Origin of the sequence: Burkholderia sp. COPS (assembly GCF_019425585.1) — a bacterium.
Classification (GTDB): Bacteria; Pseudomonadota; Gammaproteobacteria; order Burkholderiales; family Burkholderiaceae; genus Burkholderia; species Burkholderia cepacia.
The window spans coordinates 1-55,676 of sequence record NZ_WIXR01000004.1 but is presented as its reverse complement, the minus strand read 5'-3'; the positions used below and the strand labels follow the sequence as shown (position 1 = coordinate 55,676).

The window sequence follows — 55,676 nt, the reverse complement described above, 5'->3', positions numbered from 1 at the left end:
CCGGCGGGCCGTCGCGGCGCTCGACGCTGTCGACGTGATCGCTGTACCTCCCGGCGATGCCAAGCAGTTGGCGTTGTACAACCCGGAAACCGGGTGCTGGCACTTCGTGCCGCGAGACGGGACCGTCTGGCAAAAAATCGACGGTCACGTTGTGGCTGGCCAGAGATGAACACAAAACTGAGAGGGCCGAAGTGAGCATCAGCGACACACTTAGTAGCTTCGCGTTGGGGGCCGTCGACTGGAACCGACGTCCGGTCGCTTTGAATTTCGGGCGGCTGCAAGGGACGTTGGGGCGCTTGCTTGCGCTTCAGCACGCAAACGTTCACGAAGGGCTGATGACCGGCATCCACGGCCATCTCACGTGCGTATCGACACGACACGACCTACCACCCAAGTTGTTTATCGGCGTGCCTGTTTCATTGCGACTGGTAACCGACCGTGGCCAGCTGCAGACGATCAACGCGATCGTTCAGAACGTACAAATCGGACAAAGCGATGGCGAGCTGTGCGTTTACCAACTGACGATTTGTGATGCTTTGTCCCTGATGGACAAACGGACGAACTCGCGCGTCTTCCGCAAGCAGAGCGTTGTCGACGTCCTCTCGGTGATGTTCAACGAATGGCGGCAGCGTAGTCCGGCGCTCGCGCGCGCCTTCGAATTCGACCTGTCATTCCTGAATCGCGATCGCTATCCTGCTCGAGAATTGACGCGCCAGGTGAACGAGTCGGACGCAGCGTTTGTGCGGCGCTTGTTGCGTCGCGAAGGGATTTCGATCTTCGTCAAGGCAGGGCCCGCCAAGGGCGGATCCACCTCCGAAGACGAAACCCCCGTGCACACCTTGGTCTGTTGCGACAATCCCGATTCGTTGCAGGAAGGACCGGCGGGAACGGTGCGTCTACACCCACGCGACGCTGGAACCGAAGAGCGCGATACGGTTACGCTGTTCGCGCTGCACGCGCGCCTGGTGCCGGGCGCAGCGAGTCGACCATCATGGGACTACAAGAAGGCGCGTATTGACGAGTCGACCGTGGCAGGCGAAGTCGACCAGGGCGATGCCGGTAACGATCTGGCGACGCTCCTGACCGACGTGGCGATCGATGTCCCGCACGTAGGCGACTCGTGGGACGACCACGATCGCCTTACGCGCTCGCGTATGCTGGCGCACCAATTCGAAGCTGAACAGTACGACGGCGCAAGCGGGATCCGCGATCTCGCCGTCGGCACCTGGATCACGCTGACGGGTGACCCCGACCTGGACATGCAGTCGGCCGACAAGCGGCAGTTCGTCGTCACGTCGATTCGTCACGACGTCTCGAACAACCTCCCGGAGGGGCTGACCGAACGCGTGCAGCAGCTCTTTGCTGCGAGCAAGAACCTCGTATCGCCTTCGCCGGCCCAACTGGCCCCGTCGTCCGCTGAATCGGATACGCGCTACGAAAACACTTTTACGTGCGTGCGCCGCGGCGTCCCGATCACGCCGGCATACGATCCCAGGATTGACCTGCCACCCGTTCATTTGCTGACCGGGGTCATCGTTACGCGCGACGGTGATGAGGTTGTGACCGACGAGCTCGGGCGGGTCTACGTGCGGATCCAAGGACTGGATCCTGCCGATCACTCCCATGCACAAGGGGCCGGCACGAACGATAACGCCGGCGACAGCGCGCCGATCCGGGTGGCGTCGAGCCTCGCGGGCACGCAGTTCGGTGCGTCCTTTCTGCCACGCATCGGCATGGAGGTCCTGCTCGGCGCGATTGGGGGCGATCCCGACCGGTTGGTGATCATCGCTGTCCTCGGCAATGGGGCGAACCCGCCGGCGGCGTTTACGCACACCGGTTCGCTGCCTGGCAACCGATACGTGTCGGGTATCAAGACGAAGGAAATCAAGGGGCAGCGCTACAACCAGTTGCGGCTCGACGACACGCCGGGAGAAATTTCCAGCCAACTTGCGAGCGAGCACGCGCACTCCCAACTGAATTTGGGTTTCCTCACGCAACCGCGCCAGAACGGGCAAGGACAGGGACGCGGCGAGGGTGCGGAGCTGCGCACCGATGCGGCCGCAGCGCTGCGCGCCGCGCAAGGGATCTTGCTAACAACATACGCCCGCTCGCAGGCAAGCGGCGGGCAGCTTGATCGTGACGAGCTGCTGCAGCTGCTCGGCGAGTGCACCGAGTTGTTCAAGTCGCTGGGCGACTATGCCGGTGAACATGGAGGGCAAGCGACAGACACAGCCGGCCAGCAGGCTGTCGCCGCCGCGTTCAAGAGCTGGACACCCGCTGGTGGACCATCTAACACCGGAGCTGGGGCGGGCACCGGAAGCGGCTCACAGGCGCTGATGGCTTTCGGCGCGCAGGCCGGATCGGTTGCGATCACCCCGAAAACCCACGTGACGTACGCGGGCGAAAACATCGACCAGGTCGCGCAGCAACACGTCCAGGTGACGAGCGGCCAGCGCATCAATCTGCACGGCGGCCATGGCGTCGCGATGTTCGCGCACAGCGAGGGCGTGTCGGCGATTGCGAACCAGGGCAAGGTCACGCTACAGAGCCAGAACGACGACACGGAGATCGATTCCGCAAAGAACATTCAGTTGACGGCCGCCGACGGGAAGATCACTGGTATGGCAAACGATCAGGTGGTCTTCACGACTTCCGGCGGCGCCTACCTGAAACTTCACGGCAGCGACATCGAACTTGGGTGCCCGGGAAAGTTCACCGTGAAGTCCGCCGGCCATTCATGGCAAGGGCCGGCGAGCATGAGTACGGATATGCCGAAATTCGACAAAGAACCGCTTGGGGCTATACCGAAACTCGTACGAGCGTCGGATGGCCAGCCAATCGAGGGGTTCGTGGGGGAAGTCCATAAGGCATCGGGCGGGATACTCAGCGGGCAGACGGACAGTAGCGGCAAGCTGACTCCAATCGAACACGACCAGTTCGAACAGGTAGTCGTGAAGTTCTTCAGAAAAGACGCGTAAGCATCCGGGAGATAACATAGTATGTCTAACAAATCTACGAGCCCGGCCGCCACCAAGGTTGGCACGTTGCTGCCCGGCAAGAAGAAGGAAATTGTTGCTGTCAATCCAATGCCGTTACCAGGCGTCGTAATTTTCGTTCACGGCGTCAACTCCGAGGGCGAGTGGTTCGGCCCGGCCGAAGAGGGTCTCTGCAAGGGATTGAACCGGCGACTTGGGCGGCTCGACGATCAGATGAAGTTCAAAGGACCAGAAGGTGGACAACTCACCCCAGCCAAGTACGTCAAGTTCCTGACGAACGACGGCTTCATCAACCCGAAGATGACGCCGCAAACCTACTTGCAGCCCGACCCGTCGTGGTCGCCGGTCATCCATTTCCGTTGGGGACACAAGGCGAACAAAGAAGAACTGCAGGAGTTTGGCGGCAACATTTTCCTGAACGAACAAAACTACTGGGGGGGAGGCCCGTTTGCAAATGGGTGTACAACTCTTCCGGATTTGTGGAACGTCGGGGTGAACGATCGACTATTCCTGTGGCTACAGGTTCAGGATTTGAACCCCGTTGATGCACGCATGGTGTACTCGACGCCAAACCGGCAATACGGAGTCATGGCTGCGCTGCGTCTCGCGAAACTGATCGAGTCGATCAGGAAAAAGCAAGCAGACTGTCCGATCACCGTCGTTTGTCATAGTCAAGGGAACATAGTCGGGCTCACAGCCGCGTTTCTCGGCGACCAATTGCCGGAGGTAAAAGATGGCCAGGGGAAATCTGGCCGTTGTGTTGCCGACGCCTATGTATTGGCAAACGCGCCGTACAGCCTGGTCGACAGCAACTTGCCCGATAACTGGACTCAACGCGGCGCAAAGGATGCAGAGGGTCGACGCGGCCGCGAGACATGGGAAGCGCGGGTCCGCACGCTGTCAAACTTCTTCGACATCATCCGGGCACGGTTCAGCCTAGAACCGACGCCAGAAGATATCGATCCGGTAATGTCCAATATGTGCACGTCGTCAACAGGCAAACCCTATAAGGCAGCGGACGATCGCCAGGCGCACGGCCTTCAGGTATGGGGAAAGACCTCCATGGGGCCGACAGGTTACGGAAACACGTATCGCACATTTGGCCGCGTCACGCTCTACTGCTGCCCGCATGATCAAGTCATCTCGGCGACAACGGTCCAGGGGATCGGCTGGCGTGGCTTGAGCGAGTACGAGATAGAAGTTACGGGCGGTGCTGATTGCTTCACGCAGCGAGTCTTCGCTTCGGGCTACCTGGTGGGCCAGAAGCCCGGGCAGTTTTACGATTACACGAAGAATGACTGGCGCTACAAGAAAGGAAAGACGAAAGGGTTCTGGTATCCCCCATCTCCCGAGGCACGATTCTCGCTCATCAAGTCGTTAAAGAACCGAACGACTCTTCACGACATGTGGGGAATCTGGAAGATGCAAAGCATCGGAACGGCCGTAAACATATTCCGGCCGGCGGTCAATGCGACGCCATCAGAATGGTGGGCAATCCCGATCGACGCGCCCAAGCTGGATCACCCGTTCACCCCAGTAGCAATGAAGTTTGGCAGTCCGATCGCACCCGTCCATGACGGCCCCGCAGCAACGAGCCAATTTAATGAGGGTAATGACCCGGTTGCGGCCGCACGCGACAGAAACAAGGCTTCTGCTAACAAAAAGCCGGGAGACGCGATCGACAACTACAAGGGCGCGGCACCGATTGGGAATGAGGATAGCGAAGCAGATATGCGGTACGAATTGCATGCGGTCGTGCGACAGACCGTCCGCCAACGTGAGCAAGGAAATGGCTCGCTCATTGACGCGGCTGGAAATGTGACCTCTGAGCAACCGGGCTTCAATGCTGACGGCAAGGCAAGGGAGTATTCGACGTCCACTGTGACAACCTATCTCGGTGCGACGGAGAAGAACAATCCAACGAACCATTCGACGATCATGACGAACGCGATGCACGCGGAGCATGCTCTCGCCTACGATGTCGCAATCGGTGTGTGCAAACTGACACCCGAAGATTGGAAGGAATTGCGCATTGAAGCTGACTGGCGCTTCGGTGAAGGCATGGACAAATCGAATCCTCACCGGAAGTACGCGTCGTACTTCTCGAAAGGGAAGATGAGTGGTCTGTTTCTATCAGACTGGGTTAAGGCCGATGCAGATGCACATATGCCGAAGAAAATCCAGGACGAACGAGATGGTGGGTGGTTCCTCAGTGCGACGCACGCCCTATGAGTACCGCTCTCTCGACTTGGCCGCGACGTGTAGGCGTCGCTATCGCGATTCTCGTCTTGTCGGTCGCAGTAGCTGCGACGTGGACGTATCATGCTCAGCAGGCTGCGCCGCAGCCGCTTTCGGTTGAGGAATGGATGAAACGATTGATTGTGTTGCCGCTTCTTGTTGTGGTTGCCGTGCTGGCGCTCTGGGCGGGAATTCGGAAATCCGGCGGTGAAAAGGCCGCTTTGGCCATGACTGGGGCAGCTGCCAGCGTTGCGATGGCAGCACCTGCACCCAATCAGCCGTTCAGGGCTCAAGTCGTGGGCCTGGCGTGGCTCAATCCGTTAGAACGACGTGACTATCCGACCGAATGGCAATTGCTTTGGACGATGGGCCTCGTTGGGCCAAATGAGCACGACGACATGGTGAAGGAGGATCCGAAGAGCTTCACGACTGTTCAACCGGTCGCGGGTGTTGCGTATGGAAACGATGGACGCGAGACGTTTGACGGATTCTACGAAAAATATGTCGACAAGCTTCTCAGCTTGTTTGCTGAGATTTATGTGATGAGCCCGGCGTACTTTTACAACGTGCATTCGAAGGACCGAAAGGGCTGGCGAGAACTCGCAGGTACGCATATCGAGTTTGCAATCCCCGAGAAGCGACTCGATCCGGAAGAGTCACGTAAATATCTCGTCGACCAGTTTGTCGACTATTACGAGATCGGGAATAAGTCCGCACCGAGTCTGTGGAACAGTGACACTCCGCCAGATGTCCACATAACGCCAGGTGGTCCAAATGCGGGCTTCACTTCGCTGAATCGTGCGCTCGAGTACCTGCAAGCGCACCCCGATAAAAGCGTATGGGTGATGAACTGGGACGCGCCGAGCTTCCCGCCGAAGGACAACCAGATGAACGAGAACATGGTCCTGCTCGTTCTGACGGGGCCGGACTTTGCGACAGGGCGAGAGCCGCTCGCCTGGATTGGGCGAGCCGCAGTCGGCAACGTGAACGACTTCGAAAAGAAGTCCGGGACGACCCGCGCAGTCCAGGCTTGGAAATCGACCATTGAACAAGCTGCCCACAATGCTGGGGTGGCGACGGCTGATCTTCATTACGTGGTCCACGACGCCGGCAAGGGCAGTGACGCCGCATCCGCTCGCCTGGGTACGTTGTCCCAGACGTTGACCGAAGTGCTGCCGGAATACGACTACAAGAAACAGACGTTCAACACGCCAGCGCTCCTCGGCGAGATGGGCGCAGGTTCCGCGTTGACGGACGTCGCACTGGCGATCGGTCGTGCAAACCATATCGGCGGCAATACGCTCGTGGCAGGCACGACAGACCTCGAACACCCGACGGCGGTCGTCGTGGTTCCGCCGGCGAAGCTGAATCCCGTCGATCCAAAGAAACCGTGGTTCCGCGCGGCCGGAGAGGGTAGTGCCTATCTGCCTTGGTGGGGGAAGCGCCACGATGTCGATTACAGTCGATCCGGGCAAGGGTACAGCTTCTGAGCACGCGAATGATGCGATAGATCGGGTGCGGCGCCCGGTCGATTCGCGCGTCGTACGCATTCGTTGTGGAGAATTTTTATGGAATCGGGAGCGTATAGACTCTCTCGCCATCAGCAGCTCATGGGGTGGGGCGTTGGGCTGGTTGCAGCTGGGATTTGTCTTTGCGTCGCCTTATTTGTTCTTCTGATCATTGGCGCATTCGACCAGTGGCATATTCAAAGCGATGCACAGTTGTCGTTTGTCTTCTCGGTGCCCGTTTTAATGGTGTTCGTCGGACTTGCCCTGTTCGTCGTGGGCGTGGTCAACGCGTTCAGAGCGCGTAGATGAACCGATATGGCCACCGCGCGTGGATTGTCCTAACAATGGAAGTGCGATGTGATTGCGCGGCGGGATCGGATCTACGACGAAGGCGAACCTGGAACAGAGGCTTTCATGCGCGGTGTAATTCGGGTTGGAGACGTACACAGTCACGGCGGGCGCGTTGAGTCCGGTGCTGCGAACAGCGAGGTGATGGGTCGGCCGGTCGCACGAATCGGTGACCGCTGCACCTGCCCGATCCACGGCGAGTGTGTGATTGTGGAAGGCGATTCCGATTTCAACGTGGAGGGTAGCTTCGCGTCGTTCGACGGTCACAAGACGTCATGCGGCGCGGTGCTGATCACGTCGCTTCCGACGTCCGGGCGGGCCTAGCTTCTCGCACGAGCGCGCACGCGCCTCGACGCCTGCAGGCGATCGCTGCGGTCGTGGCATGGAGGTGAGCTCATGCATCAGATACAGCATGTTCGTCGCGAGGTCGTGGGCCAAGCCGCCGACAACAATGAACCAATCGGAATGCATGAGTGCCTCTGTAGGTCGAACGCACGCTCAGGCGGTGGCCGCCGGCGCCGGCCTTACGCTGCGCTTAGTGTCCAAAGTATTATTCTGGACTACATTTTACATAATCATAGTTATCGGTGATTTTTGTGTAGGTCCCAAGTTCAGATGTCGCGTTTCCGCTAAATAAAAATGTCGTGTTTTGACCTCGGTATGCTGGCCGGTTCTTTGCGGGACTACGGAGCCGGCCATGTATCCAGGTGCACTGGTGACACTGAACATGCGAGAACTCGACCGTCTGAAGGTAATCCGGGCCGTGGTGGACACGGGCTTGAAGCCTGACCGCGCGGCCGAGCGACTCAAGCTGACGACACGGCAGATTCGCCGGCTGGTCGCCCGGCTGCGGAAGCATGGCGCGGCGGGTCTGGTATCGGGACACCGAGCGAAGCCCGGCAATAAGTGAGCAATACCAACGGGATCGAGTCGAGCGCTTCCCACGGATCCGGCGCTTCTTCGCGAGAAGATGATGACCGACCGCCAGAACGAGTCGCTCCGTGAACAGCTGCTCCGATTCGATATCGTCCCGCGACGCGGGATGAAATGCGATGCCGGGATCCAACCAGCAACCGAGACGCGTGCACTCGCACACACCCTGCGAAGATCCACGCCCGCCTGTCCCTGCCGCGACACCCCACCCGGCAACTACCACTACTGCCAGTACCTCCGCTGTCCGTGCCCCCTTACTCTTGTCGGCATCGCTGGCGCGCCGTCCGAGGCCGCGCCGCTTCGACCGGAGACACGACAGATGCCATTTGACTGGACGCAGGAACAGCATGCGACGCTCGCGCGCTTTCGCGACATCGGCACGGAGATCGCCGCGGCGGAACGCGACGCTCGCGCGCCTGCCGGATTCGATGCAGCCGGCTGGACCCGGCTCGGCCAGGAAGGACTGTGGGACATGATCGTGCCGGAGACCTATGGCGGCGACGGTCACGGCTGGTGGCACTTTTCCGCGGCACTGGAAGGGCTTGCATCGACGATCCGCCGCCCGGCGCTGCTGCTGTCGGTGATCGCGCAGGCCGGCATGGTGCGCGCGCTCGAACGCTACGGCACGGCAACCCAGCAGGACCGCTATTTCGGCGCGATCCTGCGCGGCGAACTGAGCGCGACGGCGATCGCCGAACCGGGCACCGGCACCGACGTGCGCAGCATTGCGACAAAGCTGGTCGAGCACGGCGACGGCTACCGGCTGACCGGCAGCAAATTCAACATCGCGCATGCGCCGCTCGCGCGCTTCATTCTCGTCGTCACGCGTGTCGAAACGCTCGGCCGACGCAATACGGCGCTCGTGATCGTCGACCGCGACCAGCCAGGCATGACCGTCGCGGCGCCCGACAGCAAGCTCGGCCTCGACGACCTGCCCACCGGAGCGCTGCATTTCGACGACTGCCCGATCGCGCGTGGCCAGCTGCTGGGCGAACCGGGCGCCGGGCTCGGCAACCTGATCGACATCATTTCGCTCGGCCGCCTCTACTACGGCCTCGTCGCCGCGCAGGTGACGGCGCCGTACCTGCGCGACGCGATCGCCTATTGCCGCGACCGGCGCAGCTTCGACAGCACGATCGACGCGCACCAGTATGTGCAGCGCCGCCTGGTCGACCTGCAGATCGGCATCGAGCGCGGCACGTGGCTGGCGCGCGGCGCGCTCGCGCAATTGCTGACGGATCACCCGCAAGCGCTGATGACCTGCTCGATCGCGAAGCTGGTCGGTGCGCAGGATCTCGTCGACGGCGCGCTCGGCCTCGTGCGGCTGTACGGCAGCCTCGGCTACCAGGCCGGGCCGGTGGCCGCATTCGCGTCGGACGCGCTGGGTTTCATGAGCGTCGGCGGAACCGAGGAAATGCATCGCAAGAACATCTTCAACCAGATGATGCGCGCCGGCTGACCGCCCGCCATCGACATGCGTACGACGCACCCTACAGGAATCCAAGCATGACAACGACCCACCGACGCCCTTCCCGCCTGCGCCGCTCCTGGCTGTTCCTCGCCGGCGCCGATCACGATGCGCTCGTCGACGGCGCCGCGAGCGGCGCGGACGTATTGATCCAGGAACTCGAGACCTTTACGCCGCCGGACCGGCGTCCGGCCGCGCGCGAACTCAGCGAGCGCGTGCTCGCGGGCTGGCGCGATGCCGGCATCCTCGCGTCCGTGCGCGTGAACCCGCTCGACGCGGGCGGCATCGACGACCTGCGCGCGGCGATGCGCGGCCGGCCGGACATCGTGATGATGTCGTACGTCGCGACGCCCGAGCAGGTCGTCGCGCTCGACGAAGCCGTCACGCGCTTCGAGCGCGAATACGATATCGCGCCCGGCTCGACGGAACTGGTGCCGAACATCGAGTCGACGCTCGGGCTCGTGAACACGATGGCGATCGCGCGTTCGAGCCCGCGCGTGTCCGCCGTGCTCGTCGCGACCGAGGACATGGTGGCCGACATGGGGGCCGAGCGCACCCGCGCGGGCCGCGAGCTCGACTATGTGCGTTCGCGCTTTCGCGTCGAATGCGCAGCCGTCGGCGTCACCGCGATCGACTGCCCGTACAGCTATGCCGACAACGAAGGCGCGGAGCTCGACATGCGCGTGTCGCGCGGCCTCGGATACCAGGCCAAGGCGATCGTCAACGCACAGTTCGTGCCGGTCGTCAATCGCGTGCTGACGCCGACGGTCGATGAAGTCGCCCTCGCCCGCCGCGTGATCGACGCGTTCGACACCGCCCGGCGCGCGTCCGGCGGCCGCCGCGTGGCCGCGGCCGTCGTCGACGGTTTCCTCGCGGAAGTCCCCGACTATCTCGCCGCGCATCGGCTGATCGCCCGCGCGACGCAATTCGGCATTGCCTGAGCCCGCCATGGATACGATCGCCACGCGCCTGAAGGCGCTGAAAACCCTCGCGCATGCGGCGCCGCATGTTCCGGCCGAGAACTGGCCCGACACGCCGCAAGCGCAATTCGAACGCTGGCTCGACGAGGCCGTTGTCGCAGGCGCCGTCGAACCGCAGGTGATGACGCTGTCGACGGTCCGCCCGGACGGGCGGCCCGACGCTCGCTCCGTCGTACTGCTTAACGTCGACGCACGCGGCTGGCATTTCGCGGCGAGCACGCGCAGCCCCAAGGGGCGCCAGATCGAAAACCGGCCGTTCGCCGCGCTGACGTTCTATTGGCCGGCGATCGCGAGCCAGGTCCGCCTGAGCGGCCCGGTCGAGCGGCTGCCGGCCGCCGAAGGCCGCGCCGATTTCGCGGGCCGCCCGGAGCGGTCGCGCGCGAGCATCCTGGCCGGCCGGCAAAGCGAACGGCTCGACGATCCCGCCGACCTGACGCGCGCGATCGACGCGCAGCTCGCGCGGCTGGCCGCCGACCCCGCACTCGTGTCGGAGGACTGGCACCTGTACACGCTCGCGCCGGACGAAGCCGAATTCTGGCGTGCCGACAGCGCACGCCGCTTCGCGCGGCAGGCGTACCGTCGTGACGGTCAGCGCTGGGAACGGTGTGCGCTATGGCCTTGAAGTCCGCCGCCCCTCCGTCGCGACCGGACGGCACCCGGCACGACGGCATGAACGACCGGATACACGACCGGATGCACGAAGACACGCGCCTCATGCACGCGGGCCGCGACAGCGCGGCCTGGCACGGCTTCGTCAATCCGCCCGTCTACCATGCGTCGACCGTGCTCAGCCCGACGGTGTCCGATCTGCTGAACCGCACGCAGCCGTATATCTACGGCCGCCGCGGCACGCCGACGACCGACGCGCTCGAGCGCGCGGTGACGAGCCTCGAAGGCGGTGCCGGTGCGGTGCTGTGTCCGTCGGGTTTGTCCGCGTGCACGCTGGCGCTGCTGTCGTGCCTGAAGCCCGGCGATCACCTGCTGATGACCGCATCGGTCTACGGCCCGGTACGCCATGCGTGCGAAGGCGTGCTTGCGCGGCTCGGCGTCGAGACGACCTGGTACGACGGCAGCACGCCCGTCGCCGCCGCATTCCGTGTGAATACGCGCGCGCTGTATGTCGAAGTGCCGGGCTCCTATACGTTCGACATGCACGATATCCCGGCCCTCGTCCGGCTCGCGCACGCACACGGCGCGCTGGTCGTCGCGGACAACAGCTGGGCCACGCCGCTCTTCTTCCAGCCGCATGCGTTCGGCATCGACCTGTCGATCCAGGCCGGCACCAAGTACCTGGTCGGGCATTCCGATGCGATGCTCGGCACCGTGTCGGCCACCGAACGCGCGTGGCCCGCGTTGAAGCAACTGCATGGCGATCTCGGGCTGTGCGCAGGCCCCGACGACGTCTATCTCGCGCTGCGCGGGTTGCGCACGCTCGGCGTGCGGCTGCGGCAGCACCAGCGCAATGCGCTGGCGGTCGCGAGCTGGCTCGCGACGCGCCCCGAAGTGCAGCGCGTCCTGTATCCGGCCCTCCCCGGCGACGACGGACATGCGCTGTGGCGTCGCGATTTTCGCGGCGCATCGGGGCTGTTCTCGGTCGTGCTGCAGCCGGCGCCGCCGCACGCGGTCGAAGCGTTTCTCGACCACCTCGCGCTGTTCGGGCTCGGTTATTCGTGGGGCGGCTACGAGAGCCTCGCGCTGCCGTTCGAACTGGACGCGCACGGCCTTGCCGCGCGCTGGCCGGCCGGCAGCCGCGGCGTGCGCGTGCATGTCGGGCTCGAGGACCCGGACGACCTGATCGCCGATCTCGCGGCCGGTCTCGATCGTTATGCGGCGTGCGCGCGGCAGGCCGCCGCCTGCGAGGATGCCGCGCGATGCTGACCGTCTGGGGCCGCCGCACGTCGTTCAACGTGCAGAAGGTGTTGTGGCTCATCGGCGAGCTGGGCGTGCCGTACCGGCACATCGCGGCAGGCGGTGAACACGGTTCGCTGCAGACGCCCGCGTTCGCGGCGCTGAATCCGACCTGCCGGATTCCGGTGATCGACTGGGATGGCGACGTCGTGTGGGAGTCGCACACGATCCTGCGCTATCTCGCCGCGCGGGTGCCGAACAATCCGTTCTGGTGCCGCGACGCGTTCGCCCGTTCGCGCGCCGAGCGCTGGATGGACTGGTCGCAGACCGCGCTCGAACCGGACGTGATGACCGGGCTGTTCTGGGCGCTCGTGCGAACGCCGCCGGAGCGGCGCGACGATGCGCTCGTGCGCGACAAGGCCGCGCGCAGCGCGACGCATTTCCAGCTGCTCGACCGGCTGCTGTCGACCCAGCCCTTCCTGGGCGGCGCGACGCCGGGCCTGGCCGACATTCCGGCCGGCGCGACGCTGTTCCGCTATTTCTCGCTCGACGTCGAGCGGCCGCCGTTGCCGCACGTCGAGGCCTGGTACGCCCGCCTGAGCCGACGCCCCGCCTATCGCGAACAGGTCATGGTGTCGTTCGACGCGTTGCGCGGCCAGCCGGGCTGACGCTCCGCGTGACGGCTCACACGGCCTCGCGGTCTCACGAACTCACGACCCTCTCGACACGACATGACGCACTCCGCCCTTCGTCCGATCCTGATCGTCCTGCACCGCGAACAGTCGAGCCCCGGCCGGATCGGCCGGCTGCTTGCCGCCCGCGGCCATCCGCTCGACATTCGCCGCCCGCCTCTCGGCGATCCGCTGCCGGCCACGCTGGCCGACCATGCGGGCGCGGTGGTGTTCGGCGGCCCGATGAGCGCCAACGACGGCGATCGCTGGATTCAGGATGAAATCGACTGGATCGGCGTGCCGCTGCGCGAGGCGGCGCCCTTTCTCGGTGTCTGCCTGGGGGCACAGATGATGATCCGCCACCTGGGCGGCCGCGTGGTCGCCCATCGTGACGGGCGCGCGGAAATCGGCTACTGGCCGATCGCCGCGACGCCCGCCGGCCGGCGTCTCGGGTCGTGGCCGTCGCACGTCTACCAGTGGCATCGCGAGGGCTTCGAACGCGTCGCCGGGCTCGAGATCCTCGCGACCGGCGAGCATTTCGAGAACCAGGCCGTGCGCTACGGGCCGCGCGCATACGGCGTGCAGTTTCATCCGGAAGTGAGCTATCCGATGATGCGGCGCTGGAGTACGGCCGCCGCGCACAAGCTGTCGGCGCCCGGTGCGCAGGATCTCGCGACGCAGGCACGCGAAGGCCGGCGGCACGACCGCGCGACGGCCGCGTGGCTCAGCGCGTTTCTCGACCGCTGGCTCGACGACGCGCCCGCATCAGGTCGGCACGGTCACGTCGGAGATGCTGATCAGCCCCCACTCGACCGCGCGCAGCACGGCTTCGTGCCGACGTGACACGTTGAACTTGCGGCGGATGTTCATGAAGTGGAAATTGATGCACGACTCGGTCACGTTCAGGATGTGGCCGATTTCCCACGACGTCTTGCCGGCCGCGTGCCAGCGCAGGCATTCGACTTCCCGCCGGCTGAGCCGCGGCACGCTGTCGGGCGGTGCATGGCAGCGCGTGCCGGCGATCGCTTCGCACGCGACGTCGCGCAGCAGCGTCAGCGCCGCGAGATGGCGGTCGCAGTGCTCGCGCGTCGCGGCGAGCTCGTCGGTGCTCGCACACAACAGCATGCCGACCTCCCCCTTCGCGCCGCGCACCGGCAGCACGACGCCGCTGCGCATGCCGTATGCGGCCGCCGCTTCGTAACACGGACGCTGCTCCGGCAGCGCGAACAATGCGTCGTCCCAGACGAGCGGCAGTGCCGAACGGAAGCAATGCCGCAGCATCGGGTCGACGCGGTCGAACTGGCGCTGCCGGTACAGCGCCGTCCAGCCGGGCACGCCGCTGCTCCATTTGCGCGCGAGATCGAACGACGCGCCGCTGAACGGCAACACGATCAGCACGACCTTGTCGAACCCCATTCCGGCGGCCGCGTCGGTCATTCTCTGCCATGACGCGTCCGTGTCGCCGGGTACCAACCATTTCAGACAATCCAGTCCATTCATACAAGCCACCCCGTTCGTTTAGTTGGAATCTGCAGCCAGGCGGACTTGCGCAACCGGTTCGAGACGTTGCGCGTGAACGGGCCGCGCTAGACCGCCTCGGCCAGACGTCGCCGGCCTGCCTGCCTCGCGTCGTCGAGCGACGCCGTCACGTCGAACGGAATGCCGAACGCCTTTTCGATGCCGGATGCGTTCGCGATGGCCGCCTCACGCTCGGCCGGGTCCGGTTCGATCGTGATGAGCGCACGGCAGACCGCGGCGAGCGCGGCGCGGTTCTGCTTGAGCCACATGCCGCGTTCCTTGCGGTCGTCGTGCGCTTCATCCGGGCGGGCCGGCGGAAAGATCATGACAAACGGCTCGCCGTGCCGCATCAGCGCATGCATGTCGTCGAGCCAGCGCTGTGCGTAGCCGGCGGATGCGATCGCATCGTTGCGCACGACGACGAACGGAAATTCCGCGACGTCGAACACGGCGAGCGTCGCCAGGTCGGGGGGCATGGCACCAGCGTGGTGGGTGGGCATCGGGTCAACCTCCATCGAATTGAACAGCATGGGTCGGAACGGGCCGCGCGGCGCCCGCTTCATCGTTTCGCGGCGGCACCGGGGCCGAACGGCGGACGGGCGAGCCAGACCACCGCGATCACGGCGAGATACACGCAGCCGAGCGCGAATGAAACGTCGTTGAACGAGATCTGGTACGCCTGCGCATCGACCAGGTTGCCCAGCAGCGTCGCCGCGCGCTGCGGATCGCCGCCGCCGAGCCGCGCGACTTCGGCGCGCACGGCCGGGTCGAACGCGCTCACGTGCTCGCTGAGCTGCGCGTGGTGCAGGATCGCCCGCCGGTCCCACAGGAACGACGTGATCGACACCGCGAAGCTCGCGCCGAGCGTGCGCAGGAACGTCGACAGGCCGGAGCCGGCGGCGATCTCGTCCGGCTTCAGGTCGGACAGCAGGATGCTGTTGATCGGCATGATGAACAGTGCGAGGCCGAGGCCTTGCAGCAGCTGGATCAGCGCGATGTGCGTGAAGTCGATGTCGGGCACGAAACCCGCGCGCAGGAACGACGACGTGCCGAGGATCGCGAACGCGCAGCACACGAGCACGCGCATGTTGAAGCGCGGCGCGTACTTGCCCATGAACGGCGTCATCAGCACCGGGATCACGCCCATCGGCGCGACGGCGAGCCCGGCCCAGAACGCGGTGTAGCCGAGCGTGCGCTGCAGCCACTGCGGCACGATCACGTTGACCGCGAAGAACGCCGAATACGCGAGCACGAGCGTCAGCGTGCCGGCCGCGAAGTTGCGATGCGCGAAGAGCCGCAGGTTCACGATCGGGTTCGGCTCGTTGAGCTCCCAGATCAGGAACAGCGCGATGCCGAACGCGGCGACCACCGACATCACGACGATGAACGTCGAGTTGAACCAGTCGGCTTCGTTGCCCTTGTCGAGCACGATCTGCAGCGCGCCGACGCCGACGATCAGCGCGGCGAGGCCCACATAGTCGACGCGCGCGGCAACGGTCGTCTCGACGCGCGCGCGCATCTGCGCGAACACGCACATCGCGGCGAACACGCCGATCGGCAGGTTGATCAGGAACGCCCAGCGCCACGAGTAATGCTCGGTGACCCAGCCGCCGAACACGGGCCCCGCGATCGGCGCGACGACCGTGACCATCGCGATCATCGACAGCGCGAAACCGCGTCGCTGCGGCGGGTAGATCGACAGCATCAGCGCCTGCGTGGTCGGGATCATCGGCCCGGCCACCAGGCCCTGCAGCGCGCGGAACGCAACGAGCTGCGGCAGGTTTTGCGCGAGGCCGCACAGGAGCGACGCGAACGTGAACGCGAGCGTCGCCCACACGAACAGCCGCACCTGCCCGACGCGCTTGACGAGAAACCCGGTCAGCGGCAGCGCGATCGCATTGCTGACCGAGAACGTCGTGACGACCCACGCGCTCTGCGTCGTGCTCACGCCGAAGTTGCCGGCGATCGTCGGCAGCGACACGTTGGCGACGGTGCCGTCCAGCACCTGCATGAACACCGCGAGCGCGAGGCCGAAGGTCGTGAGCCCGACGCTCGACGGTCGAAAGCCGCTGTCGGCGGCCGCCATCGGGCCGCTCATCGCACCGTCTCCGCGCGCGCTGCCGACGGCAGGTTCGCATGGATGACGTCGGCGATCAGGCTGTCGGCGCGTGCCAGCTCGTCGCGGTACACGTCGGTGCGGAAGACCGGCGCGCGCTGCTCGCGACGCGACAGCATCGCGCCGCTGCGGTCGTGCTGGTCGACGCGTGCGTGCATCGACAGGCCGATGCGCAGCGGATGCGCGTCGAGCTGGGCCGGCTCCGTCAGCTCGATGCGCACCGGCAGCCGTTGCACGATCTTGATCCAGTTGCCGGTCGCGTTCTGCGCCGGCAGCAGCGAAAACGCGCTGCCGGTGCCGACGCCGAGGCTTTGCACGCGGCCGGTATAACGCACCGCGTCGCCGTACAGGTCGGCGGTCAGTTCGACCGGCTGCCCGATGCGCATGTGTTCGAGCTGCTTCTCGGTGAAGTTCGCATCGACCCACAGCTCGCGCAGCGGCACCACCGCCAGCAGCGGCACGCCGGGCGACACGCGCTGCCCGACCTGCACCGTGCGCTTCGCGACATAACCGGTGACGGGCGTGACGACGTCGGTGCGTGCATGCGCGAGGTACGCGGCGCGCAGCCGTTCGGCCGCGGCCTGCACGTCGGGGTGCGATGCGACCGCGGTGTCGTCGATCAGCGCCTTGCTCGTCTGGTGCTGCTCGCTCAACGTGGCGAGCGCGCTTTGCGCGGCCGCGTACGCGCTTTGCGCGGAGGTCAGCGTGTCACGTGCATGCGCGAGTTCCTCGCGTGAAATCGCGCCGGAGCGGCCGAGATCCTCACGGCGGCTGTAGTCGGCCTTCGCCTTGTCGAGCGCGGTGCGTCGCGAGTCGAGTTCGGCGCGTGCGCCGTCGATGCTGCTCGCCAGCCCGCGTTCGTTGCTGTACAGGCCGCGCACCTTGCGCACCGTTGCCGCGAGATCGGCTTGCGCGGTCGCGAGCGCGATCTGCGCGTCGCTCGGGTCGAGGCGTACGAGCGGCGTGCCGGCGCGGACGAGGTTGCCGTCGTCCGCGTCGATCGACACGACGGTGCCCGTCACCTGCGGCGTCAGCTCGACGACGTTGCCTTGCGCGTACGCGTTGTCGGTGGATTCGTACCAGCGTCCGACGATCACGTACCAGATGCCCCAGCCGAGGATGCCCAGCGCGAACACGGCGACGAGCGCGCGCACCAGATGCTTGCGCCGTGCCGGCGGTGCGGGCGGCGTCGCGGGTGCGGCACCGCCGGGTGCCGGTGGCGTGCGCGCGTCCGGCCCGCCCGGCGCGCGGGGGGCGCCGGTGTGGTCGGCCGCCGGCTGCTGGCGGGCGCTGGCGGAATCGGCGGCGGCCGGCCGCGCGGGAGTCTGCAGGGAGTTGTCGCTGCTCATGGTTCGATATCAAGGACGTTGGGAAGGAGTGGCGGCGAGCGCGACGTCGTCCGGCTCGGCGCGAAAGCCGCCGCCGAGCGCGGCGACGAGCTGCAGCGACTGGTCCGCGCGCTGCGCGCGCAGCGCGGCGACCTCGCGGCTCGCGACCAGCAGTTGCTGGCGCACGACGAGCGCGTCGAGGTAGCTGCCGACGCCGGCCCGGTAGCGCGCGTCCGCGAGCCGCCACGCATCGGTGGCCGAGTCGAACGCACGCTGCTGCGCATCGGTCTGCACGGCGAGCGAATCCAGCCGGTGCAGATCGTCGGCCACCTCGCCGATCGCCCCGATCAGCGTCTTGTTGTAACCGGCGACCGCGAGGTCGTATTGCGCGTCACGCCTGCGCAGCACGCCGCGCCGCTCGCCGCCGTCGAAGATCGGCAGGCTCACGGCCGGGCTGGCGTTGTAGGTGCGCGATGCCGCCTGGAACAGCGATGCGCCCCCGCGCGTCGCGAGCCCGATCAGCGCGGTGAGACTGACGTTGGGCAGGAAATCCGCACGGGCGGCCGCGACGTTGCGGCTGGCCGCCTCGACCCGCCAGCGCGCGGCGACGAGGTCGGCGCGCCGGCCGAGCAGCGCGGCCGGGAGGTCGGCCGGCACCGCGAGCGCGGCGGTCGGCAGCGGCGCGGGCCGCACGAGCGCAAGGCCGCGGTCGGGGCCGGCGCCGAGCAGGATCGCGAGCGCGATGCGCGCACTGTCGATCGCCTGGGCCGTGCGTGCCTGCTCGCGCGTCGCGGCCGCGACTTCGCTTTCCGCCTGGCGCTGTTGCGCGACGTTGTCGATGCCCTTGGTGACACGCTGGCGCGTGAGCGTGAGCGCTTCGTCGGCGCGCGCGTATTCGGCCCGCGCGACGTCCTGCTGATCGAACGCATACGCGAGATTCACGTAGGCGCGCGCAACGTTGACCGACAGCAGCACGCGTGCGGCCTGCGCATCGATCTGCGCGGCGCGCGCTTCGCCGAGCGCGGCTTCCCACGCGGCACGACGGCCGCCCCACAGATCGAGATCCCAGCTCAGGCCGAGATTGACCTCGCGTGTGTGGCTGAAGAAGCCGCCGCCCTCGCCCGACGAAAACTGGGTACCGGACAGCCGCTCGGCCTTTGCGCTCGCGCGGCCGTCGAGATGCGGCAGCCGCGCGGCCCGCGCTTCGATCACCAGCGCCTGCGCTTCGCGTGCGCGCGCATCGGCGGTCGCGAGATCGGGGTTGCCGGCGAGCGCCTCGTCGATCAGCGCGCTCAGTTGCGCGTCGTTCAGCGCGCGCCACCAGTCGGCGGCCGGCCAGTCGGCGGCGGGCACATGCGCGAGGCTGCGCGATGCGGCGAGCGTATCGGCGCCGCGCAGCGTGCCTGCGGGTGCGAGCCCGTCGCGGCTCGCGCACGCGCCGAGCACGACGAGCGCGGCGGCGGCGGCGATTCGCGACATGACGCGCAGTGCGCCGGCATCGCGTGCCCAGGGAGCAAGTGCTGCATGCATCGCATTCCTCTGCTTCGTATCGGTTTGAACACGACACGCATTGTTGGACGCCCCAGGGCAAAGCTGATAATGTTGTTTAGACAAAAAATAATGAATTCCGGCCATGCCCATCCGAGACACTTCTCCACCGCGCACCGTGCAGCGCGCCGATTCCGATCCGAGCGAACGCGAGGACGGCCCGTCACTGATCGCCGTCTGGGGGGAAGACGACGGCAGCAACACCTACCGGCTCGGCACCCGCGAGGTCGACTGGCACAGCCATCTGCGCGGGCAGGTGTTCTGCGTGGAAAGCGGTTTCGCGCACGTGCGCACGCCGCACGGTTCATGGCTGTTGCCGCCGCATCGCGCGGGCTGGATTCCGCCCGGCGAGCAGCACAAGGTCAGCATCAGCGGCGCGTTGAGCGGCTGGAGCGTCGTGATCGCACCGGCCGCAAGCCGGCGGATGCCGGGGCAGCCATGCGTGATCGCGATCACCGAGCTGATGCGCGCGCTCGTGCGGCGCGCCGTGTCGTGGGCGGACCAGGACAGGCTCGATGTCGAGCAGGCACGCATCAGCGTCGTGCTGCTCGACGAGATGCGCCGCGCGCCGCACGAGCCGCTGCACCTGCCGATGCCGCGCGACCGGCGGCTGCTGCGCATCGCCAACGCGATCCTCGGGCAGCCGCACGACAGCCGCACGCTCGAAGCGTGGGCCGAATGGGCCGGGCTGTCCGCCCGCACGCTGAGCCGGCTGTTCGTCGCCGAAACCGGCACGAGCTTCGCGCAATGGCGCCAGCAGGCGCGCCTCACGCATGCGCTCGAACGTCTCGCGAGCGGCGACAGCGTCGCCAACATCGCCGACGCGCTGGGCTATGCGACGCCGAGCAACTTCATCGCGATGTTCCGCCGCGCGTTCGGCGATTCGCCCGCGCATTACTTCGCGAAGCGCAGGCAGCCGTAGCGCGGTACGGCCCTGCCCCTATCACCCCTGCCAGTACAGCACCCGCATCGACGTCGTTATAGTCGCCGTGCGACCGGCCGGTCGGTCGCTCAATGTGACTTGTGGAGGGTGTCGATGTCGAATGCCGTTGGGTCGGACCACACGCCGATCGTCTCCGAGCAGCAGCTCGCCGATCATCTGGCCGCCGGCTGCAAGCCGGCCGTGCAGTTCCGGATCGGGACCGAGCACGAGAAGTTCGTCGTTGCGCGTGCGACGCACGCAGCCGCGCCTTACGACGGGCCGTCGGGCATCGCCGCGGTGCTCGCGGGGCTGCAAGGCGACGGCGCGCCGATCGTCGATGCCGGGCGGACCGTCGGCGTGATCCAGCGCGACGGCGCCGCGATCTCGCTCGAGCCGGCCGGCCAGCTCGAACTGTCGGGTGCGCCGCTCGAAACGCTGCACGATACGCATGCCGAGCTGCATGCGCACCTCGCCGCGGTGCGCGACGCGTGCGAACCGCTCGGCCTGCGCTGCGCGCCGCTGGGGTTTCACCCTCACCTTGCGCGCGCGGCACTGCCGTGGATGCCGAAGCAGCGTTACGGGATCATGCAGCGCTACATGCCGCGCGTCGGGACGCGCGGGCTCGACATGATGCAGCGCACCTGCACCGTGCAGGTCAACCTCGATTTCGCATCGGAAAGCGACATGGCGCGCAAGATGCGCGTATCGCTTGCGTTGCAGCCCGTCGCGACCGCGCTGTTCGCGAACTCGCCGTTTGCCGAAGGCAGGCCGACCGGCCTGCTGTCGACGCGCGCGCACACGTGGCTCGACACCGACGAGGATCGCTGCGGGGTACCTGCGCTGTTCCTGTCGCGCAGCTTCGGGTTCGAGCGCTACGTGAGCTGGCTGCTCGACAACGTGCCGATGTATTTCGTGCGGCGCGGCGACCGCTACGCGGACGCGACCGGATGGACGTTCCGCGATTTCATGCGACGCCGCATTCCGCATCTCGAGGGCGAGACGCCGACCCTCGGCGACTTCGCCGACCACCTGACGACGGTCTTCACCGAAGTGCGGCTCAAGCGCTACCTCGAGATGCGCGGCGCCGATGCGGGTTCGCCCGCCATGATGGTCGCGCTGTCGGCATTCTGGACCGGCCTGCTGTACGACCCGACCGCGCTGTCGGACGCCGACACGCTGGCCGTCGCGATCGACCGCGGCGCGCTGCTGACCCTGCGGCGCGACGTGCCGCGTTTCGGGCTCGGCGCGTCGGTCGACGGCCGCCTGTTGCGCGCGTTCGCGGCCGATGCGCTCGCGATCGCGCATCGCGGCCTGCGCGCGCGGGCGCGCAGGGATGCGGCCGGCCGCGACGAATCCGTGTATCTCGCGCCGCTCGACGAGATCGTCGCCGGTGCGCCGACCCAGGCCGAGCACTGGCTTGCCCGCTATCGCGACGCGTGGGCCGGCGACGCGACGCGGATCTACGACGAAGCCGAAATCTGACCGCGTCGCGCGGGGCCGCTCATGCGCAGCACGCGAGGAGCGGCTCGTGCGCGAACTCGACGTCCGGCGCCGGCATATGGCCGCGCCGGCGCGCACGAACCGCGTGCGCAAGTGTCTCGAGGAGCTGCGTGGTATCGGCGAACGAGAGGCATGCGTCGGTGATGCTCTGCCCGTAGCGCAGCGGCACGCCGGGCACGAGATCCTGGCGCCCTTCGATCAGGTTCGACTCGACCAGCACGCCGACGATGCGCGTATCGCCGGCCGCGACCTGCGCGGCGACGGCCGTGCCGACACCCAGCTGATTGCGGAACTGACGGCGGCTGTTGCCGTGGCTGACGTCGATCATCACGCGCGGCGCGCAGTGCGCGGCCGCCATGCGTTCGCATGCGGCATGCACCGCGGCTGCATCGAAATTCGGCTCGCGCCCGCCGCGCAGCACGACGTGCGTATGCGGATTGCCGGGCGAGGTCGCCGCGCATAGCCGGCCGCCCGTGTCGACCGACAGGAAGCGATGCGCGCGCGCGGCCGCGCACATCGCATCGACGGCCACCTGGACATTGCCGTCGGTGCCGTTCTTGAAACCGATCGGGATCGGCAGCGACGACGCCAGCTCGCGATGCACCTGCGATTCCACGGTGCGGGCGCCGATCGCCCCCCACGCGACCAGGTCGGCGAGGTAGCGCGGCGACAGCGGATCGAGAAACTCGGTCGCCGCCGGCATCTCCGCGCCGTTGATGTCGCACAGCAGCGCGCGGGCCGTATGCAGCCCCGTGTCGATCCGTTCGCTGCCGTCCAGCAGCGGGTCGTTGATGAGCCCCTTCCAGCCGACCGTCGTGCGCGGCTTCTCGAAGTACACGCGCATCACGATTTCCAGCTCGTCCGCGAAGCGCGCGCGTTGCAGCGCGAGCCGCGCCGCATAGTCGCGCGCCGCAGCCGGATCGTGCACCGAGCACGGGCCGGCGATGACCACGAGACGGTCGTCCGTGCCGTTCAACACGTCGACGATCGCGTGGCGAGCCAGATGAACCGTGCGCGACGCGCGCAACGCGGGCTGCAGCGCGCCGGCCAGATCCGCGGGGGACGGCAGGTGCAGCTCGGCGTCACGGTTCGTCGTCCAGGTATTCGCATGCATGGGGACTGCCCTCCTGTCGATAATTCGGGGGATTTTTTACTACAGCGCGACTGTATTGAATGGTGCTTTCCGTGCGCAACTAACATAGTTGCCAGTTTCTAATTCATAACCTTATGAATGACAGAAATAAGCAAGGGGATTGGAAATTCAGGCATTGGGTTTGCCTGATTTCGAGACGCGTTCCGGGCCGGGACTGTGATTTTCCATTCTCGATTCTGTAGCATTTTATGGCGCACGGATGCCGATTGTTCAACCTTTCGAAGCGGGTCGCTATTCGTTCTGATAGTGGCGTCGCGATAGGCGTTCAATTAATTTTCAGATTCCTGAAAGGCCGATCAGGTTCATATATATAAATCAACCCAGTCATTGCGGAGAATCACCATGTCGAAACGTCATTATGAAACGCCGATTCACGTCAAGTATCGCGATACCGATTCGATGGGCCATGTGAGCAGTCCCGTCTATTACGACTATCTGCAGCATTCCTATCTCTGCTACATGTTCGATCTCCTCGGCCTGCCGCGGAGCGAGAAGCTGCCGCACATCATGGTGAAGACGCAGTGCGAGTACCTCGCACCGGCCCAATTCGGCGACAACCTGACGATCCGGTCGAGCATCGTGCGTTTCGGCAGCAAGAGCTTCGATCTCGAACACCTGATGGAACGCGACGACCAGACCATCGTCGCGCGCGGCATGTCGACGCATGTGATGTTCGATTACGCGAACAACACGACGCAGGCCGTGCCCGACGAGTTCAAGGCGCGCGTGCTCGAATTCCAGGGTTCGCTGTGATGCGCGCGCGCCATTTCGGGAGCGACACGTGAGCGCCGCGGTGGCGCGCGCCCGGCGCCGGATCGGCGCGATCGTCGAGCGCCGCGACGACCGCGCGATCGTCATCGTCCGGCATGCGGCGCAGGCGTTGCTCGAGCCGGCCGCGCTCGAGCGGCATCGTTCGCTCGTCAGCCGTCACGAGGACGAACTCGAGGTGCTGCTGCAGCCGTGCGGTGGCGCGCACGACGGCGTGCGCCCGCTGCTCGGGCGGCTGCGGGATGCCGGCGTGACCGTCGCGCTCGACGCGGCGACGCTCGCTCACGACGCGTCGCTGCTCGAGTTCGCGAGCTGGGTCACGCAATGCGCGACGCCCGGCGACACAGTGCCGACGCGCGACGATGCAGCCGTGCCGGGCGGCGGGCTGTTCTGCGGCCTGGTCGTGCGATGGCGCGACTTGCGCAACGGGTGGCGGCGGCCGGAACGTGACGAGGCCCACGAACGCACGCCGCAAACTATCGCGGCGGATGCGGCCGAGCACATCGCGGCCGGCGATCCGGACGGCCAAGTGCTCGGCGCGTTGCTCGACGCCGACGACGCAGCCACCGACGCGGCGCTCGACACGTTGTCGGACGCGGTACGCGCGCGGCGGATCTGCGCGGCGACGCGGGCCGGCTGGCCGCTTGCGCGACGGTTATGAGCGCCGTCGCCACGACGGTCGACGTGCGTGCCCTGCCCGACCGCGCGTTCCTGGTCGGCATGATGGGCGCGGGCAAATCGACGCTCGGCCGCGCGCTCGCGGCATCGCTCGGCTGGACGTTCGCCGACAGCGATGACGAGATCGCGCGGCGCACCGGCCGCTCGGTCGCCGAGCTGTTCGACAGGGTCGGCGAAGGCGGCTTTCGGCTGCTCGAAACGCAAATCGTCGACGAACTGACGCAGCGCCCGAACGTCGTCGTGGCGACCGGCGGGGGCGCGGTGCTGAATCCGCGCAGCCGCGCGCGCCTGAGCGAGCGCGGCTGCGTGATCTACCTGCATGCGGACCCCGATGCGCTGTGGCGCCGCACGCGCGATGACACGCGGCGGCCGCTGCTGCAGGTGGCCGACCCGCGGCAAACCCTCGCCGCGCTGTACCGGATGCGCGACCCGCTGTATCGCGAATGCGCACATGCGTTCGTCGACACGACGGCGCAGGACGTCGCGCGCGCGACGTCCGACGTGTTGACGGTGCTGCTGGCGCGGATCGATGCGCCGGATTGACGGCGCGTGCGACGGATGTTCGCTCCCCTGCCCCCGAAGCGATGGCGGGACGCATGGGCATGGCGCGAACTTCGAGTATCCGACGCGTTTTCGAAATGGCGAGTTTGGATTTGCAATCGTGTTGTTGTGATAAGAAAAGTTATCTTGATGATGCGATCAGGAGAGCAAAGACGCTGAAAAGGCGCTGCTGGAACGTGCGCTGTTTCATGCCGGTTTTGCTCGCCTGAGCTTCGAATTGGCGCGGCACGGCCGGGTGACCGTCACCATGCCGTCGAAACGCGCTGTGTCGTCCGCTTTCAGGAGCGGCCCGGGGATGAATCGCGGCGGCCTGCCTTCACGAACCGGCGCATCGTCTCCGGCGAGGTTCGCGGGTCCCACAGCACGCGCGGAGTGCGTCGACGACCGCGCGTCGCGCCAACGGGCGCCAATCGCCCGCCGCCGCATTTGTTCCTGCGACGCAAGACTGTTGCGCCATGGTGGGTGTTCGAGATCGTGACCGGCACGCCTACAGTGAGCCCATCGGATTCATCGATCCGTTCGGCACTGAAGCCGGGAACCCATCACCTATCGAGGCAAATCATGAGCGCATCCAAGGTCATCATCGTCACCGGCGCATCGCAAGGCATCGGCGCGGAAACGGTCAACGCATTCCGCGCACGCGGCCATCGCGTCGTCGCGACGTCACGTTCGATCGGCCCGTCGAACGATCCGGATCTCGTCACCGTCGCGGGCGACATCGGCGATCCGGCCGTCGCCCGGCGCGTGGTCGACGCGGCCATCGAGCACTTCGGCCGCGTCGACACGCTCGTCAACAACGCCGGCGTGTTCATCGCGAAGCCGTTCACGCAGTACACCGCGGACGACTATGCGCAGATTACGAGCGTCAACCTGAGCGGCTTCTTCCACGTCACGCAGCATGCGATCGCCGCGATGCAGAAGCACGGCGGCGGACACGTGGTCAGCATCACGACTAGCCTGGTCGATCATGCGAACAGCAACGTGCCGTCGGTGCTCGCCTCGCTGACGAAGGGTGGATTGAATGCGGCGACGAAGTCGCTCGCGATCGAGTATGCGAAGGCCGGCATTCGCGTGAATGCGGTGTCGCCCGGCATCATCAAGTCGCCGATGCATGCGCCCGAAACCCATGCGACGCTCGCGTCGCTGCATCCGGTCGGCCGCATGGGCGAGATGAGCGACATCGTCGACGCGATCCTGTACCTGGACTCGGCACCGTTCGTCACGGGCGAGATCCTGCACGTCGACGGCGGCCAGAGCGCCGGGCATTGAGTCGCGGCGTCGAAACCGCGAGCCGGCACACCTAACGCGATGCGCCGGCTCGTTTTGCGCGTGGCCCGACCGGCCGCCTGGTCGGGGCACGCTCGAGATGCTCGACCAGAAAGTCGACGAATACGCGCACGCGCGACGACAAAAAACGCGCATGCGGATACAGCAGCACGAAGGGCCGCGACCGGCCGCCGAGGCCGGGCAGCACTTCCACGAGCGTGCCGGCACGCAGATCCTGCTCGACGATGAAGCGGTAGGTCTGGAACAGGCCCGCGCCGCTGCGCGCGAGCGTCACACCGCCAAGGTAGTCTCCCGACGTTCCGTAGCTGCCGGTCGTTGCGACGTCGACTTCCTCCGTCCCGTCGTTGAACAGCCACGGAACCGGCCGCCCGCTGCTCGGCAGTTCGAACTGGATGCATTCATGCGCATGCAGGTCGTCGATGGCGGCCGGCATGCCCGCGCGCTTCAGGTAGCCGGGCGTCGCGACGACCACGAGTTCGGCGTCCTCCAGCTTGCGTGCGACCAGGTTCGAATCGGCCGGTGCGCGGCCGCGAATCGCGAGATCGTAGCCTTCCTCCGCGAAATCGATGTTGCGGTTGCTCAGGTGGGTTTCGACGCGTACCTCGGGGTACCGCTCGCGGAACGCCGGCAGCAGCGGCAGCACGCGATAGTGCCCGTACGGCGTCGGCATGCTGATCCGCAGCAGGCCGGCGGGCGTGGCCTGCTGGCCGGTCGCTTCGCGCTCCGCGTCGACGAGTTGCGACAGCGCGTCGCGGCATTGCTCGAAGTAGCGGCGGCCGGAATCGGTCAGGCGGATCTGGCGTGTCGTGCGCACGAACAGCCGCACGCCGAGACGCTCCTCGAGCCGCGCCACCGACCGGCTGACCGCGGCCGGCGTGACGCCCGCCGCGTTTGCCGCAAGCGTGAAGCTGCCGAGTTCGGCGGCAAGACAGAACAGCTCGATGCTGCCCAGCAGCAGGTCGTCGAATTGTCGTTGCATGGTTGCTGCCGTCTCCGGCGTAGGGCGCGCGATGGAGCCACGAGTGTGCATGAATCTCGCGCGGCAAACCAGCGGGCATGCGTCGCGCGATTTGTTACACCGCGTCGTGAATCAATTGCTCGGCTGACATTTACCGGTTTCGGTCGCATGACTACAGTGACTCGCAGGCAGCACCGATTGCCCCAACCCTTTTCCTGCAAGGAGCATGACATGACCGTCGAACAGAAGCTGGCCGAGCTCGGCCTCGCGTTACCCGAACCGCCGAACCCGCTCGGCAGCTATACGGCCGTCAGCGAAGCGGGCAACCTGCTGTTCGTGTCGGGACAACTGCCGCTCGTCGACGGCAAGGTCGCGTATACCGGCCGCGTCGGCGAGCAGTTGAGCGTCGACGACGGCAAGCATGCCGCCCGGCTCGCGGCGCTGAACGTGCTCGCGCAGATCCGCCGGCACCTGGGCGGCTTCGAGCGCCTGCGCAAGATCGCGCGCGTCGAGGGGCACGTGAGTTCGGCCGACGGTTTTTTCGGGCAGCCGGCCGTGATCGACGGCGCGTCCGACCTGTTCGCTGCCGTGCTGGGCGACAAGGCGGGACACGCGCGCTCGGTGTTCTCCCTGCGCCAGTTGCCGGCCGACGCGGCCGTGGCCCTCGTCGTGACCGCCGCGATCGACCCGGCGTAACGCGGGTATCGTCCCGGAGGGCGGCAACCGGCCTTCCCCGCGCTAGACGGCCACCGGCGACGCCGGCACGCCGCCTTTCCGGATCAACACATCGGGCGTCAGGCCGCTGCACCGTTCGACGCCCAGCATCGCCATGTTCCGGTCCACTTCGTCGCGCAGCAGCCCGATCGCGTGCATGACGCCGGCTTCACCGGCCACGGCCGCCGCGTAATTGAACGGCCGCCCGACGAACACCATGCGCGCGCCCATCGCGACCGCTTTCAGCACGTCCGACCCGCGCCGGAAACCGCTGTCGATCATCACCGGATAGTCCGCGCCCAGCGCCCGAACCACGTCGGGCAGGATCCGCATCGGCGAGACCGCGCCGTCAAGCTGGCGGCCGCCGTGGTTCGACAGGATGATGCCGTCGGCGCCGGCGTCGCGGGCGATGACGGCATCGTCCACGCTGAGGATGCCCTTGATCACCAGTTCGCCCTTCCATTCCTGCCGGATCCGTTCCAGGTGGCCCCAGTCGAGATGGTCGCGGGCCGAGAAATCCCGCTGCACCGTGGACGACAGGATCGGCGCGCCGCGGGTGGCAAAGGAGTTCTCGAAATGCGGCATGCCGTGCGCGAGCAACGTCCGGGCGAAGGTGCCGGCGAGCCAGCGCGGGCGCACGATGCCGTCCCAGAACAGGCGCGGCCCGGGGCGCAGCGGCGTGGTGAAGCCGGTCCGCACGTTGTTTTCGCGATTGGCGGATACAGGGATGTCGACCGTGATCACGAGCGTCCGGTAGCCGGCACGCGCCACGCGTTCGAGCAGCGCGGCGATGCGGCCTGCGTCGCCGGGCAGGTATGCCTGGAACCAGGTTTCCGGCGCGGCGGCGGCGACCTCCTCCAGTGGAATGAGCGACGAGCCGCTCATGATCGACGCGATGCCCGCGCGCTGTGCGGCACGCGCCAGCACAATATCGCCGCGATAGGCCGACAGCGCATGGATCCCCATCGGCGCGATGCCGAACGGCGACGCGTAGCGTCGTCCGAATAGCTCGACGCCCTGCTCCCGCCGCGACACGTTGCGCAGCACGCGCGTCGCAAACCCGTATTCGTCGAACACGGCACGATTGTCGTCGCGCGTGCGGTTGTCTTCGGCGGCGCCGCTGACGTAGCCGAAGATCGGGCGCGGCAGCGCGCGGCGTGCCGCGGCTTCGAAATCATGGAGGCACAGCATCTTTCGCAGCACGCGCGGCATGTGCGGCGTGCGCGTATCGGCCAGGTGGCGGCTTGTTCCGGAAACGGATGAGGCGGAAGGAGTCATGTCTGAAGCCTGTTTTCGAGTCGATGGCGGAATTTTAGGTACGCGCGGCGTGCTTAAAAAGCGATAATCTTCCAATGAATTTGTTCGATAAAAGCGAAAGACAATGGCGACCCCGACTCTCAAGCAGCTCGACGCGTTCTACTGGGCGGCGACCTGCGCGAACTTCTCGACCGCTGCGCAACGGCTGCACCTGTCGGTGTCGTCGCTGTCCAAGCGCATCAACGAACTGGAACAGGTCGTCGAACGCACGCTGTTCGACCGGAGCGGCCACCGGGCCGTGCTGACCGACGACGGCGAGGCGCTGCTGCCGGCCGTGGTGCGGGTGCTCGAGTCCGTCGCCGCGCTGCAGGAATCGGTTGCCAGGGACGAAGGGTTGAGCGGCCGGCTGCGCTTCGGCGTCGGCGAACTGTCGGCGCTGACGTGGCTGCCGCGCTTCGTGGCGGCGGTCCAGAAGCAGCACCCGAAGCTGGCGCTGGAGCCGTATGTCGACGTGGGCGCGGCACTGGAGGAGAAAGTCGATGCCGGTGAACTGGATTTCGCGGTGATCGCCGGCCGGTCGTCGCGCAGCAGCGTGCTGTCGCAGCCGGTGGCGGAAGCGCGGTTCGCGTGGATGGCGGCCGAGGCGCTGGTCGGCCGCGAGCGCGTGCTGACGCCGGCGCTGCTCGCCAGTCATGCGCTGGTGCTGCTGCCGTCCGGTTCGGGCGTGACACGCATCCTCGACGACTGGCTGCTCGCGTGCGGCGTCAATCATGCGCGCAGGATCGAGTGCAACAACTGGAGTGCCGTGGCCGGCATGCTGGGCGAAGGTGTCGGCATCGGCTTCCTGCCGGTCGACTGGGCACGCGCGCGGCCGGGCGGCCATCTCGTGCAGCTGACGAGCGAGCCGCCGCTGGCGCCGCTTCAATATGCGTTCCAGTGGCGCCGCGGCGACGTGCGCGGGCTGATTCCGTCGATGCTGTCGCTGGTGCGGCATTACGCGGACTTCCGCTGAACCCGCGCTTGCCGCCCGGCGTCAGGCCCGGGCGATCGCGAAGATGCGTGCCGTCGTCACGCTTCGTCGATGCGCGAGACCTGCTTGGGATCGGGCATCCACAGGTAGCACAGCAGCGACACGAGCACGCACGCCGACACGTAGTAGAAGAACCACGCTTCGTGTCCGATGCTCTTCATCCACAGCGCGACGTATTCGGCCGTTCCGCCGAACAGCGACACCGTGATCGCATACGGCAACCCCACGCCCAGTGCGCGCACGCCGACCGGAAACAGTTCGGCCTTGGCCACGGCGCTGACCGACGAATACAGGCTGACGATCAACAGCGCGGCGACGATCAGCGCCAGCGCGGCGCCGGTTGTCTGAACGCCGCGGAGCGCCTGGAAGATTGGCACGGTGCAGAGCGTGCCGAGTACGCCGAACGCGATCAGCAGCGGGCGACGCCCGACGCGATCGGACAGGCTGCCGAAGATCGGCTGCATCGCGACGAATGCCAGCAGGCTGATCACGGAGACCATCGATGCGTCGGCCTTGCTCATCCCCGCGCTGTTGACGAGGAATTTCTGCATGTACGTCGTATAGGCATAAAACGCGACCGTGCCGCCGAGCGTCAGGCCGGCCACGATCAGGCACTCGCGTTTGTGATGGAACAGGTCGGCGATCGACGCGTGGCGGCGCTTGCTGCGGCGGTGCTGCTCGAACGATGCCGTTTCCTGCATGTTGCTGCGCAGGAAGATCGCGCTGCAGGCCAGCAGCGATCCGAGCAGGAACGGGATGCGCCATCCCCAGCTTTCGAGTTGCGCGGTGGTCAGGAAAAACTGCTGCAGCACGACCAGCACACCCATCGCGAGCAACTGGCCGAGCGACAGGGTCGCGAACAGGAAGCTCGAATAGAAGCCGCGCCTGGACTTGTCGGCCATCTCGCTCAGGTACGTTGCCGAACTCGCGTATTCGCCGCCGAGGCTCAGCCCTTGCAGCAGTCGCGCGAAGACCAGGAGCACCGGCGCGGCAAGGCCGATCGTGTCGTAACCGGGGGTCAGGCCGATGATCAGCGAGCCGACGCACATCGCCAGCACCGAGACGAGCAGCGCGGCCTTGCGTCCGTTGCGATCCGCGTACAGGCCGACGAGCCAGCCGCCGATCGGGCGCATGACGAAACCGACGGCGAAGATGGCCGCCGTGTTCAGCAACTGCACGGTCAGGTTGCCGTTCGGAAAGAACGCCTTCGCGAAATACAGCGAAAACGCGGAATACACGTACCAGTCGTAATACTCGATGAGGTTGCCTACCGATCCGCTGAAGATGGATCGAAGGTTCGCGAGGGTTCCGGTCGGCCGGGAATCCGTGGCCGTTGCAAGAGGGCTGACGCGCGACACGTAATGTCTCCGTTTCGATTGTGCTCGTGATCCGTGCAAGTGCCGGCCGTGGGCGGGCCGCTTGCGATCGGGTGCGGCAAGGTTAGAAGAGACGATGCATTGTAGAAAGCGAAATAATGACAAGGAACCTGTTCGCTTTATGGAAAGTCGGGCCAGCAACTCCCCGCTTTCGTGTCTGTTTCGGCGTCGTTCCGTGTTCCCCGGTTATCAGGGATAGATCGCCGGGAAGGCTTGTCCTGAAAGGCGCTCCGCGTTCCGGATACATTGAAATACAAAATATCGCATGCGATTTAATCGAACGCGCTTGACGTGAGTGGGCGACAAGACCAAACTGTATCGCATGCGATCGAATCGCATCTGAGACAAACCTCAACTGACGGAGCAAATGATGAGCAAGATCGAACACGTGCTGTACACGGGCAAGACGCATACGACTTCCGGCGGCCGCGACGGCGCCGCACGCAGTTCTGACGGCCGCCTCGACATCCAGTTGTCGTCGCCGGGCAGCGCCGGCACCGGCACCAATCCCGAGCAACTGTTCGCGGCGGGCTGGTCGGCCTGCTTCATCGGCGCGATGCAGCTCGCGGCGCGTGCCGCGAAGGTGACGTTGCCGACCGATCTCGCCGTCGACGCCGAAGTGGATCTCGGCACCGCCAGCAACGCGTACTTCCTGCAGGCCCGGCTGAACGTGAGCGTGCCGGGGCTCGATCGCGACGTCGCGCAGCGCATCGTCGATGCCGCACACCAGACCTGCCCGTATTCGAAGGCGACGCGCGGCAACATCGACGTCGACATCCGTATCGCCTGAACGTGCGTCGGGCGGCCCGGCGCCGCCTGACCGAATGCCCGGTTCTTCTTCTTTTTTTCGAGGTGAATGATGAATACCCGATTGATCGCCGCCCTTCTCGTCGCCGTTTCGGCCACCGCCGCCGCACCGGCGTTCTCCAGCGAAGCCACCGTGACGCGTGCGCAGGTGCGCGCCGAACTCGCCCAGCTGCAACACGCCGGCTACCCGCTGAATCGCGCGACCGACGCAACCTATCCGGACGATCTCCAGGCCGCACTCACGCGGATCCAGGCGGCCGATGCGGTTGCCGGCAACGACCGGGCGTCCGGCTACGGCGGCAACGGCGATGCGGCCACGCAATCGGGCCGCCGCCATGCAGTCAGCGTGGCCGACCGCTCGGTGTATTTCGGACATTGAGCGTGCTGCGCCGTCCGTCGAAACGCGAACCCTGAATTCCTTCCATTCCTGTTCTGTCGAGGTAAATGATGAAAACCCAATTGATCGCCGCCCTTCTCGTCGCCGTGTCCGCCTCCGCCGCCGTACCGGCGTTCGCCGATGAAGCTGTAGTGTCCCGCGCGCAGGTGCGTGCCGAGCTCGTCCAGCTGGAACAGGCCGGTTATCGGCCGGGCCGCGCGAACGATCCGCACTATCCGGTCGACCTGCAGGCCGCGCTGACGCGCATTCACGCGAACGACGCCGTGGTGGCCGATGCGGCGACATCCGGTTACGGCAGCGATGCCGTCGCCGCGACGCAGTCGGGCCGCCGGCCCGCGACACGCGTCGCCGAACGCTCGATCTACTTCGGTCATTGAACGAATCCGCGTACGGCGCCGGCTGCCGGCGCACGATGCGCAACCGCTGAATCCAATTATTTGTCGAGGTGAATGATGAAGACCCCACTGATCGCCGCCCTTCTTGTTGCCGTGTCGGCCGCCGTTGCCGCGCCGACGTACGCCGGCGAAAGCACCGTGACGCGTGCGCAGGTGCGTGCGGAACTGGCCGCGCTGCAAACGGCCGGCTACCTGCCGAACCGCCCCAACGACCCTAACTATCCGGACAATCTGCAGGCCGCGCTGCGCCGGGTTCACGACAACGATGCGGTCGCGGTCGGGCCGCAAGCGTCCGGTTACGGCGGCGACGCCGTCGGGGCGACGCAGTCGGGAAACAGCAGCGCGATTCGCAAGGCGGAGCGGTCGATCTACTTCGGCCATTGAGCATGCGTCGCCGGAATCGTGACGCCTGTCCGGGCGGTTCGGTACGACGTGCGGGGAACGGGGGCGCGCGAGCACGGCGCGCCGCTCGTCGGCCTTCGGCGGAAAGCTTCGATGCAGGCTGGCGTACATCCGTTATTTTCGTCGGCCCGGGCTTCGATCGCCCGCCGCACCGACGCGGCCGCCGGTTCTCGCGACCAGCGGGCATGCAGGAAAAGACAGCAGCCGTGGCATGCCGCACAACACCCCATTCCCGAGCGCGTTCACGATGATGAACGCGCGTCTGCCGATGGCCCGGCGCCGCTCGAATCGAGTGGTGGCGCATGGCGCAACCGGACAATATCGACGCCGTGCAGGATCGTTGCTTCCGCAACCGCATCCCGCTGCGGCGGAGCATCGGGCCATTGACGGCCGATTGCATCGACCCGGCGTTCGAAGCGGTACACGACGGCGGGCGGAAAGTTCATCCACGCAATGCCGATCCGAACGGCGCGAATGCGCATCGCCTCCAGGTAGCGCGCCGGGATCCGGCAGCGCGGCACGCAGGTGAACTGGTCGAACGCGCCATCCTCGGCGAGGTGGCGCGCGAACGCGCAGTGAACTTCGCGACGGCCTGTTCGGCCGGCATCGCGACAAGCGGCAGCCCGTCGAGGTGACTGCCGGTACCGGAGGGCGCGGGCTGGCGGTGATCCTGTCGTTTCCGGTCAGGGCGGAGCCGGCAACGCTGGCCCGGGCTTCGGCAACACGTGCCGCGCATCCCGCACCGCGCCGATGACACGATCAATGTTGCATCGCGCCCTGCCCGTCCGGTCCCGGTCTATGCTGTGCAACCGACACCTTCAATCGAGGAGCAGCCGATGTCCGATGCAACGACCGGAAACGCGACAGGCGCAACAGGCGCAACAGACAGTACGCACCCGCTCGACCACGTGGTGTGGAACGCGCTGACCGGCAGGCAGCGCCGCTTTGCGCTCGGCGACGGCCGTGCATGGCGGTTTCCGGCGGCCATCGCGCCGTTTGCCGCGATCGAGGATACCGGCGGGGCATCGTTCGACGCGTTGCGCGCACTGGTCGCCGCACACGGGCCGGCGGCACTCGTCATGCCCGACGAGATCGAGTTGCCGGCAGGCTTGTCGGCGATCCGGCGCGCAACCCTGTTGCAAATGGTCTGGCAAGGGACGCCCGCCCCGGCACCTGAAGCGGGCCACGTCACGCTCGCGGAAGCCGACGTGCCGGACATGCTCGCGCTGACCACGGCCGCGCAGCCCGGCCCGTTCGGCCCGCGCACGTTCGAGCTCGGCCGCTACATCGGCATCCGCAACGAAGGCAGGCTGGCCGCGATGGCCGGCGAGCGGATGCAGGTCGACGGGTATACCGAGATCAGCGCCGTGTGCGTGGATGCCGCGTTCCGGCGGCAAGGGCTGGCGGCACGTCTGATCCGGTCGTTGATCGCGGCCATCGATGCGCGCGCGGAAACGCCTTTCCTGCACGTCCTCACGTCCAACCGGGTCGCGATCGAGCGCTATCTCGCACTGGGTTTTGTCGTGCGCCGCGAGATGCACCTGCTGGTGCTGGGCGACGGGCACGCATGACGACGCGGCCGGCACGATGCACGTGCCGGCCGCCGGTAGCCCGTGGGCTTATTCGTCGATCGACTGGATCAGGTTGCCGCGCAGCGTGACGATCGCCTTCTGCATCTTCGCGAATTCGTCCGGCTTCAGCCCGGTGGCCTCGACCAGGTTCATGTCGAGCCCCTTCTCGCGCACGCGGCGCCCGCTCTTCGTCAGGCTGACGAGCACCTGGCGCTCGTCCGACGGATCGCGATGCCGCTCCAGGTAGCCCATTGCCTCGAGCTTCTTCAGGATCGGCGTCAGCGTATTGGATTCGAGGAACAGCTTCTCGCCGAGCTGGCCGACCGTCTGGTTGTCCTGCTCCCACAGCGCAATGATCGTGATGTATTGCGTGTACGTGAGCCCCAGCTCCTCGAGGATCGGCTTGTAGGCCTTGCCGAACGCGAGGTTCGTCGAGTAGATCGCGAAGCACAGGAACTCGGACAGCTTCGGCGCGGCGGCGGATGGTGCTTCGGTCGGTTTCATGAACGTCCTCCAGCGACGCGAACGGCCGCAGATGGACGCATTATATATCGCGTGCGATCTTATCGGAAGCATGGTAAATCGGTCTCGATGAACCAACGGCCGCCGCGCGCCGTCAATCCGGCGTGCGGCGCTTGCCGGTCTGCACGCGGCTGGCCGACAGCAGCGTGCATTGCACCGGATGCGCGATTTCGGTCGCGACCCCGCCTGCCGCAAACAGCAGGATCATCAGCCAGCGTTTCATGCGTCCTCCACGACCGGAAGGCTCGCGCCGTCGGCGACCGTCGCGTCGAGCGCATACGGGTCGATACCGTCGAGGCAGCCGAGATTGACGCGCCAGCAGGCCGGGTCCTTGCGGGTCTGATGGAACGGATAGACGCCGCAATGGCTGCAGAAATAGTGGCGCGCCGTGTGTGTGTTGAAGCGGTAGCACGTCAGCGCGCCCTCGCCTTCGACGATCTTCAGTTCACTCGCGGCGAACATCGGGCTCATCAGCGCGCCGCGCCGGCGGCACAGGCTGCAGTTGCAGCGAACCGCCGGTGTCACGGCGGCCCGGACTTCGAATCTGACGGCCCCGCAATGGCAGGACCCTTTGAGCCAGGTGGCAGACATGGTGCACTCCAGAAGAGGTCATGCCTGCTTTATAGCGGACGCCCGAACCCGCGATGTATCGCGATGTATCCGCGGCTCGCGCAGATACAGGACGTTTCAAATCGGCGGCGGGCAATCGCGTTGCGTGCTCCGATCGCCGGCATGCGCATGCGGCCGCCGCGCGTGGAGCGCGGATCGTGCGATCAATCCAGCACGTGCTGTATCCGCTCGATCGCCGCCCGCGTCTCGCGTTCGAGCGCGGCGAACAGCTCGGCCGCCGGCAACTGCCGCACGAGCGGCGCCGCCTGCCCGGCCCACTGCGCGCCGTAGCCGAATTCGCCCTTTGCCTTCGCGGCTGCATGCAGCGCCTTGCCGGCGTCGTAGGCGATCGGGTACGCGGGCGTGGCCGGCGCCTGCGGGTCGTCGCCGAGCGTGGTCAGCCGGTTCGCGATGCCGCGCGCGATCCGGCCGGAGATCGCGGCCGTGAACGTCGTGCGCCGTGCGGCGTCGCTCAGCAGCGCGCGGCGATAACCGTCGTCGATCGATGTCTCCGGGCACGCGACGAACGCCGTGCCGAGCTGCGCGGCCTGCGCGCCGAGCGCGAGCGCGGCGGCGATGCCCTCGCCGTCCATGATGCCGCCGGCGGCGATCACCGGCCGCGCGCATTCGCGCACGATCAGGCGCGTGAGCGCGAACGTGCCGAGGCGGTCGTCATGGGCGGTCGAATCGAACACGCCACGGTGGCCACCCGCTTCGACGCCCTGCGCGACGATCGCGTCGATGCCGGCGGCGGCGATCCGGTGCGCCTCGTCGAGATTCGTCGCGGCCGCGAACAGCGTGACGCCCGCGCGCTTCAGCGCATCGATCACGTCCGCGGACGGCAGCCCGAAATGGAAGCTGACGACGGCCGGCTTCTCTTCGACGAGCAGCGCCTGCATCGCGTCGTCCGCGACGAAACTCGTATAGATCTCCGACAGCGAGGCGGGCGGCGTCGCGCCGTATTCGCGGAACGCCGGCGCGAGCCAGTCGAGCCACGCGCGTTCGACGGCCGCGTCGGCGCGCGCCGGCTGGTGGCAGAACACGTTGATGTTGAACGGCCGGTCGGTGAGCGCGCGCGTGTCGCGGATCATCTTGCGGGCGCCGTCGGCGTTCGTCGCACCCACGCCGAGCGAGCCGAGCCCGCCCGCATTCGACACGGCGGCCGCCAGCGCCGGCGTGCTGACGCCGGCCATCGGCGCCTGGACGATCGGTATGCGCACGCCGAGTGTGCGCAACAGCGTCCGGTTGTCGGTCGATTGATTCATGTCGCTGGCCTCCTGCAAGATCCGCAATCGAAATGCTTCGACCGGATGCGGGCCGAAGCGTGGGTCGGGTTCGGACCGGTGCGCGTGGATCGTGCCTTGCGCGCAGCCGGTCGCATGAAAGTTCTGTCGAAAAAGGCGCGCAGCCGTGCGATGCGGTGTTTGCCTTCGCAGCGACGGTGTACGGCATCGCGCGTTGCGCGGCGCGGCACCTGCTGCTGCGCTCATGCTACGCCCGCCCGTGACCCGCGGGCCAGCGGCCAACGGCTATCGGCCGCGCGCCCAATGCGCGAGCCCCGCGCAAGCCGCCAGCAGCGCACCCGTCACGAAGAACACCGAATGCAGCCCGAGCGCGACGCCGATCTGCCCGCCGATCACCGGCCCGATCACCTGCCCGCTGAACTGGGCGGACTGCAGGTAACCGAGCATCTGCCCGGTCGCACGCTCGTCGACCGATTGCCGCACGAGCTTGCCGATCGACGGCAGCAACCCCGCGAGGGTCATGCCCATCAGCGCGCGCAGCGCGGCGAGCTGCCACCAGTGCGTGACGAACGCCTGCGGCACCATCGCGAGCGCGGTCAGCAACAGGCAGCCGATGATCACGTTCCAGCTGCCGATCCGGTCGGCCAGCGCGCCGAGCCGGGCGGCCGTCAGCATGCTGCCGAGCGCCGAGCACGCCATCACGACGCCGGCGACACGCGCGAGATGATCGCCGCCGACGCCGAGGCCGCCGATATAGACGGTGATGATCGGCTCGATCGACATGTTCGCGAGCAGCACCATCATCGCCGTCACCAGCAGCGCGGCCACCGCCGCACGATCCGTGCCGCGCGACGTGCCGGCCGTCGCGCTCGCGGTGCGCGGTTTCGCGTCGGTGCCCGCGTGGAAATCCTCCTTCACGACGAAGATCGTCAGCAGCGCGGCGACGGCGATCATCGCGCCACCGGCGAAGAAGGTGCCGCGAATGCCGAGCCAGCCCGGCAGCAGCCCGCCGACGAGCGGCCCGACCAGGTTGCCCGCGAGCGCGCCGGTCGACAGGATGCCGAGCGCCCAGCCCGCGCGTTCGCGCGGCGCCTGCGTGCCGACCATCACGGTCGATGCCGACGCGTAACCGCCGACGAGCCCCGCGAGCAGCCGCAGCACGATGAGTTCGACCACGTCGTGCGCGACGCCGATCAGCGACATCACGATCGCCATGCCGATCGCCGCGCGCACGAGCATCGGCTTGCGGCCGAAGCGGTCCGCGAGCCGGCCCCACAGCGGCGCGGTGACGGCCGTGCCGAGAAACGTCGCGCCGAACGCGACGCCCGACCACTGGATCACGGCCGACTGCGCGTCGACGCCGAGTTGCCGCACGTACAGCGGCAGGAACGGCAGCAGCATGCTCAGGCTGACGAGCGTCGTGAACGACCCGAACACGCAGACGGCGAGATTGCGCCGCCAGTAGCGCGCGTTGCGTTCGGCGTAGCCGGCGGCGGGCCGTTCGGCCCGTGCCGCGGCGGGGGCCTGCGAGATCGTGCTCATTGCGCCCTCGCCGTCGCGGTCATCGGTGCGGCAAACCCTTGCGCGACGATATTCGCCGGCAACGGCAGGAAGGCGAAACGCGCCATGCCGATGCCGGACCCGGCGCGGCGCGCGCCGAACGCACCGGCGCGGGGCCGGCTGGAAAGCGCTCGATCCATGTTGACCTCCATTCGCTGAACGGGCGCCCTGCGCGTCCGTGGGTTGAAGGAAGTCTAGATTGAGCCGATTGTCGAGTGAATCGCCGTCACTCGAAAGCCATTCTTCCGCATCCCGGTTCAATCGCCGTCGGTGATGGCCGCCAGCCGCGCGAAGTGCTCGCGCAGGCGCGGCGCCGCGAAATCGACGAACGCACGCACCTTCGGTACGGAAAGGCGACCGTAAGGTGTGACGAGATGGATCGGCAACGGCGCGTGTTCGCTGTCGCGCAGCACGATCCGCAGCGTGCCGTCCCGCACCGGTTCGGCGACGTGATAGGAAAAGAGCCGCTTGACGCCGTGGCCGGCGACGGCCGACGCGACCGCGCCGCGGATCGTGTTGATGATGAAGCGCGGCGCGAACTGGACGACCTGCGGCAGCGCCGCCGGCGCGGACGGCGGGAAGCTCCACGAATCGAGGCCGAAATGCGTCATCGAGATGATCTGGTGCCGGGCGAGATCGGCCGGCGTCTCGATAGCCGGATGTCTGGCCAGGTAATCGGGCGACGCCACGACGACCCGCCGCACCGCGCCGACCGGAATCGCGACCAGCGTCGAATCGCTCAGGTGCGCGATCCGTAGCGCGACGTCCATGCCTTCGTCGATCAGGCTGACGGGACGGTCGAGCAACTGCAGGCGGATCGACACGGCGGGATGGCGTTCGATGAATTCGTCGAGCAGCGCGCGCAGCACGTCCTCGCCCGCGGCGACCGGCGCGGTGACGGTCAGCATGCCGCGCGGCGCCGAGCGTTCGTCGGCGACCAGCATGTCGGCTTCCTCGAGGTCGGACAGGATGCGGCGGCACGCGGCGGCGTAGCGTTCGCCGGCTTCGCTGAGCCGGATCGTCCGGGTCGTGCGGTACAGCAGCGCGGTGCCCGTGTGCGCTTCGAGAAACGCGATCGCGCGGCTGACCGCCGCCGGCGACCGGCCGAGCTTGCGGCCCGCGCCCGCGAGGCTGCCTTCGTCCAGCGTGGCGACGAACACTTTCATCGCGTCGATTCGATCCATGGTTTGAGCGGGCCGGGTGCGAACGGCCGTGTAATGGGCGGCGGTCAAGCGAGCGAGCAGTCTACCGCACACCGACGCGATGCCCGGCTCCGGGGACACTGCACTTGCCGCTTTGGCCCTACAATGCGCAGGCGCAGAAACCGCACGAACGGCCGTCAGGGTGCCGCGTTCATCGAACGCGGCGTCCGACATTCAAGCGGTACCGCTGAATAACGAACCACAACCAACCAGCACTCATGAAAAGAAGAACATTTCTCGCGCTGCCCGCTGTGGCGGCGTCCGGCATGCTTGCCGGCTGCTCCAATTTCGGCCCCGTCACCAAGGCGTGGATGAGCGATTCGAAATACGACGAAACCTTGTCGACGTTCCTGATTACCGCGGACGGCAAACAGCTCGTCGTGCTCGGCAAGAAGTATCACTACATCTTCGAGATGCCGCCGAGCCTTGCGACGGTGCTCAACGCCCCCTATCGCCCCAAGATTCACACGGCGTTCAGCGATTTCGAGGCGCACGGCGACGCGATCACAGGTCAATACACGATGCGGCTGGACTACGCGGATGCGCCGACCGGCTCCGACGTGCGCGAGCGTGCGCTCGCGGACGGTTTCAAGAAGGACGGCGCCTATCTGGAGTCGGAAGGCAGGATCAGCGGCAAGCGCTATCTGCCGAACGATGTCACGTCTTCGTCGGTTCCGCAGGCGTTCAATCGTCCGTACGAGGTCACGGTGACGGACAAGCTGACGGCTGTCGGCCGCGGCGCGAAGCTGGCCTTGTCGCCGATCGCGATGGCGGCCGATGGCGCGTTGGGCCTGCTCGGCCTCGCGCTGTTTCCGATCGCGCTCACCACCTTCATCATCGTGGCGAGTTGAGGTGCGATCGGCGATGAAATCTCCTGTCCGAAACCTGTTCCGCATCGGCTGCGTGGCGGCCTGCCTCGCGTTCGCGCAACATGCCGCCGCCGAAAGCGACTGGGACGCCGCGCGCCATGTCCGTACCGACTGGGTGTTCGCGTCGATGAAGGAAAGCGACGTGCGGCCCACGCTCGATCGCGCGCTGAAGGACCAGGCGCGCTGGGCCGGCCTGCCCGGCAACGCACCGGATGCCGGCTCATTCAGCTGCACGAAGCTCGCGCTGCCGCCGCCGTCGGCCGAAGCGCAGGCCGCGTTCGACGCGGCGCCGTCGTCGCGCGGGCGCGACGCCGACAAGGCCTACGCGAAGGCCGCATCGCTCGGTTCGTGGCGCGCGGCCGCGCGCCTTGCGAGCAGTTCGCTCGACGACGAGGATTGGGAAGGCGCGCAGCCGGCGATTGCGTGGCTGCTCGTACATCACGTGCCGGCCGGCTACAACAAGCTCGCGGACGTCTTGCAGGCGATGTCGGGCTACGACGGCGAAACGCCCGGCGAAGGCATGAGCGGGATGATCGCGTCGCTGCGCTGGCGCGCGGCGCGCGAAGGCGATCCGGTCGCGCAGATGGAAATGGCCGACCTGTTCGAGAAGCTCGGCCAGCCCGATCTCGTCACCGCGTTGCGAGCATGTGCGACGCGGCAGAATCCCGCGCTGAAATGATGCGAGCCGGTATGCCGCCATGATGGGCGGTGTACCGGCTCGGGCGGTGACATTTGTCGCGACGTTGCCGCATCAGACTTCGTACCTCACCGCGTGCGCTTCGGTGGACAGCGGCGGATCCCAGCGCGGCAGCATCGCCTCGAGCGCGCGGTTCGTCAGCGACGTGTCGCGCCGCGCGTTGCGGCGCAACAGCTCCGCGCGCGGCCGCTCGAGATAGACGAGCGTCACGTCGGCGCCGTACGCGAACAGCAGGTCGAGCGTCTTCTTGCGCATCAGCGGCGACAGGTTCGTCGCGTTCCACACGAACGGCCGCTTCTCCCGCAACAGCGCTTTCGCGGCGTCGACCGCACGGTGCGCGACGGCGCCCTCGTTCTGGCCATGGCGCAGCCCCAACGCATCGCGTGCATCGTCGAACGACACGACGGGCAGCTCCGGATGATGCTGCGCGACCCACGTGTTCTTGCCCGACGCGGGCAGGCCCGACATCACGACGATCCGCGAGCCCGGCGTGCGGAACAGCGGATAGTCGGGATGCACGTCCGCGCCGCGAAAATAGCTGAGCGCGGTGTGCGCGTCGGCAAACGCGCGCGGCTGGCCATAACACCCCTCGTCCCGTGCCAGTTCGCGCAACAGTTCGATGTTGTCGAGCACGCGCTGCGTATCGCTGCAGATGCGCCCGCGCATATCGGCTTCGGCGAGCAGGCACAGCAGCGGCAGGCTCACCTGCCACGACAGTTCGCGTGCGATGAACTCGGGCGTGCCGCGGCGCGACCCGCTCATCGCGAAAAACGGCACCTGGTGCACGGCGATCATCCGGCAGATCGCCTCGCGCACCGCGAACGGCACGCCGGCATCCCACAGCGCGATACGCGCATCGATCGCCCCCTTGCGCGAGTGGCCGGGATGGCCGATCGCGCCGGTAACGGGATCGACGACCGTCGTGCGGTACTTCGCGATGTCGTGCAGCAGCGCGGCCAGGAACACGATTTCCTGGTCGGCGCGCGATGCGGCCTGATAACCGGGCAACGCGAGCAGCGCATCGATCACCATCGTCGTATGCGTCCACACGTCGCCTTCGCCGTGATGCGCCGGCTCCTGCGGTGTCGTCTTCGCCTGTTCGAGCGCGGGAAACGCCGCGAGGCAGGCGCGGTAGTCCGGCTGCCGGCCGGGCGCCGGCACGAGTGCCTGCAGTTGTTCGTAATTCATGATCAAGACTCCTCTCGAAACGGCGCACGGCCGTTCCGCGTTCATGGGTGCGCGCGCGTCGTGGCGATCGATCGCCACGTGACCGTCGGGCGCGGCGCATACAGGTCGACATCCGGCGCGAGCAGGTTCGGGATGAACGGCTGCTCCGAGTGATGGCGCGCCGATTCGAGAATCGCCTGCACGAAATCGTGGCGGACCCACTTCAGGCGCGCGGTCGTCGTGTCGTCCGTCTCGACCTTCACGTAGAGCCCTTCCGCGCGGGCCGACTTGTCGCACTGCTGCCATGCGCGCGCGAGGTCGAGCCCCTGCCGCCGCACCGTTTCCTCGAACGCGCGACGCCAGTCAGGCGTCTTCGCGAGCGACGGGCCGAGCAGGGCCTTCAGGTCGGCGAGCCGCGCCGGGGCGATGCCTTCGTACAGCACGGGCACCGACAGCACGGGCCCGTCGGCAAGCAGCGCACGACGCGCGCCCGTCGACAGGAAACGGCCCGTCGCGCGGTCGAACACGTCGAATTCGAAGAAGTGATGCGGCAGCGCGTCGTAGAACACCGCGTGCTTCTTGCTCATCGTCTCGCCGTACATCACGTAGCGATCGCCGAGGCGATCGAGCAGCCAGCCTGCATGGGCGGCGGCCCACGTCTTCACGAAACCGAACTGCCGCTCGCGGCCGCCGCCGGCCAGATAGTGGCCGCGCGACTGCAGCAGCAGTTCGCCCGCCGGGCCGAAGCTGATGCCCGTGTTCGCGCCGTCGAGTTTTTCCTCGACGACGATGTGTGCGCCCGCGAGGGTGCGATAGGGAACGTGTTCGCGACCTTCGTCGCCGTCTTGCAGGCGCGAGCCTTCGAGATGCGGCGTGCGCGGGTAACGAGCGAGGTCGAGCGATTGCGCGTATGCGCGAAACTCCAGCGTCATGGTCTTTCTCCGGAAACAGGGGAAAAAGCCGACGACGTGAACGAACGGTCTGGTGTGCGTTGCGGTGTCAGTGCTTGTCCGGGCGCGTTCCTGCAGTCGACGTTCCGGCGCGGCGAGGCAGGCGGAAACGGGCAGGACGACACGCGGCCGGGACGGCAGTCGTCGGCGTATCAGGCGAAGGGACGAATGTTTGCGGGCACTTGGATCACCGGTTCGATGAGGGTTCAGGGATGAAGCAGGCGGATGCTACGAAACGGCTTTTGCACTGTCAAGCGCTGTCGGAACCCACTGTTGCGGCCGCCTGCATGCGTTGAATACCTGCTGTGGCGTGCCGCACGCGCCGTCGGCACGCACATTGTCAGGATATCTATATGTGTGTTTTTCGCCACATCGGGCGACGATTCGATGGGCAGCGCCGTGCTGCCCGCTTGCTGCGCCCGCTGCGTGCATGCTAGAGTCGCCGCCATTCCGATCAACCCCTCACTCGCAAGGAGAAGAACATCATGACGTCACGCCAACGCTCCTCCCGTCGCGGGTCGTAGTCCGGGTTTTTCGCGTCCGTCCGTTTCATCGTTCACGCCACGCAGCAGCACACCGTATCGCCGTCACGGCAATGAGCCGGGTCGTTCCGATCCGGTCGTGCCGCCCTCTTCCCGACTTCCGATGTCGGGCAGCGCATTCGAGCGCTGCCTGCGCCATGGCCCGCCGTTCTACCTTTTCATCGAACGGAAACCTCCATGGGCAATTCCATGCAATACCTGGGCGAGCGCGTCACCTTGTGCGCTTGCGCCACCACCTGGATCGAAGGTGAGGCCATCCGGCAGCTCGAACACGCTGCCACCCTCCCCGGCATGCGGCGTGTCGCCGGCATGCCCGATCTTCACCCCGGACGCGGCTACCCGGTCGGCGCCGCGTTCTTTTCGACGGGCCGGCTGTACCCGGCGCTGATCGGCGGCGATATCGGCTGCGGAATGGCGCTGTGGCAAACCGCGCTCGATGCGCGGCGCGTCAGCGCGTCGAAGCTCGCGAGCCGGCTCGGCTCGATCGACGCCACGCCCGATGCAAGCTGGCAGCCGCTCATCGCGGCCGCCGGGTTCGCGGATCACGCGTTCGCGGCATCGCTCGGCACGATCGGCAACGGCAATCATTTCGCGGAAGCGCAGCGGATCGACGCGGTGTACGACGCCGATGCCGTCCACGCACTCGGCCTCGATCACGAGCGCCTGCTGCTGCTCGTGCACAGCGGGTCGCGCGGTTTCGGCCAGTCGATCCTCGAACAGCACATGCGCGAGCACGGCTACAACGGGCTCGACGACACGGATGCCGCATGCACGGCATACCTTGCGCGCCACGACGCGGCGTTGCGCTACGCGATCGCGAATCGCGACCTGATCGCGCGGCGCATGCTGGCGCGCTGGCGCAGCGACGGCCGGTGCGTGCTCGACGTGAACCACAACCTGGTGAGCCGCGCGCGCGTCGACGGCGAGCCCGGCTGGCTCCATCGCAAAGGCGCGACGCCGGCCGATGCGGGGCCGGTCGTGATTCCCGGGTCGCGCGGCGACTACAGCTATCTCGTCGCCCCCGTGCGGCCCGACGATGCGGCCAGCCTCGCGTCGCTTGCACACGGCGCGGGCCGCAAGTGGGCGCGCGGCGATTGCAAGGGGCGTCTCGAACGGCGCTTCACGCCGTCGCAGCTCACGCGTACGCCACTCGGCAGCCACGTCGTCTGCGAAGACCGCGAACTGCTGTACGAGGAAGCGCCGCAGGCCTACAAGCCGATCGACAGCGTCGTCGACGCGCTCGAGGCGGCCGGCCTGCTGCGCAAGCTCGCGCGGCTCGCGCCGGTGCTGACCTACAAGACGTCCGGGGAGGCAGGCCGATGCTGATGCAGATGTCTTCCGCGCACGGGCCGCTGGAGTGCCAGCTCGCCGCGGCCAATGCGTTGCGGCGCCTGCAGGCGGAAGCCGATGCGCAGCGCGTCGTCGTCACGGTGCTCGATGTGCAGCCGGGTGAACGGCCCGGCACGCTGCGCTCGGCGCTGCTCCATCTCGACGGTGCCGGCGCGCAGGCGCTGGCGGACCGCTGGACGGGCACCCTGCAATGGATCTGCGCGAGCCCGTACCGGTTGCGCCATCCGCGCAAGAACTGGTTCATCGGTGTCACGCGCTGCGCCGACGCGCAGCCGCTGCCGGATGGCGACGTGCGGTTCGAAGCGATGCGCGCACGCGGGCCGGGCGGCCAGCACGTGAACAAGACGAGCTCGGCGATTCGTGCGACCCATGTCGCGACCGGCCTGTCGGTGCGCGTGGAAAGCGAGCGCAGCCAGCACGCGAACAAGCGCCTCGCGCTGCAGTTGCTGCAGGTTCGACTGCAGCAGGAGGCCGACCGTCACGCGTCCGACGCGCGCCGGCAGCGGCGGATGCAGCACTTTGCGCTCGAGCGCGGCAACCCCGTGCGCGTGTTTCACGGGACGGCGTTCGTGCCGGCCGACTGAGCACGAAGGCCCGACTGCCGGCGGTTGTTTCGCCGGCAGTCGCGCAACGGACCTCATGGTTTTCCCGGCCAGCCGGTTCCGTGAGCGCGCCGGCGATTCCGGTGCACGACCGCACGCCACGCAGGCTGCACGGGCCTCTCGCACGGATGCCGGCTGCCGCGTGTTCCGCACCCTTTCTGCGCGGGAAAGGACGCTTGAAACATTCGCAATTATCACGTGCCGCGGATTTGCCCACCATGTGCCGGACGATCGGTACAGCCCGCCTGTCCGGCCCTTTCAACGGGCTTGCGGTGCCTGCCGCCACGTCGTGCGACCGGATGCATCGCGCCGGTCGCGAACGGCCGGGCCCCGCGCCACGGCGTACCGATAATCAGGAGACACGATGAACAGCCATTCCCTCGATCTCGGCGGCAACACGGGCGAACCCGCGCCCGCACGACCTGCGGCCGCCGCCGGCACTGGCGCCGCCGCGTCGGCCCTCCCCGCCCGCCGCGTCACGCTCGGCGATTTCATGGACGACCTGCCGGTCGGCGCATTGCACCGGTTCGTCGTCTGGGTGATCGGCATCGGGCTGTTTTTCGACATGTACGAGATCTTCCTCGTCAGCACGATCGGTTCCGCGTTGCAGAACGAATACGGGCTGAGCCGGCAGAGCACCGATTTCAAGCTGCTGCTGGCATCGGCGTTCATCGGCATGTTCGTCGGCGCGATGTGCCTCGGCAGCCTCGCCGACCGCATCGGCCGGCGCAAGGCCTTCCTGCTGACGCTCATGTGGTACAGCGCGTTCTCGCTGGTCGGCGCGTTTTCCGTGAACGCCGACATGCTCGTCGCGTGCCGGTTCCTGACCGGCATCGGCGTCGGCGCGATCTATCCGGTTGCCGACAGCTTCCTGTCCGAGATCCTGCCGAAGGAAAAGCGCGGGCGGCTTGCCGCATGGGCCTATACGACTTCCTATGTCGCGGTGCCGCTCGTCGGTTTCCTCGCGCTGTGGCTGAATCCGCTGCACGTGGGCGGCGTGGCCGGCTGGCGCATCATCCTCGCGATCGGCAGCCTCGGCGCGGTGTACGTGCTGTTCGTCCAGCACCGGCTGCCGGAAAGCCCGCGCTGGCTGCTCGCACAGGGCCGCACCGCCGATGCATACGCGGCATTGCGGCGCTTCGCGGAGGGCACCGGCGTGCGCGTGCCCGAGCAATTCGCGGAACCGGTCGAGCCGCAACGGCCGCTCGGGCTCGGCGAGCGTATCGCGCTGCTGCGGCGCGAACCGTACGGCGCGCGCTACCTGATGCTCGCGATCTTTCATCTGTTCCAGGGTTTCGGTTATTACGGCTTCGGCACGCTGGCCGGCACGGTCGTGAAGAGCCGCGGCTTCGACGTGACGGACAGTACGCTGTTCATCGCGCTGTCGTTCATCGGCTATCCGGTCGGCTCGCTGCTGTCGATTCCGCTGCTCAACTGGATCGAGCGCCGCACGCTCGTGATTGCGTCGATCCTGTCGATCGCGGCGTTCGGGCTGTGTTTCGCGTACTCGGGCCAAACCGTGCTGATCGTCGGCTTCGGGTTCCTGACGACCTGCGCGTCGAACGTGTTCAGCAACGCGTACCACGTGTACCAGGCGGAGATCTTTCCGGCGCGCGTGCGTTCGACGGCGATCGGCAGTACCTATGCGCTGTCGCGCATCGTCAGCGGTGCGCTGCCGTTCGTGTTGCTGCCGGTGCTCGGCGGTTACGGCGCGGGCGCGATGTTTGGCGTGATCTCGGTTGCGCTCGGCATTGTCGCCGTCACGCTGCGCGTGCTCGGGCCGCTGACGACGCGGCGCAGCCAGGACGAGATCAATCCGGTTTGAGCGTGTGTCGATGCGGGGCACGGGAACGCGTTCACGCGTCGTTCCTGATGCTTCGCCGATGGCCGGGGTATCGGTCGCCCGGCGGTCCACGGCAGGCGGACGTGTTTTCCGCCTACGGTTACGGTCACGTAACGCTCGTATGCGTCGACCGCTGGCACGCGAAATCCGAAGCGAGATGCCCGGCGATCGATGGTTCTCCCCTTCACTGCGCGCCGTCTCGGCAAGCGCCCTGCGATGCCATGTCCGCTCGGGAAACGACGACCGTGAATTCGATCCCGGATTCAAAATCCAGTGTCGTGGTCGAGAAGCGCGGATCGTCATCGAGATAGTGCTTGTACGGTCGAACGGCGTCCTCGGCCGTGTACATGTTGTCGGCCAGGACGATCGACCCCGGGCGCAGCAGGCGCTCGATCTGCGTGAACAACTTCAGGTAGGCGTCGGCCCAGACGTCGATGAATACCATGTCGAAGTGCCCGTCCAGTTCGGCAACGGTCTCGAATACGTCGCCCTCACGGATGTCGACATGGGCATCCAGGCCCGCTGTGCCGACGTGATCGCGCAATCGGGCGCACTTGAGCGCATCGCGTTCGGTCGCGATGACCACGCCACGGCCCAACGTGCGCAGTGCGTCGGCGAAATACAGCGTGGACACGCCGCATGAGCTGCCGAGTTCGAGGATGCGGGCCGGCCGTTGCGAGAGCACCATGTTGCGCAAGAACCCGCCCGTTTCCGGCGACACGGCCAACGATAGCCGGCTGCCTTCCGGGGAGTCGAAGTCGTCGGTGAACAGCCCGAACGTTTCGAGAAACCGCCCCCGCAGACGGGGGGCGATCGCTTCGTATTCCTCTGCCAACGACAGAAGCTCCTCGTTCGATCCCGGGAACTGCGCGCGGGCGCGGGCGATGATTTCGGTCCGGCTCTCTTCGTGGAGCCGTCGCAGAAGAACGGCGGTGGATGAAGCCATGTTTGTCCCTTGACGAGATTGATCACGTCGACGATGTATCCGGCAGCGCCTCTTGCGCCAGGGTTTCGGCGCGGCCGCTCGATATCGGCGACACGCGGAGGTTGTCATGCGATTCGGGCGAGCGTGATGGCGCGCTCGGGGCACGCGGTCACACATAGTCCGCATGACCGGCACGCATGTGCGTTCGGCGTGTAGGCGACTTTCATGCCGTGCACGCGCAGCTTCAGGCGATGCATCAGGCCGAGGCCGACGTAATCGGCCGGGTCGATGCGTCTGACCTCGAACACGTTTTCAGGGCAAACCGCAACGCAATCCGCTTTGCCTTCGCAACGTTTCAGATCGACGACCGGCGCGATCACGCCCGGTTGCTGTTTGCAGTCGCCCGTGGATTTTTCGCGCACGTTCACGCTCCCGTGGGCCGGTCGCCGCCGGAGCGCCACGCGTTGCGGAAATGCTCGCGTTCCTCGGGCGTCATCGATTCCCACTTGCGCCAGTGGCGCCGGCCGCGCCAGCCGTGGTGTCCGCGGAAGCCGCCGAACAGGATGCGGCTCAACACGAGCAGGCCCAGCGCCCGGGCGAAATCGATCGTGCGGGCACCGACGAACAGCGCCGGCATCACCCAGTTCCACAACATCATGACGACCCATCCGAGCACGCCTATGGCGATCAAGACGAGCACCGCCTTGCCCGCGCATCTGATTCGAAAATTCATTTGTCGACTCCTCTAGGGTCTGTTTACATATGGAACGCACATGCGTTGCCACGAGAACGGCCGCTCGCGAGGCGCGTGACGCCGCGAATACTGACGTATTCGCAAGGAGCGCAACGCGGCGAGCGGCCGTTCTCGTGGCAACCCCTAATTAAAAAATTCATTCCACGGGAATGCCCGAAATCGCCCGTATGGCGGCGTCGCTCGTCGCTTGTCCCCCAAGGGGACTTCCTGCGGGGCGTTTGGCTCGGCCAAACGGCGCTCCTCACTTCTTGCCCTACGCCCCGGAGGAAGTCCCCTTGGGGGACGAGCGATTTCGGGCATTCGCATGTGCGTTCCATATGTAAACAGACCCTAGATATTGTCCAGTTCGTCATGAATGAGCTGCAGCCGTGCACGCAGATGCAAGACCGCATAGCGTTTGCGCGCGAGCAACGTATTGAGCGCAACGCCGCTTTGCGTGGCCATCTCCTTGAAGGAACGGCCCTCCAGTTCGTGCGCGATAAACACCTCGCGCTGATTCGCCGGCAGCTCGTCGAGCGCATCCTGCAAGGCTTCGAGCAGGAGCGTGCGCGCGTAGACGGCTTCGGGACCGGCATCGTGCGCCGGCAGCACGAGATCCAGCCGGTACTCGCTGTCCGCGTCGTCGTCGGCCTCGGACAGATCGGTCAGCGGCTGCTCCTTCTTCTTGCGAAAGCGGTCGACGATACGGTTGCGCGCCGCGCGGAACAGCCACGCGCTCGCCTGTTCGATCGGCGCCGGAAGCCGGTAAGCCTGGACGAATTCGTGAAACACGTCCTGAAGGATGTCCTCGGCATCGTCCGGGTCGCGAATCCGACGCCGGATGAAGCTCACCAGCCTCGTTCGTTCACGCATCACTATCGCGGTGATGTCGCGGTCTGGGTCGGTCATGTGCGTGAAGTGGGTGGCGATTCCATGTACCTGAAGACGTTTCAGGCGCGGGAATATTGTGTCGAGTGCGAAAAATGACCGCTCAACGGGGCGGCTTCAACGGAGAGATCGGTTACACCGCCCGTCCGGCGGGCAGCAGTTGGTCCGGCCCGACGGTCATCGCCGACACGAGCGAGAACGGCGTAACGATAGTGCAAGGAACGAACCCGCGACGACAAGGCGAAGCATGCGCTTCGCGCCGGCGAAGTGTGCGGGCACCGGCGTGTGCGGCAGGCACGGGCGTTGCCGGGGCCAGACAGGAACGCGCGTGCCGTGCTCGCGACTGTCGGCTGCATTCGGGCCGCACTACGCGCCGGCTGTTCGCGGTCGTCCGCCGGTCGGTCTGGCCCGGCTGCTACGAATGGCTTCCCGCAGCGGCATCGGCTTCCCGCGACGGCGAGCCGAACGCGCCCCGACTATCGCCCTTCCCCGAAGCCGCACCGCGACCATTCCCGCCAGCTTGCAGGCCGGCCTCAACGCGCCGACATGAAATCGAACAGCTTTGCGATATCGGTCGTCAGCACGGTTCCGGCCTTCACGCCGACCCACAGCGTGCGCGTCGCCCACGCATCGTCGAGCTTCACGACCCCGAGCCGCGCCGCGCGCTCGCCGGTCACCGCGTCGCGCGGCAGGATGCCGATCCCGAGCCCGGCCTCGATCATCCGGCTCACGCCGTCGAAATTCGATACCTGGATCCGCAGCTTCAGCGAACGCTCGACCGCGAACGCGGCGTCGGTCATCCGCGCGAGCAGCGAACTGCCGTCGCTGAGCCCGACGTAGTCCTCGTCTAGCGTGTCCGCGAAGCGGATGCTGTCGCGTGCGGCGAACCGGTGCGTGCGCGGCACGAGCAGCACGAGTTCGTCGCGGCGGTACAGCCGCCGTTCGATACCGGGGGCCGGCACGTTGTCGGCGAACACGCCGAGATCGGCCTTGCCGGACGCGAGCGCATCGACGATCTCGTGGCTCAAACGCTCCTCGAGGCTGACCTTGATACCCGGATTGTCGGTGAGGAACGCCGCGAGATCGGCGGGCAGGAACTGGACGATCGCGGACGTGTTGGTCCACACATGGATGTGGCCACGCACGCCGGCGACGTAGTCGCTCATCTCGTGCGCCATCCGGTTGACCTGCTCGATCACCTTCGCCGCATGGTCGAGCAGCGCGCGTCCCGCGGGCGTCAGCTCGACACCGCGCGCATGCCGGACGAACAGCGCACTGCCCGTCACGCTTTCGAGCTCGGCGATGCGCTTGCTGACCGCGGACAGCGTGAGCTGGCCATGCTCGGCCGCTTTCGTCAGGCTGCCGTGCTCGGCGACGAGCGCGAACACGCGCAGCGATTGCAGATCGAAATGAAGCGGGTTCACCATGTCGTGGGTCCTGGGTAGGCCAGGCCGGTGCTTGCCGTCAGCGCGGCGGCCTGACGCCGATCATACGCCCGGCCGCCCCCTCGCGACACGGTGCACTACGGCGCAAAACGGCGCAAAACGGCGCAAAACGGCGCCTAGCGCGGCGCGATCGACTGCAACGCGGCGAGCATCGCACCGTCCGGCTTCGCGAGATCGTCGAGCACGTCGAAGTGCCGCATGCCGGGGAGCCCGACGTGGACGATCCGTTCGCCTGCCGCTTCGCATGCCGTCGCATAGTCGCGTGCCTGCCGGACGAGTTCGGGCAGCTCGGCATCGCCGACCGCAACGACCGTCGGTGCGCCGGGCCCGACATGGCGCAACGGGCTGTACGCGTCCACTTCGCGCGCGCTGAGCTGCAGCTTGTCGTTCAGGACGCACAGCGAGATCGGTTCGAGATCGACGAGCGGGCTGATCGCGAGCGCCGACACGACGGCCGGATGCGCGCGGTACACGGCCGTCAGGTGGCCGCCCGCCGAATGGCCGCCCAGGTGAATCGGCCGCCCGGCGGTACCGATTGCGTCGGGGTCGTTCGCCAGGTAGTCGAGCAGCGCACCGATCTCGCCGACGATGCCGGTCATCGTCGCGACCGGCGCCAGCGTGTATTCGGCGAGTATCACGTCGAAACCGCGTGCGAGCGGCCCGCTCGCCGCGTACGCGAAATCCTCTTTCGCGCAGTGCTGCCAGTAGCCGCCGTGAATGAACACGAACAGCGGCGCATCGGGCCGACCGCACGACAGCCAGTCGAATCGCTGCGCGGGCTGCGCACCGTAACGCAGGTCGCGCCGGCCGCGCGTCGTGTCGTAGAGCGCCGCGCTGCGCGCCTGCATCGACGCCAGCAGCGCCGGGAAATCGGGTACCACCTTCGTGTTCAGATAGGCGGCGTCGAGTGCCGCGCGGTCCATGCCGCGATAGAGGATCGTCATCGGAATCGTTCGGGTCGGGTTGCGGAAGCGCGGACGCAGGCGTCGCGTCCGGTGCGAGGGCGGCTTCTCAGTCGCCGAAGCACGCATTATCCGCAGCGCGGCACGGGCCGGCTATCCGGAATCGGCGAGCGCGGAAACCGGCTGTCCGTTTTCGGCGGCAGATCGACGCGGCAGGAGGCCGCAACGGTACGATCCGGGCCGCATGCGCGATGGCACGAGATGCCCGACGATGCGCCGGCGGTCGGATCGAGTCAGATCAGCTCGGAGATCTCGACCAGGTTCAGGTCGGGATCGCGCACGTAGACCGAGCGGATCTTCCGCGTCGCGCCCGTGCGTTCGACGGGCCCTTCGACGATCGGCCATTCGACGCGCTTCAGGTGCGCGATCACATCGTCGAGCGGCACCGACGCGATGAAGCACAGGTCGAGCGCGCCGGGCACCGGCACATGCGCTTTCGGTTCGAACTCCGCGCCGCGCACGTGCAGGTTGATCTTCTGGTTGCCGAAGCGGAACGCGATCCGGCCGGCCCCGAAGGTTTCGAGCTGCATCTGCAGCACCTCGGTGTAGAAATGCGTCGTCCGGTCGGGATCGACGCAGGTCAGCACGAGATGGTCGCGGTGGTCAATCAGTGCCATGAGGTTCGCTCCGGTTGGTCGTTCACGAGAAAGCGCGTTGCGCGGGCATGTCGCCGGCGTCCGCGCGCGGCGGCGGATGAAGGTCCGAGCGGCGCCCGGCCTTCAGGATCTGGCTCGGCACGTCATGGCCGATCAGCGCGGGCAGCCGTGCCGACGCGGCCAGCACGGCCGCGAGATCGACGCCCGTATCGTAGCCGTCGAGTTCGAGCATGTGCACGAGTTCCTCGGTGCACGCGTTGCCGGTCGCGCCCGGCGCGTACGGGCAACCGCCGAGGCCGCCGAGCGATGCGTCGAAGCGGTCGATACCGGCGTCGAGTGCCGCGAGCGTGTTCGCAAGCGCCATCCCGCGTGTGTTGTGGAAGTGCAGCGTGAGCTGCAGCGCGCCGAAGCGCTCGCGCGCACGTGCCGACAGCTCCCGCACTTGCGACGGAAATGCCATGCCTGTCGTATCGCACAGCGTGAAGCCATGCACGCCGAGATCGGCGAAACGCTGCATCCACGCGAGTACGCCCTCGGCCGCGATGTCCCCTTCCATCGGGCAGCCCATCGCGGTCGACAGCGAGACGTTGATGGCGACACCCGTGCCGCGTACCGCGTCGATCACGTCGCGCAGTTGCGCGAACGATTGTTCGCGCGTCATCCGCAGGTTCGCGCGGTTGTGGCTTTCGCTCGTCGACATCACGAGGTTCACTTCGTCGACGCCGCACGACAGCGCGCGCTCGGCACCGCGCACGTTCGGCACGAGCACCGTGTAGACAACGCCCGGTGCGCGCGCGATGCCGTGCATCACCGCCTCGGCGTCGCGCAACGCGGGGATCGCCCTCGGCGACGTGAACGACGTGACCTCGATCTTCGCGTAGCCGCAGGCGCTCAGCGCGTCGACGAGCGCGATCTTGTCGTCGGTGTCGACGAATGCCGCTTCGTTCTGGAAACCGTCGCGCGTCGCGACTTCGTGGATGTAGAGCCGTGTGCGTTGCGCGCTCATGTCGTCGTCTCCTGGTTCGGGTTCAGATCACGCCGCGCGTGCGCCAGTCGCCGCGCGTCGCCGCATCGATGCCGAGCGTTTCGAGTACCGCGTCGGTATCCGCGCCCAGCGCGGGCGCCGGGCGCTCGATGCGCCCGGGCGTCGCACCGAGCTTCGGCACGATGCCGGGCACGAGCACGGGCGTGCCGTCGGGCAGCGCGGCATCGACGAGCATGTCGCGCGCGCGGTAATGCGGATCGGCGGCGATGTCGGCCACGTCGTAGATGCGCCCGGACGGGATGCGCGCGTCGTTCAATGCGGCCAGCACCGCGTCGAGATCGTGCCGCGCGCTCCACGCGCCGATCGCCGCGTCGATGCGTTCGACCTGCGCGACGCGCCCGTCGTTGTGCGCGAGCGCGGGATCGTTGCCGAGATCGGGCCGGCCGATCAACTCCATCAGGCGCCGGAAGATGCTGTCGCCGTTCCCGGCGATCAGTGCATACCGGCCGTCGCGGCAGCGATATGCGTTGGTCGGCGCGATGCCGGGCAGGCTGCTGCCGGCCGCCTCGCGCACGGCACCGAACGCCGAGTATTCGGGCAGCAGGCTTTCCATCATGTTGAATACCGACTCGTACAGCGCGACATCGACGACCTGCCCCTTGCCGCCCTGCTGCTCGCGATGCCGCAGCGCGAGCAGCAGGGCGGCAAG

At 66.9% G+C, this 55,676-nt stretch carries 57 protein-coding genes and 2 pseudogenes (1 of these 59 running past the window's edge); 31 read left to right on the top strand and 28 right to left on the bottom strand.

Annotation, left to right across the window (positions count from 1 at the left end; genetic code table 11):
• The 13 genes and pseudogenes from FOZ70_RS02960 to FOZ70_RS02900 all read left to right on the top strand — a co-directional run.
• On the top strand, positions 1-169 hold the 3' end of the coding sequence (locus FOZ70_RS02960) for a hypothetical protein (protein WP_124467374.1). 494 nt of this gene lie to the left of the window's left edge; 169 of the gene's 663 nt are visible here — the last part of the coding sequence; its start codon lies off the left edge, out of view; its stop codon occupies positions 167-169.
• A gap of 22 nt (positions 170-191) precedes the next feature.
• A complete protein-coding gene (locus FOZ70_RS02955) occupies positions 192-2,978 on the top strand; it encodes a type VI secretion system Vgr family protein (protein ID WP_346656381.1) in 2,787 nt (928 codons plus the stop codon).
• 21 nt (positions 2,979-2,999) lie between these two features.
• Positions 3,000-5,228, top strand: coding sequence for a hypothetical protein (locus tag FOZ70_RS02950; protein ID WP_111999260.1), 2,229 nt, complete (start codon positions 3,000-3,002; stop codon positions 5,226-5,228).
• A complete protein-coding gene (locus FOZ70_RS02945; protein ID WP_060128573.1) occupies positions 5,225-6,724 on the top strand; it encodes a hypothetical protein in 1,500 nt (499 codons plus the stop codon). The genes FOZ70_RS02950 and FOZ70_RS02945 overlap by 4 nt, the downstream gene beginning before the upstream one ends.
• Positions 6,725-6,802: 78 nt before the next feature.
• Complete coding sequence (locus FOZ70_RS02940) at positions 6,803-7,051, top strand: hypothetical protein (protein WP_060155113.1); 249 nt, start codon at positions 6,803-6,805, stop codon at positions 7,049-7,051.
• A gap of 105 nt (positions 7,052-7,156) precedes the next feature.
• The gene (locus FOZ70_RS02935) at positions 7,157-7,414 is read left to right on the top strand and encodes a PAAR domain-containing protein (RefSeq protein WP_048022903.1); all 258 of its coding nucleotides are present in this window, start codon (positions 7,157-7,159) and stop codon (positions 7,412-7,414) included.
• Between the two features lie 373 nt (positions 7,415-7,787).
• Positions 7,788-7,994: pseudogene (locus tag FOZ70_RS02930) on the top strand (helix-turn-helix domain-containing protein); the annotation flags it as partial.
• A 348-nt stretch (positions 7,995-8,342) separates the two neighbouring features.
• The gene (locus FOZ70_RS02925) at positions 8,343-9,482 is read left to right on the top strand and encodes an acyl-CoA dehydrogenase family protein (RefSeq protein ID WP_059495916.1); all 1,140 of its coding nucleotides are present in this window, start codon (positions 8,343-8,345) and stop codon (positions 9,480-9,482) included.
• A 47-nt stretch (positions 9,483-9,529) separates the two neighbouring features.
• Positions 9,530-10,432, top strand: coding sequence for a CoA ester lyase (locus FOZ70_RS02920; RefSeq protein WP_219704915.1), 903 nt, complete (start codon positions 9,530-9,532; stop codon positions 10,430-10,432).
• A gap of 7 nt (positions 10,433-10,439) precedes the next feature.
• Positions 10,440-11,093, top strand: coding sequence for a pyridoxal 5'-phosphate synthase (locus FOZ70_RS02915; protein WP_021160967.1), 654 nt, complete (start codon positions 10,440-10,442; stop codon positions 11,091-11,093).
• Between the two features lie 47 nt (positions 11,094-11,140).
• Positions 11,141-12,349 (top strand): cystathionine beta-lyase, encoded by a 1,209-nt coding sequence (gene metC, locus FOZ70_RS02910; RefSeq protein ID WP_219704914.1) that lies wholly within the window; start codon positions 11,141-11,143, stop codon positions 12,347-12,349.
• Positions 12,343-12,987 carry a glutathione S-transferase gene (locus FOZ70_RS02905; protein WP_021160969.1) on the top strand — a complete coding sequence of 215 codons (645 nt, stop codon included), beginning with the start codon at positions 12,343-12,345 and terminating at the stop codon, positions 12,985-12,987. Before metC ends, FOZ70_RS02905 begins: the two co-directional genes overlap by 7 nt.
• 63 nt (positions 12,988-13,050) lie before the next feature.
• Positions 13,051-13,833, top strand: a complete 783-nt coding sequence (locus FOZ70_RS02900; protein WP_063800523.1) for a glutamine amidotransferase — start codon at positions 13,051-13,053, stop codon at positions 13,831-13,833.
• Here the strand turns inward: FOZ70_RS02900 and FOZ70_RS02895 are convergent.
• The 5 genes from FOZ70_RS02895 to FOZ70_RS02875 all read right to left on the bottom strand — a co-directional run bounded on the left by FOZ70_RS02895 (position 13,756) and on the right by FOZ70_RS02875 (position 19,431).
• A complete protein-coding gene (locus FOZ70_RS02895) occupies positions 13,756-14,490 on the bottom strand; it encodes an autoinducer binding domain-containing protein (protein WP_081057231.1) in 735 nt (244 codons plus the stop codon). The two genes, FOZ70_RS02900 and FOZ70_RS02895, sit on opposite strands and share 78 nt — an antisense overlap.
• A gap of 86 nt (positions 14,491-14,576) precedes the next feature.
• Positions 14,577-15,071 (bottom strand): hypothetical protein, encoded by a 495-nt coding sequence (locus FOZ70_RS02890; protein ID WP_226233348.1) that lies wholly within the window; start codon positions 15,069-15,071, stop codon positions 14,577-14,579.
• The gene (locus FOZ70_RS02885) at positions 15,068-16,606 is read right to left on the bottom strand and encodes a DHA2 family efflux MFS transporter permease subunit (RefSeq protein WP_059700335.1); all 1,539 of its coding nucleotides are present in this window, start codon (positions 16,604-16,606) and stop codon (positions 15,068-15,070) included. Before FOZ70_RS02885 ends, FOZ70_RS02890 begins: the two co-directional genes overlap by 4 nt.
• Entirely contained in the window at positions 16,603-17,973 is a 1,371-nt protein-coding gene (locus FOZ70_RS02880) for an HlyD family efflux transporter periplasmic adaptor subunit (RefSeq protein ID WP_240922285.1), read from the bottom strand. Before FOZ70_RS02880 ends, FOZ70_RS02885 begins: the two co-directional genes overlap by 4 nt.
• A 9-nt stretch (positions 17,974-17,982) precedes the next feature.
• Positions 17,983-19,431 (bottom strand): efflux transporter outer membrane subunit, encoded by a 1,449-nt coding sequence (locus FOZ70_RS02875; protein WP_226129736.1) that lies wholly within the window; start codon positions 19,429-19,431, stop codon positions 17,983-17,985.
• A gap of 154 nt (positions 19,432-19,585) precedes the next feature.
• Between FOZ70_RS02875 and FOZ70_RS02870 the strand changes: the two genes are divergently transcribed.
• Both FOZ70_RS02870 and FOZ70_RS02865 read left to right on the top strand, forming a co-directional pair.
• A complete protein-coding gene (locus tag FOZ70_RS02870) occupies positions 19,586-20,422 on the top strand; it encodes a helix-turn-helix transcriptional regulator (RefSeq protein WP_021159581.1) in 837 nt (278 codons plus the stop codon).
• Positions 20,423-20,536: 114 nt separating this feature from the next.
• Positions 20,537-21,904 carry a glutamate--cysteine ligase gene (locus tag FOZ70_RS02865; protein ID WP_219704913.1) on the top strand — a complete coding sequence of 456 codons (1,368 nt, stop codon included), beginning with the start codon at positions 20,537-20,539 and terminating at the stop codon, positions 21,902-21,904.
• A gap of 19 nt (positions 21,905-21,923) precedes the next feature.
• On the opposite strand, the gene FOZ70_RS02860 is transcribed toward FOZ70_RS02865, so the two are convergent.
• The gene (locus FOZ70_RS02860) at positions 21,924-23,036 is read right to left on the bottom strand and encodes a 3-deoxy-7-phosphoheptulonate synthase (RefSeq protein WP_219704912.1); all 1,113 of its coding nucleotides are present in this window, start codon (positions 23,034-23,036) and stop codon (positions 21,924-21,926) included.
• Positions 23,037-23,417: 381 nt separating this feature from the next.
• Here FOZ70_RS02860 and FOZ70_RS02855 point away from each other — a divergent pair, with 381 nt between their 5' ends.
• From FOZ70_RS02855 to FOZ70_RS02840, 4 genes are all read left to right on the top strand, one after another.
• Positions 23,418-23,828 (top strand): acyl-CoA thioesterase, encoded by a 411-nt coding sequence (locus FOZ70_RS02855; protein WP_021159585.1) that lies wholly within the window; start codon positions 23,418-23,420, stop codon positions 23,826-23,828.
• A gap of 28 nt (positions 23,829-23,856) precedes the next feature.
• Positions 23,857-24,504, top strand: coding sequence for a hypothetical protein (locus tag FOZ70_RS02850; protein ID WP_219704911.1), 648 nt, complete (start codon positions 23,857-23,859; stop codon positions 24,502-24,504).
• Positions 24,501-25,064: a shikimate kinase gene (locus FOZ70_RS02845; protein WP_059653134.1), complete on the top strand. Its 564-nt coding sequence runs from the start codon at positions 24,501-24,503 to the stop codon at positions 25,062-25,064. The genes FOZ70_RS02850 and FOZ70_RS02845 overlap by 4 nt, the downstream gene beginning before the upstream one ends.
• A 579-nt stretch (positions 25,065-25,643) precedes the next feature.
• A complete protein-coding gene (locus FOZ70_RS02840) occupies positions 25,644-26,351 on the top strand; it encodes an SDR family oxidoreductase (RefSeq protein WP_048022712.1) in 708 nt (235 codons plus the stop codon).
• Between the two features lie 31 nt (positions 26,352-26,382).
• Here FOZ70_RS02840 and FOZ70_RS02835 read toward each other — a convergent pair whose 3' ends face one another.
• Positions 26,383-27,348: a LysR family transcriptional regulator gene (locus tag FOZ70_RS02835; RefSeq protein WP_219704910.1), complete on the bottom strand. Its 966-nt coding sequence runs from the start codon at positions 27,346-27,348 to the stop codon at positions 26,383-26,385.
• 210 nt (positions 27,349-27,558) lie between these two features.
• On the opposite strand from FOZ70_RS02835, the gene FOZ70_RS02830 reads away from it, so the two are divergent.
• Positions 27,559-28,023 carry a RidA family protein gene (locus FOZ70_RS02830; protein ID WP_060056514.1) on the top strand — a complete coding sequence of 155 codons (465 nt, stop codon included), beginning with the start codon at positions 27,559-27,561 and terminating at the stop codon, positions 28,021-28,023.
• Between the two features lie 42 nt (positions 28,024-28,065).
• Here the strand turns inward: FOZ70_RS02830 and FOZ70_RS02825 are convergent, their stop codons facing one another.
• Complete coding sequence (locus tag FOZ70_RS02825; RefSeq protein ID WP_048022892.1) at positions 28,066-29,424, bottom strand: alpha-hydroxy acid oxidase; 1,359 nt, start codon at positions 29,422-29,424, stop codon at positions 28,066-28,068.
• Between FOZ70_RS02825 and FOZ70_RS02820 the strand changes: the two genes are divergently transcribed.
• Positions 29,423-30,310: a LysR family transcriptional regulator gene (locus FOZ70_RS02820; RefSeq protein WP_027787364.1), complete on the top strand. Its 888-nt coding sequence runs from the start codon at positions 29,423-29,425 to the stop codon at positions 30,308-30,310. The genes FOZ70_RS02825 and FOZ70_RS02820 overlap by 2 nt on opposite strands.
• A 56-nt stretch (positions 30,311-30,366) precedes the next feature.
• Here the strand turns inward: FOZ70_RS02820 and FOZ70_RS02815 are convergent, their stop codons facing one another.
• The gene (locus FOZ70_RS02815; RefSeq protein WP_027787365.1) at positions 30,367-31,686 is read right to left on the bottom strand and encodes an MFS transporter; all 1,320 of its coding nucleotides are present in this window, start codon (positions 31,684-31,686) and stop codon (positions 30,367-30,369) included.
• A 388-nt stretch (positions 31,687-32,074) separates the two neighbouring features.
• On the opposite strand from FOZ70_RS02815, the gene FOZ70_RS02810 reads away from it, so the two are divergent.
• The 4 genes from FOZ70_RS02810 to FOZ70_RS02795 all read left to right on the top strand — a co-directional run bounded on the left by FOZ70_RS02810 (position 32,075) and on the right by FOZ70_RS02795 (position 33,687).
• Positions 32,075-32,494: an organic hydroperoxide resistance protein gene (locus FOZ70_RS02810; protein WP_219704909.1), complete on the top strand. Its 420-nt coding sequence runs from the start codon at positions 32,075-32,077 to the stop codon at positions 32,492-32,494.
• A 69-nt stretch (positions 32,495-32,563) separates the two neighbouring features.
• Positions 32,564-32,890 (top strand): DUF4148 domain-containing protein, encoded by a 327-nt coding sequence (locus FOZ70_RS02805; RefSeq protein WP_042975136.1) that lies wholly within the window; start codon positions 32,564-32,566, stop codon positions 32,888-32,890.
• Positions 32,891-32,958: 68 nt separating this feature from the next.
• Entirely contained in the window at positions 32,959-33,285 is a 327-nt protein-coding gene (locus tag FOZ70_RS02800; protein ID WP_059496174.1) for a DUF4148 domain-containing protein, read from the top strand.
• 72 nt (positions 33,286-33,357) lie between these two features.
• Complete coding sequence (locus tag FOZ70_RS02795; RefSeq protein WP_219704908.1) at positions 33,358-33,687, top strand: DUF4148 domain-containing protein; 330 nt, start codon at positions 33,358-33,360, stop codon at positions 33,685-33,687.
• Positions 33,688-33,947: 260 nt separating this feature from the next.
• On the opposite strand, the pseudogene FOZ70_RS38495 reads toward FOZ70_RS02795, so the two are convergent.
• Positions 33,948-34,336: pseudogene (locus tag FOZ70_RS38495) on the bottom strand (phospholipid methyltransferase); the annotation flags it as partial.
• Between the two features lie 205 nt (positions 34,337-34,541).
• Between FOZ70_RS38495 and FOZ70_RS02785 the strand changes: the two are divergent.
• Positions 34,542-35,276, top strand: coding sequence for a GNAT family N-acetyltransferase (locus tag FOZ70_RS02785; RefSeq protein ID WP_059488494.1), 735 nt, complete (start codon positions 34,542-34,544; stop codon positions 35,274-35,276).
• A 48-nt stretch (positions 35,277-35,324) separates the two neighbouring features.
• On the opposite strand, the gene FOZ70_RS02780 is transcribed toward FOZ70_RS02785, so the two are convergent.
• The 7 genes from FOZ70_RS02780 to FOZ70_RS02755 form a co-directional block, all read right to left on the bottom strand.
• A complete protein-coding gene (locus FOZ70_RS02780) occupies positions 35,325-35,780 on the bottom strand; it encodes a MarR family transcriptional regulator (protein WP_059488497.1) in 456 nt (151 codons plus the stop codon).
• Between the two features lie 112 nt (positions 35,781-35,892).
• Positions 35,893-36,021 (bottom strand): hypothetical protein, encoded by a 129-nt coding sequence (locus tag FOZ70_RS37925; RefSeq protein WP_021159600.1) that lies wholly within the window; start codon positions 36,019-36,021, stop codon positions 35,893-35,895.
• Positions 36,018-36,389, bottom strand: coding sequence for a GFA family protein (locus tag FOZ70_RS02775; RefSeq protein ID WP_219704906.1), 372 nt, complete (start codon positions 36,387-36,389; stop codon positions 36,018-36,020). The genes FOZ70_RS37925 and FOZ70_RS02775 overlap by 4 nt, the downstream gene beginning before the upstream one ends.
• A gap of 182 nt (positions 36,390-36,571) precedes the next feature.
• Positions 36,572-37,672, bottom strand: a complete 1,101-nt coding sequence (locus FOZ70_RS02770) for a nitronate monooxygenase (RefSeq protein ID WP_219704905.1) — start codon at positions 37,670-37,672, stop codon at positions 36,572-36,574.
• A 264-nt stretch (positions 37,673-37,936) separates the two neighbouring features.
• Positions 37,937-39,193: an MFS transporter gene (locus tag FOZ70_RS02765; protein WP_219704904.1), complete on the bottom strand. Its 1,257-nt coding sequence runs from the start codon at positions 39,191-39,193 to the stop codon at positions 37,937-37,939.
• Positions 39,190-39,351 carry a hypothetical protein gene (locus tag FOZ70_RS02760; RefSeq protein WP_021159604.1) on the bottom strand — a complete coding sequence of 54 codons (162 nt, stop codon included), beginning with the start codon at positions 39,349-39,351 and terminating at the stop codon, positions 39,190-39,192. The genes FOZ70_RS02765 and FOZ70_RS02760 overlap by 4 nt, the downstream gene beginning before the upstream one ends.
• A 117-nt stretch (positions 39,352-39,468) precedes the next feature.
• The gene (locus tag FOZ70_RS02755; RefSeq protein ID WP_219704958.1) at positions 39,469-40,395 is read right to left on the bottom strand and encodes a LysR family transcriptional regulator; all 927 of its coding nucleotides are present in this window, start codon (positions 40,393-40,395) and stop codon (positions 39,469-39,471) included.
• Between the two features lie 236 nt (positions 40,396-40,631).
• Between FOZ70_RS02755 and FOZ70_RS02750 the strand changes: the two genes are divergently transcribed.
• Both FOZ70_RS02750 and FOZ70_RS02745 read left to right on the top strand, forming a co-directional pair.
• Positions 40,632-41,264, top strand: coding sequence for a hypothetical protein (locus FOZ70_RS02750; RefSeq protein ID WP_027787377.1), 633 nt, complete (start codon positions 40,632-40,634; stop codon positions 41,262-41,264).
• Between the two features lie 13 nt (positions 41,265-41,277).
• Positions 41,278-41,961 (top strand): hypothetical protein, encoded by a 684-nt coding sequence (locus FOZ70_RS02745; RefSeq protein ID WP_219704903.1) that lies wholly within the window; start codon positions 41,278-41,280, stop codon positions 41,959-41,961.
• A 72-nt stretch (positions 41,962-42,033) separates the two neighbouring features.
• On the opposite strand, the gene FOZ70_RS02740 is transcribed toward FOZ70_RS02745, so the two are convergent.
• Both FOZ70_RS02740 and FOZ70_RS02735 read right to left on the bottom strand, forming a co-directional pair.
• The gene (locus tag FOZ70_RS02740; RefSeq protein ID WP_219704902.1) at positions 42,034-43,167 is read right to left on the bottom strand and encodes an AAA family ATPase; all 1,134 of its coding nucleotides are present in this window, start codon (positions 43,165-43,167) and stop codon (positions 42,034-42,036) included.
• 41 nt (positions 43,168-43,208) lie between these two features.
• Positions 43,209-44,078, bottom strand: coding sequence for an RNA ligase family protein (locus FOZ70_RS02735; protein ID WP_219704901.1), 870 nt, complete (start codon positions 44,076-44,078; stop codon positions 43,209-43,211).
• A gap of 737 nt (positions 44,079-44,815) precedes the next feature.
• On the opposite strand from FOZ70_RS02735, the gene FOZ70_RS02730 reads away from it, so the two are divergent.
• The 3 genes from FOZ70_RS02730 (at position 44,816) to FOZ70_RS02720 (ending at position 48,415) form a co-directional block, all read left to right on the top strand.
• A complete protein-coding gene (locus FOZ70_RS02730) occupies positions 44,816-45,964 on the top strand; it encodes an RNA ligase RtcB family protein (RefSeq protein WP_219704900.1) in 1,149 nt (382 codons plus the stop codon).
• Positions 45,958-46,572 carry a peptide chain release factor H gene (prfH, locus tag FOZ70_RS02725; protein WP_219704899.1) on the top strand — a complete coding sequence of 205 codons (615 nt, stop codon included), beginning with the start codon at positions 45,958-45,960 and terminating at the stop codon, positions 46,570-46,572. The genes FOZ70_RS02730 and prfH overlap by 7 nt, the downstream gene beginning before the upstream one ends.
• A 382-nt stretch (positions 46,573-46,954) precedes the next feature.
• The gene (locus tag FOZ70_RS02720; RefSeq protein ID WP_219704898.1) at positions 46,955-48,415 is read left to right on the top strand and encodes an MFS transporter; all 1,461 of its coding nucleotides are present in this window, start codon (positions 46,955-46,957) and stop codon (positions 48,413-48,415) included.
• Positions 48,416-48,617: 202 nt separating this feature from the next.
• On the opposite strand, the gene FOZ70_RS02715 is transcribed toward FOZ70_RS02720, so the two are convergent.
• From FOZ70_RS02715 to FOZ70_RS02675, 9 genes are all read right to left on the bottom strand, one after another.
• On the bottom strand, positions 48,618-49,379 hold the full coding sequence (locus tag FOZ70_RS02715; protein WP_219704897.1) for a class I SAM-dependent methyltransferase: 762 nt from the start codon (positions 49,377-49,379) through the stop codon (positions 48,618-48,620).
• A gap of 104 nt (positions 49,380-49,483) precedes the next feature.
• Complete coding sequence (locus FOZ70_RS02710) at positions 49,484-49,780, bottom strand: 4Fe-4S binding protein (RefSeq protein ID WP_059488551.1); 297 nt, start codon at positions 49,778-49,780, stop codon at positions 49,484-49,486.
• Positions 49,781-49,782: 2 nt separating this feature from the next.
• Entirely contained in the window at positions 49,783-50,091 is a 309-nt protein-coding gene (locus FOZ70_RS02705) for a hypothetical protein (protein ID WP_021159616.1), read from the bottom strand.
• A gap of 351 nt (positions 50,092-50,442) precedes the next feature.
• Positions 50,443-51,000 (bottom strand): sigma-70 family RNA polymerase sigma factor, encoded by a 558-nt coding sequence (locus FOZ70_RS02700; protein ID WP_059588277.1) that lies wholly within the window; start codon positions 50,998-51,000, stop codon positions 50,443-50,445.
• 512 nt (positions 51,001-51,512) lie between these two features.
• Positions 51,513-52,406 carry a LysR family transcriptional regulator gene (locus FOZ70_RS02695; protein ID WP_021159618.1) on the bottom strand — a complete coding sequence of 298 codons (894 nt, stop codon included), beginning with the start codon at positions 52,404-52,406 and terminating at the stop codon, positions 51,513-51,515.
• Between the two features lie 134 nt (positions 52,407-52,540).
• Entirely contained in the window at positions 52,541-53,368 is an 828-nt protein-coding gene (locus FOZ70_RS02690; protein ID WP_021159619.1) for an alpha/beta hydrolase, read from the bottom strand.
• Positions 53,369-53,619: 251 nt separating this feature from the next.
• Positions 53,620-54,003 (bottom strand): VOC family protein, encoded by a 384-nt coding sequence (locus FOZ70_RS02685; protein ID WP_219704896.1) that lies wholly within the window; start codon positions 54,001-54,003, stop codon positions 53,620-53,622.
• A 22-nt stretch (positions 54,004-54,025) separates the two neighbouring features.
• Positions 54,026-54,988, bottom strand: coding sequence for a hydroxymethylglutaryl-CoA lyase (locus FOZ70_RS02680; protein WP_060221777.1), 963 nt, complete (start codon positions 54,986-54,988; stop codon positions 54,026-54,028).
• Between the two features lie 22 nt (positions 54,989-55,010).
• On the bottom strand, positions 55,011-55,676 hold a 666-nt coding region (locus FOZ70_RS02675; protein ID WP_219704895.1), incomplete at its 5' end, for a CoA transferase.

Coding starts and splice junctions, on each gene's coding strand:
- FOZ70_RS02835 (WP_219704910.1), bottom strand. CDS start 27,348: ATGCAACGACAATTCGACGACCTGCTGCTGGGCAGCATCGAGCTGTTC.
- FOZ70_RS02900 (WP_063800523.1), top strand. CDS start 13,051: ATGACGCACTCCGCCCTTCGTCCGATCCTGATCGTCCTGCACCGCGAA.
- FOZ70_RS02780 (WP_059488497.1), bottom strand. CDS start 35,780: ATGAAACCGACCGAAGCACCATCCGCCGCCGCGCCGAAGCTGTCCGAG.
- FOZ70_RS02810 (WP_219704909.1), top strand. CDS start 32,075: ATGAGCAAGATCGAACACGTGCTGTACACGGGCAAGACGCATACGACT.
- FOZ70_RS02920 (WP_219704915.1), top strand. CDS start 9,530: ATGACAACGACCCACCGACGCCCTTCCCGCCTGCGCCGCTCCTGGCTG.
- FOZ70_RS02795 (WP_219704908.1), top strand. CDS start 33,358: ATGATGAAGACCCCACTGATCGCCGCCCTTCTTGTTGCCGTGTCGGCC.
- FOZ70_RS02720 (WP_219704898.1), top strand. CDS start 46,955: ATGAACAGCCATTCCCTCGATCTCGGCGGCAACACGGGCGAACCCGCG.
- FOZ70_RS02715 (WP_219704897.1), bottom strand. CDS start 49,379: ATGGCTTCATCCACCGCCGTTCTTCTGCGACGGCTCCACGAAGAGAGC.
- FOZ70_RS02705 (WP_021159616.1), bottom strand. CDS start 50,091: ATGAATTTTCGAATCAGATGCGCGGGCAAGGCGGTGCTCGTCTTGATC.
- FOZ70_RS02880 (WP_240922285.1), bottom strand. CDS start 17,973: ATGAGCAGCGACAACTCCCTGCAGACTCCCGCGCGGCCGGCCGCCGCC.
- prfH (WP_219704899.1), top strand. CDS start 45,958: ATGCTGATGCAGATGTCTTCCGCGCACGGGCCGCTGGAGTGCCAGCTC.
- FOZ70_RS02765 (WP_219704904.1), bottom strand. CDS start 39,193: ATGAGCACGATCTCGCAGGCCCCCGCCGCGGCACGGGCCGAACGGCCC.
- FOZ70_RS02750 (WP_027787377.1), top strand. CDS start 40,632: ATGAAAAGAAGAACATTTCTCGCGCTGCCCGCTGTGGCGGCGTCCGGC.
- FOZ70_RS02870 (WP_021159581.1), top strand. CDS start 19,586: ATGCCCATCCGAGACACTTCTCCACCGCGCACCGTGCAGCGCGCCGAT.
- FOZ70_RS02690 (WP_021159619.1), bottom strand. CDS start 53,368: ATGACGATCCTCTATCGCGGCATGGACCGCGCGGCACTCGACGCCGCC.
- FOZ70_RS02755 (WP_219704958.1), bottom strand. CDS start 40,395: ATGGATCGAATCGACGCGATGAAAGTGTTCGTCGCCACGCTGGACGAA.
- FOZ70_RS02805 (WP_042975136.1), top strand. CDS start 32,564: ATGAATACCCGATTGATCGCCGCCCTTCTCGTCGCCGTTTCGGCCACC.
- FOZ70_RS02730 (WP_219704900.1), top strand. CDS start 44,816: ATGGGCAATTCCATGCAATACCTGGGCGAGCGCGTCACCTTGTGCGCT.
- FOZ70_RS02685 (WP_219704896.1), bottom strand. CDS start 54,003: ATGGCACTGATTGACCACCGCGACCATCTCGTGCTGACCTGCGTCGAT.
- FOZ70_RS02785 (WP_059488494.1), top strand. CDS start 34,542: ATGTCCGATGCAACGACCGGAAACGCGACAGGCGCAACAGGCGCAACA.
- FOZ70_RS02885 (WP_059700335.1), bottom strand. CDS start 16,606: ATGAGCGGCCCGATGGCGGCCGCCGACAGCGGCTTTCGACCGTCGAGC.
- FOZ70_RS02745 (WP_219704903.1), top strand. CDS start 41,278: ATGAAATCTCCTGTCCGAAACCTGTTCCGCATCGGCTGCGTGGCGGCC.
- FOZ70_RS02695 (WP_021159618.1), bottom strand. CDS start 52,406: ATGGTGAACCCGCTTCATTTCGATCTGCAATCGCTGCGCGTGTTCGCG.
- FOZ70_RS02740 (WP_219704902.1), bottom strand. CDS start 43,167: ATGAATTACGAACAACTGCAGGCACTCGTGCCGGCGCCCGGCCGGCAG.
- FOZ70_RS02820 (WP_027787364.1), top strand. CDS start 29,423: ATGGCGACCCCGACTCTCAAGCAGCTCGACGCGTTCTACTGGGCGGCG.
- FOZ70_RS02950 (WP_111999260.1), top strand. CDS start 3,000: ATGTCTAACAAATCTACGAGCCCGGCCGCCACCAAGGTTGGCACGTTG.
- FOZ70_RS02940 (WP_060155113.1), top strand. CDS start 6,803: ATGGAATCGGGAGCGTATAGACTCTCTCGCCATCAGCAGCTCATGGGG.
- FOZ70_RS02935 (WP_048022903.1), top strand. CDS start 7,157: ATGCGCGGTGTAATTCGGGTTGGAGACGTACACAGTCACGGCGGGCGC.
- FOZ70_RS02865 (WP_219704913.1), top strand. CDS start 20,537: ATGTCGAATGCCGTTGGGTCGGACCACACGCCGATCGTCTCCGAGCAG.
- FOZ70_RS02845 (WP_059653134.1), top strand. CDS start 24,501: ATGAGCGCCGTCGCCACGACGGTCGACGTGCGTGCCCTGCCCGACCGC.
- FOZ70_RS02895 (WP_081057231.1), bottom strand. CDS start 14,490: ATGAATGGACTGGATTGTCTGAAATGGTTGGTACCCGGCGACACGGAC.
- FOZ70_RS02890 (WP_226233348.1), bottom strand. CDS start 15,071: ATGAAGCGGGCGCCGCGCGGCCCGTTCCGACCCATGCTGTTCAATTCG.
- FOZ70_RS02830 (WP_060056514.1), top strand. CDS start 27,559: ATGACCGTCGAACAGAAGCTGGCCGAGCTCGGCCTCGCGTTACCCGAA.
- FOZ70_RS02855 (WP_021159585.1), top strand. CDS start 23,418: ATGTCGAAACGTCATTATGAAACGCCGATTCACGTCAAGTATCGCGAT.
- FOZ70_RS02775 (WP_219704906.1), bottom strand. CDS start 36,389: ATGTCTGCCACCTGGCTCAAAGGGTCCTGCCATTGCGGGGCCGTCAGA.
- FOZ70_RS02735 (WP_219704901.1), bottom strand. CDS start 44,078: ATGACGCTGGAGTTTCGCGCATACGCGCAATCGCTCGACCTCGCTCGT.
- metC (WP_219704914.1), top strand. CDS start 11,141: ATGAACGACCGGATACACGACCGGATGCACGAAGACACGCGCCTCATG.
- FOZ70_RS37925 (WP_021159600.1), bottom strand. CDS start 36,021: ATGAAACGCTGGCTGATGATCCTGCTGTTTGCGGCAGGCGGGGTCGCG.
- FOZ70_RS02680 (WP_060221777.1), bottom strand. CDS start 54,988: ATGAGCGCGCAACGCACACGGCTCTACATCCACGAAGTCGCGACGCGC.
- FOZ70_RS02925 (WP_059495916.1), top strand. CDS start 8,343: ATGCCATTTGACTGGACGCAGGAACAGCATGCGACGCTCGCGCGCTTT.
- FOZ70_RS02875 (WP_226129736.1), bottom strand. CDS start 19,431: ATGTCGCGAATCGCCGCCGCCGCCGCGCTCGTCGTGCTCGGCGCGTGC.
- FOZ70_RS02770 (WP_219704905.1), bottom strand. CDS start 37,672: ATGAATCAATCGACCGACAACCGGACGCTGTTGCGCACACTCGGCGTG.
- FOZ70_RS02945 (WP_060128573.1), top strand. CDS start 5,225: ATGAGTACCGCTCTCTCGACTTGGCCGCGACGTGTAGGCGTCGCTATC.
- FOZ70_RS02905 (WP_021160969.1), top strand. CDS start 12,343: ATGCTGACCGTCTGGGGCCGCCGCACGTCGTTCAACGTGCAGAAGGTG.
- FOZ70_RS02700 (WP_059588277.1), bottom strand. CDS start 51,000: ATGACCGACCCAGACCGCGACATCACCGCGATAGTGATGCGTGAACGA.
- FOZ70_RS02860 (WP_219704912.1), bottom strand. CDS start 23,036: ATGCATGCGAATACCTGGACGACGAACCGTGACGCCGAGCTGCACCTG.
- FOZ70_RS02915 (WP_021160967.1), top strand. CDS start 10,440: ATGGATACGATCGCCACGCGCCTGAAGGCGCTGAAAACCCTCGCGCAT.
- FOZ70_RS02840 (WP_048022712.1), top strand. CDS start 25,644: ATGAGCGCATCCAAGGTCATCATCGTCACCGGCGCATCGCAAGGCATC.
- FOZ70_RS02800 (WP_059496174.1), top strand. CDS start 32,959: ATGAAAACCCAATTGATCGCCGCCCTTCTCGTCGCCGTGTCCGCCTCC.
- FOZ70_RS02760 (WP_021159604.1), bottom strand. CDS start 39,351: ATGGATCGAGCGCTTTCCAGCCGGCCCCGCGCCGGTGCGTTCGGCGCG.